Below are 56,953 nucleotides of genomic sequence, written 5' to 3'. Positions count from 1 at the left end.
GGTGTGTCCGCCGGAGAGCTTGCGGCGTGCGGCCGCCTCGTCCAGCACCCGGCCCGCCTCGGCGAGGGTACGGCTGTCCAGGCGGGTCCGGGAGAGCCCGACCAACTCGCGCAGGGCGTCCAGCCGGGAGCGCAGCCGGCCGTCGTACGCGAGCGGGGCCGATGTCTGGCTGCCGGGCAGGCGGCCGCCGCTGTCCAGGGCGGAGGCGCGTTCGGCGGCGAGGGTGGCGGCCGTCGCCTCTGTGACACGCCGGGCGATGAGACCGTCGTCCCAGGGCTCGGAGGAGTCGGGGGACTCGGGGGGATTGGGGGACTCGGTGGGCTTGAGGGATTCGGAGGACTGGAGGGGCCTGCGGGACTCAGGCGATCCTGGGAGCTCAGGACACTCAGGGGACTCACGGGACGTGGGGGATTTCGGCGGCAGCGAGGAGTCCGACGACCGCGAGGGCTCCGAGGGATCCGAGAGCTTGGGCGCCCGGGCGGCGTCTGCGTCCGCCGTCGCGCGGGAGGCGGGGGTCGGCGTGAATACGACCGGGGCTGGGAGCGTCGTGAGAGGCGGGACTGGAGGCGCCGGTTTGGCCGGCTGAGCGGGTCTGGCGGGGGGACTCGGCTCGGCTGTGGGGTGCGGGAGCGGGTGTGGCAGATGGAGCTGCGTGGCGCCTGCGGCGTCGGCGTGCTTCGCTCCCCGCTCGTCCGGGTTCTCCCGGTCCACGGCTCCGCCGTCGCCCTCTACCGCACCCTCGTCCCCGCCCCGCACGCGCGCGTGCGGCCCGCTGGACGGGCTCTCGGGGCCCGGGTCGGCGACGTTCCGGTCGTCTGTCTGCTCACCGGCGATGTGCGCGGAGGCATTGGAGACATTGGAGGCGTTGGAGGGGTTGGAGGCGTCGGACGTGTCGCGGACGTCCGCGCCCCGTTCCCGACCACGATCCCCGACGTGCCCCTCCCCGGCCGCCGGCCCTTCGCCGGAACCGGGACGCGGGCTCCGACCGCCCCCAAGCCGCCCTGCACGCTCGGCCACACCTGCGTGGTACCCGAAGCGATCCACGTACTCGAACCGATCCACGCGGTTCATGTGCGCCACGCGATCGACGGGCTCCACACGATCCACGGGCTCCGCGGGCTCCACGCGGTCCACAAGCCCGGACCCCACGTGACCGCCATGTTCCACGGGCCCGCTACCCCTTTCGTTGCCATGGCTGCCGGGCTCCATGTCCCTCATGCGTCCAACGCGCCTCATGTGGTCGGTGTGATCCGTGTGGTCCTGGTCAGTGACGGCGGTCACCGGTCACCTCTCCTTCTGCAGTACGGACAGCGCGGCGATGAGCGCGGCCTGGGGCTCGGGATGGACGTCCAGGGCATCGAGCGGGGCGAGGCGCCGCTCGCGTTCGGTGTGCAGGACGCGGTCGACGTGTTCATCCAGCAGCCGCCCGGCCCGGTCGCGCAGCCGCAGCGCGCCGTGCGCCCCCATCCGCTCGGCGAGCCCCTCGCCCGCGCTGCGCGCCCGGCGTCCGCCGAGCAGCGCGGTGGTGACCAGGGCGGCGACGGCTTCCGGGTCGGGTGCGGAGGCGGCGCGTTCCAGCTCGCGTACCTCGTCCTCGGCGTATTCCTCCAGCTCGCGCCGCCAGCGCCGTACGGCGACACCGATGCGGTGTTCGGTGCTCTCAGCGGTGGACTCGCCGGCGGCGAGGGCGAGGGCGGCGCCGGCCGGGTCGCGCCGCCAGGCCTCGTCGATGCGCTCGTCTGCGGCGGTGACGGAGCACAGCAGCAGCGCGGCCAGGCTCGCCACGAGGGCGTCGATGAGTTCGCCGGGGGTGCAGTCCAGGGGGAAGGCGCGCCAGCGTTTGAGGGCGTCCCCGGCGAGTACGGCGCCGGACTGGAGCCGGCCACGCACGCGCGCGTGCTCGCTGTCGTAGGCGGCGTCCACGACGGCGATGAGCCGGACGGCGGCGGCGTACTGGGCGGCGGCGGCACTGGCCAGCTCGGGCATGCGGGACTTGAGGGAGTCGAGGAGACCGTACGTCGTACGGGCCATGACATGCTCCCGGGCGGCGGGGTCCTGGGCATGGTGCACGAGCCAGTTCCTCAGCGGCGCGACAGCGGTGGCGGGCAGCAGGCCGGCGCCCCAGGCCGACTCGGGCAGCTCGGGCACGGTGAAGCGGGGTACGTCGCCGAGGCCGGCCTTGGTGAGCAGGGCGCCGTACTGCCGGGAGACCTCGGAGACGACCTGGTGGGGAACGCGGTCCAGGACGGTGACCAGGGCGGCGTCGTACTCCTTGGCGGTGCGCAGCAGGTGCCAGGGGACGGCGTCAGCGTAGCGGGCGGCCGTGGTGACCATGATCCAGACGTCGGCGGCGCAGATCAGCTCGGCTGCGAGGACGCGGTTGTCGGCGACCAGGGAGTCGATGTCGGGGGCGTCGAGGAGGGCGAGTCCGCGCGGGAGGGTGTCGGCGCTCTCCACGCGCAGTACGCGCGCGGGGCGGTCGCCGGGGACCGGGAGGTCGTCAGGGTCCTCCTGGGGCGCCCACACGCGCGTGAGATCCGGCAGCACGCGCATGCCGCTGAACCAGTGATGATCCTCCGGATGGCAGACGAGCACCGGCGTCCGGGTGGTCGGCCGCAACACACCCGCCTCGCTCACCCGGCGGCCGACGAGCGAGTTGACGAGCGTCGACTTGCCGGCGCCGGTGGAGCCGCCGACGACGGCCAGCAGCGGCGCCTCGGGCTCCCGCAGGCGCGGCACCAAGTAGTCGTCGAGCTGCGCAAGGAGCTCGTCGCGGTTGGCACGCGCGCGTGGGGCCCCGGGCAGGGGCAGCGGAAAGCGTGCGGCGGCGACACGGTCGCGCAGTGCGGAGAGTGTGTCGAGCAGCTGAGGCCGAACGTCCAAGGTCACCACATGCGAAGAATGCCCAATTTTAGGGGAATTCTGAAGCATATGGATATGTCTGCGCGCCGACGGGACAGAAAGGGCGCAACGGGCGACCGGGACACGGGTGCAGCCCAGGCATAACGAGTACACAACACCCGGTGCGCCGGACGCCAAAAGTGGTGCACGATTCGTACCTGCCTGCGATTATCGGGATCGCTTCACCAAACCTCCACATCGAGCCACGGAGGCGAAGCGACAGGGTCCAGGAACAGGGAGCTTTATCCTTGGATCCGCCACCAGGCCCCCGTAGCTCAGTGGATAGAGCAGGCGCCTTCTAAGCGCTTGGCCGCAGGTTCGAGTCCTGCCGGGGGCGCAAGTCTCCGCCCTCCCCCTGGGGAGGGCTTTTTGCTGGTCAGGGCGGGTGCCAGCCGACACGGCGAAGCCCCGGGCGCCCTCTTGATGATCAAGGGAAGACTCCGGGGCTGTCCGGCTGTCACCGGGTTTTCGCGGGTGGCCGTGTCGAAGTTCCCAAGCGGTGGGAAGATCAGCCAGCGCCCGGCACCTCCGCCTCCGGGAGGTCGCCCGCGGCTTCCAGCCGCCGTTTCAGGTCCGGCAGCTGCCCGTCGATGCATCGGGCGTAGGTCGCCAGGAGCACGGCCACGCTGTTCCCGGCCCACTCCGCCACCTGGGCCGGCGGGATGCCGTCGTTGAGCCACTTGGTCAGGCGCGTGTTCCGGTTGTCGTACACGCGCCGCCCAGTGGGCGAGTCGAAGACGTGCGGGGGCAGTACGGCCTTACGCGCGCTGTGCCACGCCCGGCGGATGACGGCACCGGCGAGAATGCCGCCCGACTCCCCCTGGAACAGCAGATCACCCGGCTGGAGCTGTTCGTCCTCGATGTGCTGTCGCAGGATGCGCGTGAGGGACGGATGCCCCGGCACCGTGCTCGTCTCGCCCTCAGCGCGGCCTTTCAGGTCGCGTTGCTCGTGGATCTCCCCCGTGTCGGTCCACTGCTTCCCGACCTCCGGAGTCGCCGTATGGATCAGCAGCTCGCACCACTGGTCGTCGGCGTCGGGCTCGGGCAGGGTCAGGTCCTCCACCCGTATCGCTACGGCTTCCTCGGGCCGAGGGCCGCAGTAGTACAGCGTGGCGAAGAAGGCGTGGAGCCGCTTGCCACCGCGCGGCCGGCGCCGAATCCAGTCGAGGATTGCCGCCGCCTGCTCGGGGTTCAACAAGGATCGCTTGTCCACGGCGTTCGTGGTCTTCGTGGCAGCCGTCGACTCCACTTCATGGCCACGTTGAGGATCCGGCGGTTGCGTTTCCGGGACCAGGCCGCCGCTTGCTTGCCGTCGAGGCGCGTGTCGATCGTCTGCAGGACCTGGTCGACCTTCTCCGGGTCCTCCCAGGCCGAGACGGGAAGGGAATTCCGCTCGACCCACTTGAGGATGGCCACCACGTCTCGGGGTGCGTCCGGGCACCGGTTGGTGTTGAAAGCCCAATCACGCAGCGCGGTGCGTACGGCCGCAGGTGCGAACTGGGTGGGCTTGGCCCACAGCAGGGCGATGGTGGTGGCGGTCATGGTCTTGGCGATGTTCTTGCGGCTGTTACCGCCGAGTTGAGACCAACGGGCATCCACGTACTCGACCGCGAACTTGTACCAGCTCATGGCAGCCGACTTGGAGCGATGGGACACCGGCAGACCGGTGGCTACGACGAACGCGTCGCCTTTGCCCGTGGCACGGATGAGCTCAGAACGGAAGCCTTCGGCCAGCGCGACGGTGTTGAAGGGCTCACGCCAGCGCTTGCCCGCGACCACCCAGCGCACGGTGTACGTGGTCTTCCGGACGCCCTTGTAGGTGAGGATCTTGTAGGTCTTCACGTCGTACGTCGTCTCCATCAGGCGGCGTCCTCGCAGTCGTCGAGCCAGTGGTCGAGGTCGCTCCGCCGGATCCTGAGGTCGCCGTTCGGGAGCTTGATGCAGCGCGGCGCGCGGCGTTTGGCCCGCCAGTCGTAGAAGGTCGAGCGGGAGATGGCCAGTTCCTCGCAGACCCCTGCGAGGGTGAGCATGGTGCGTCGTGACCGGATGGCCGTGGTCATTCCGTGCTCCCTTCGTCCTGGAGGGCGTCGCGGGCGGTTTCGCGGTTGGTCTGGAGGTCGCGGGCGATGGTCGCGGCGAGGGCGGCTTCACCCGGCGTGCGGCCGTGGGCGGCGTACTGCCAGTCCGCCAGGACGAGGACGGTGTCCGGCTCGCGGTCGTCGAGGCCGAGGACGGATACCTCCTGGGCAGCGCGGTAGTCGCCCGGCGAACGCGCCTTCGCTCGCCTCAAATCCTGGCGACTGCTGCGACAAGCACGCTGCTCGACCAACCGCATCGGCCGGACCGTGGCAGCCGTTCACGCCCTCTTGACCTGCCAATACTCAGGATGAAAGAGGTTCACTGGGCTGCATGCTCTACGAATTCCTCACCGGCCGCCCTCCCTTCGCCGGCCCGGAATCCGAAGCCGTCCTATACACCCACGTCAACGTCCTCACCCTCCTCGACAAAAACCTCACACCCGCCCCAATGCCATGCAAGCCCTAAAAGCTCTCAAAAGTGGCGGCGAATCGTCCTGCTGCGGCGTTGGTGTTGCGCGAGGGTGACCGCGGCGAGTTGGAGCGGTTGACCCGTTCCTCGATGAACCTCGTCGTAGGCTGGTTCTCGATCGCCGGACGACAAGCCATCCACCTCGGCACCTACACTTCGGTCAAAGACCTCAACGCCAAGCTCCGCACGTACATTGACGGCTGGAACGACCGCGCCCACCCATTCACCTGGACCAAGACAGCAGACGACATCCTCAAGAAGGCCAACCGTAAGAAGATCTCAAGCGCGGAGCACTAGTCGACGACGACTCGAAGAAGACCAGCAGGATCACGCGACACTAGAGAAGGCGGCAACCAATGAAAATTCGAGACCTCCATAACGAATTCACCGCGGACCGCGCCGCCGCCGAGCGTGCCTACTATGGGAAATTCCTCACTCTCGAGGGAATCTCAATCCGAACGGGCGAAAGCCAATATGGTACGCCGGTGGTGGATGTGTCAGATGTCCCCGGAGGCCCCCACCTCGCCATCTTCGTACTGCCGTTTGACCACCGAATCAAGGAATCATTCCGGATCGTGCGAAGCGTCCCGCTGGGCGTCACCGTCACCGTCAAGGGAGAATGTCGGGTCTTCAGCGAGGACGGAACAGTGCTGGTCATCAAGCAGTGCGAACTCCTCACCCCATGAGTCCCTGCGGGCCATTTCAGGTGCGGTGACATGGCGAAGCCCCTCGTCGTTGGTGTGGTGATCTCACTCAACACGCCATCGGCCGGGGGGCTTCGTTGGTTCCGCATCCTTCCATGCTCGACGTGCCCTTCGAACTGGTCGAGCACGTCTCGTGGCTCATCTACGCCCGAAGGCGTGAACTTCGGTCGCCATGACGCAAGTTGGGCTGCTTCAAGCAGGCCCTGCTGGTCCTGGCACACCTGTGGAAGAACGAGACGCTGGCGCAGGTCGGTGCGGGGTTCGGGGTCTCCGAGGCCACCGCGTGGCGGTATGTGCACGAGACCGTCGAGGTCCTGGCCTCGTGGACACCGGGACTGCACGAGGCCCTGGCGGGGCTGGGCGAAGACGACTTCGTCATCGTAGACGGCACGCTGATCCCCACCGACCGCATCAGGGCGGACGATCCCTATTGCTCCCAGAAACACCGCAAACACGGCATGAACGTTCAGGTCATTGAACGTCCTGCCGGCACACCACTGTGGTTCTCCCGGGCGACGCCGGGACGAACCCACGACCTGACCGCGGCCCGCACCCACGACATCGTCCAGGCCTGCCTCTCGCGCCAGATCCTGGCCTGGCCGACCGGGCCTACCAGGGAGCCGGCGCCACCGTCCGCACCCCCTACTACGGCCGCCGCGGCCTGCCCGAGCACTACCAGCGCTGCAACCGCGACCACGCACGTCTTCGGGCGCCCGGCGAACGCGCCTTCGCTCGCCTCAAATACGTCTCACCTGTTGCTTGGTCTCCTCGTCAATTCCTTCATTTCTGATGATCGCTTGAAAGGAGGAAACGCATCCTCCTTTTGTTCTTGACTGACCCAGCGGGCCAGCCAGAATGAGCGCGACCAAGACGGCATCAATGGCCATGATCAGCGTGGGCCACTTGTGTGTGACCCACAAAACGAACGCGACGCCAGTGACTGCAAAGACGACGACCCGATCGCGCATAAACGTTGCAGTGCGGGTGATTGACCGAACCCAACCGGCGAACAGGCGTGGACGCCTGCGAACTATCCACGCAGGCGAGAGGCCCACCACCCAAGGCAGGGCCCGAGCCCAAGTTGCTTCGGGACGAAGGAGTCGAGGGACGGCCAAGTGCTTCCAACGTATGCGTGCGAGCCCTTGCGATCCTTCTGCTGGTCGTCGCAGGCTTCTTCGCGGGCACCTTGTTCTACCTCGTGAAGGGGCGCCGGGACTCCAGCGCATCCAGGTGCTGCCCCACTCATGCACATACCGATGTGCCTTACGAGTGAATACAGCCGTCCGTTGATCGGCGGACGACGTCACAGCGGGAAGGCCATTCTGCGTATCGGACAAGTCACGGGCAGGGAGCGCCGTATGCCGAAGTTCCTCATCCAGGCCACCTACACGCCCGAGGGGACGAAGGGCTTGCTCAAGGAAGGCGCAAGTGGCCGCCGCGCCGCCGTCGACCAGGTCGTCGCCGACCTCGGCGGAAGGGTCGAGGCCATGTACTTCGCCTTCGGAGAGGACGACTTCGTGTGCATCCTCGACTTCCCCGACCCAGTCTCCATGGCCGCCGTCAGCCTCAGAGTCAAGGCCAGCGGCGCGCTCCACACCCGGGCCACTCCCCTCCTCACTCTCGACGAGATCGACGAGGCTGCCCGCCGACAGGTCACCTTCCGCCCTCCCGGCACGTGAGCCGAGCCGGCCTGGCGGGCAGTGCAAGACTCGACAGGGCAACGGCGACCAGCGACGGCCACCGGGCGGTCGACCCGTCAGGAAGGCGCGCCCGCCAGGACCTCTACCTTCCCGGTGTCGAGGGAGTAGTAGGCGCCGACCACGGCAAGACTGCCCTTCCTCACGAGCGGGGCCAGGTCCCGGTTGGAGCGCAGGTCGGCCGCGGTCAGCTTGGCCTGCGCGCGGGCCATGGTCTCGACCGGGTCGGCACCGCCCTCCTTGACCGCCTGTTCGTACGCCGGACGCAGAGCCTTGGCGATCGCTTCGAGATTCCCCGGCAGCGGCTTGCCGCCCTGGAGAGACTTGTACGCCGCCTCGACGGCTCCGCACCGCTGATGCCCGAGGACCACGACGAGCGGAGTGCCGCTCGTCATGGGCCCGTACTCCACAGAGCCCGTGACCACCGGCCCGACCGCCTCTCCTCCGGTGCGCATCACGTACAGGTCGCCCAGCCCGGTGTCGAAGAGAAGTTCCGGCGGCACGCGGGAGTCGATGCAGGCAAGGATCGCGCCGAACGGCTTCTGCCCCTGGGCCACGAACTGGCGCCGGTTCGGATCCCGGTCGGGGTGTTGAATGTTTCCGCTCACCCACCGCTTGTTGCCGTCCATCAGCCTCGCGAATGCTGCGGCGGGCGTTGTCGGGCTCACTTCCGGCGAAGCACTGGTCGTCAACGAGGTGGCACTCGTCGATGAGCACCCCGCAAGTGCGGCCGCGGAGGCCGCGAGTCCACCAGCGAGCAGAGCCCTGCGATTCGGGTGTTCCGCTGCGACCATCGGTCGTTTCCCCTCGATTCGCCGAGACGCTTGCATACGCCATGACCAGGCGATTGTTCAGCGCGGTGAGGAAACCGGACCGCAGACACAAGCAGGCGAGGGCCACTTTCCCGCAGACGGCCCACAGCATCAGTTCCGGCGGCCGCATGAAAGTCCTGTGCCGGCCGCTCGGCAGCACACGCAAGGGGCGGTACAGCAGTGATGTGCGCACGGTGCCGAGTGGGCACCGCACACGCGAAGGCCCCTGGCCGATGCGCCTGGCAGGGGCTCAAGGCCAACAGCATCGGGAAGTTCACGTCGGACGCAGGCTGCTCAGGCCCGGCTGCCGAGCCGACCCACCGGACACCGCCGCACGCACGGCGTGGTGGTCGTCAGCCGGCCGCCTTGGCGACGATGCGCTCCATCTCCTCTCGGCCGAAGGCCCGCAGCGTCGTGGAACGGACATTGCCCACCCCACCGAGCTGCAGGAGCGCCGCGGCGGCAGTTTCGTCGTCGGGTGCCTCGACCACGGCCACGAGGTCGTACAGACCGACGGTCCAGTAGATGTTCAAGAGCTTCGCGCCGAGCTTCTGTACCGCTGAGCCGAAGGTCTCGGCGCGCTTCGCGGTGTCCTTGTAGTTTCGGACCCCTTGATCGGTCCAGCTCAGCAAGGCAACGTACGTCGGCATGTCCTTCCACCTTCACGAGGAGACGGATAGCGAGGTCAATCCTGGGCGTCTGAGGCAGAACCCGCACGAGCTACGCGCCCGAACGAGCACAACCGCGACGGCCGATCGCGGTGGCTGATCATGCGCTGATGGCACAACGCGGCCCGCGAGCTCCTGTGGCCCGTCGCAACGTGGCCTGCGGCGCTGGGACGACCGCGGTTGGGAGAGCGCCCAGCGCCGCTGTCAGACCCACCCGCCAGAATCCGTCCGTGCTGACAGCGACCGACGGCCGTGGCCACACGGTGAACCGCCCCACGAAGCCCGCAGTAGGCACCATGCTCGCCAACCTGCGACGCGGCAACGCGTACTTGGTCCTTGAGCGTCAGGACGAGGGCCGTGAGGGCGACTGGTACATCCAGGTCTGGTTCCGCGGCAACAACACCTACTGGCTGGAGTACCGCGACGGCGTCGCGACCGAGCACTACCAGACCCGGACGGTGTCGCAGGAGAAGGTCCTGCAAGCGCTCCTCGGCTGGATGCTCGACAAGCCCGACTGGCGGAAGGGCTTCATGTGGAACAACATCGGCCACATGTTCGCGCCCGCCCCCGACAGCGAGGACGAGCCGACGGCGTAGAGCTGCCGCCTCGGCTCGTCCGTCGGCCTGATGCCGAGTGGTCGTTGCGGTTCCTGCGCCGTCATTCGCACTTCGTCTGTCTTCTGTCAACCCGGCTTGCCCTGACAGACGTCAATGGGCAGCGTGCTCAGGGCCGGTGGGGTAGATTAGGTCACATTCGTCGGGGTGGGGCGTAGAGTGGATACGGGACGGATGAGCAGTTCGCCGTACAGCGTGATGCGCGCCAGGTTGGTGGCCAGAACCGTCGAGCACTACCTCCGCCCCACTTTTCGGGTCCGCGATTCCGCGGACGATTCCGGCGACCGGCTTCGGTTCGACGCGCTCCTCGACCAACTGCCGGATCACCGGTCCAAGCCCGAGCCAAGACCCAAGACGTGGCTGGTGATCGGCGGTGCGGGCAGCGGCAAGAGCACCGCCGTCCTGCAGTACGCGATTGCGCTCCTGGACCGCGAGACCCCCTGCGTCGTCGTCGACAACCGCACGGTCAGGCAATTGGACGTGCACGGCCTGACCGTCAAGGACTTCGCCAAGCAATTGCGCCCGTCAGGCGTCGACGAGAAGTTATGGAAAGCGCACGTCAAGAAGAACCGAGTGGTCTTCCTGGTCGACGCGTTGAACGAATTGGAGCGCGAATTCGAGGACCGCGCCGAGTGGAAGTTCGTCTGGAAACTGGTCGCGGGGTCGCACGACTTCACGGTGCTGGCGACGTCCCGCAGCGAGTACGACGACCTGGACCGGACCATCCTGCGCGATGTCGAGACGATATCCATCGAGCCGCTGGGCGAGCAGGACATCGAGACCTACCTGGCGATGCGCGACGGGTCGGCGACCGAGGCGCTGGCCGAGATCAGGTCGGGCGACATGCTGGGTGTGGCGTCCAACCCGTTCATGCTGTCGCTGCTGACCGACTGGCTGCTCGGCACGCGATCCGTCCAGGACCGGGAGATCCCGCGCAGCCGCGCGGACCTGCTTCGGCAGACGGTGGTACGGCCCGACAGCGAGGGCCGGTTCGGCAAGTCGGAGAAGGACGCGGCGAAGCGCGGGCTCGGCATGGAGGCGGCGCTGTGCGCGGCGGCACTGGCCGCGATCACCACGGGCAAGGGCAACGCGGACTTCCTCGCCTGGGATGTGGAGGCGCTGCTCGGCCGGGTGTGGGACGACAGGGACGACATCGCCAACACGGTGAAGGCCTTCCTGGACACACAGATGGTGCAGCCGGTCGGTGGCGCGGCGGACGGCCAGTACAGCCTCATCCACCCGGCCTTCGTGGACTTCGGCCTGGCTCTGGCGTGGCAGAGCACCAGCCCGCCACCCGTCCTGCTGGACCCCGGCTACCTCGACCAGTGCCTGGGCGACTGGGTCGGCCTGCAACCCGACCCGGACAGCGCCGTGCTCGACCTGCTCGACCCGGACGCCAAGCCGCTGCCGCCCGAACTGATGGTGGACGTCCTCCTGGCCAACCGGGGTGTGTTGAGCGACGAGGTGCGCGGGGTGCTGTGGCGACAACTCGGCCATTGCTTCAACCAGGGGCGCCAGACGCGCGACCGCCTGGCCGCGGCGCTGGCCAGCCTGCCTTCGACCGTGCTGCGTGACGGGCTCCAGCGCGGTCTGCTGCGGGAGCTCAACGCCACGGACCCGGAGCTCGCGGACGACGTCTTCGCCGCGCTGTGGAACGGATCGCTGAACGCCCAGGCGCTCCAGCGCCTGCGCCGGACCCACCAGCGGAACAAGAAGCCGGCGCCGAAGGAACAGGATCGCGACGAGGCCCTCGCCGCGAAGCGGCGGGTGTGGCTGCGTGGGGAAGCCGATCCTCTCGCACGCCGCCGCAGCGCGAACTGGCTGGGCACCAACGGCGGTGAGCAGGACGTCGACGACCTGCGGACAGCGATGCTGGACGACCCGGACGCCACGGTCCGCGGCGCTTCCGCCACCGCGCTCGGGCGAATCGGCGCGCTTCGGGCCGTCCCCGCCCTGCTGAAGGCCGCCGCGGCCGACGGCGACGGCAGTGTCCGCGGGTCTGCCGCCAACGCCCTCGGCCTCATCGGCCACCACAGCGCCCTCGACGTGCTCACCACCACCCTCGCCGACGACACCGAGGCCAGCGTCCGGGGATCGGCAGCCAATGCCCTCGGCCTCATCGGCCACCAAGGCGCCGTCGACGCGCTCACCACCGCGCTCACCGACCCCGAGGGCAGCGTCCGGGGATCGGCCGCCAGCGCCCTCGGCCGCATCGGCGACTTCCGAGCCGTACCCGCCCTCTCCGCCGCGCTCACCGACACGGAGACCAAGGTCCGGGGATCGGCCGCCGACGCCCTCGGCCGCATCGGTTACCCCGGCGCCGTCGACGCGCTCACCACCACCCTCGCCGACGACACCGATGCCATCGTCCGGGGGTCTGCCGCCAACGCCCTCGGCCGCATCGGCGACCCCCGCGCCGTACCCGCGCTCGCCACCGCGCTCTCCGACGCCGATGCCATCGTCCGGGGATCGGCCGCCAACGGCCTCGGGCACATCGGCCACCCCGGCGCCCTCGACGCGCTCACCACCGCGCTCACCGACCCCGACTCCATCGTCCGGGGGTCTGCCGCCAGCGCCCTCGGCCGCACCGGCGACCCCCGTGCCGTACCCGCCCTCTCCGCCGCGCTCACCGACACCGACGCGGTCGTCCGAGGATCGGCCGCCAGCGCCCTCGGCCGCATCGGCGACCCCGGCGCCCTGGACGCGCTCACCAACACGCTCACCGACACCGATTCGGTCGTCCGGGGATCGGCCGCCAGCGCCCTCGGCCGTATCGGCCACCCCGGCGCCGTACCCGCCCTCTCCGCCGCGCTGACCGGCGACGCCGACAGCTTCGCCCGTACGTCGGCGGCCACCGCCCTCGGCCGCATCGGCGACCCCGGCGCCCTCGACGCGCTCGCCACCGCCCTCGCCCACGACACCGACACCTACACCAGAGGAGCGGCCGCCAACGCCCTCGGCCGCGTCAACGCCCCCGGTGCCCTGGCCCCGCTCACCGACGCACTTCTCCACGACACCGACGACAAGGTGCGCGGATCGGCCGCCAACGCTTTCGGGCACCTGGGTGACACGGCGGCCGCGGAGGTCCTGCGGGCCACCATCGGCAACCCCGAGGAGACCTATCTGACCCGCCGCGCCGCCGTGGGTTCCCTCACCCACCTGGACACCGGGGACGAGGCGTGGATCACGGAGGTCGCCGACCGGCTCAAGTTCACCGCCCGCAACCAGGACGGACGCGCCCTGCGCGGGGCCATCGTCGACCTGGTGGCCCGCCGGGAGATCAAGCCGAGGACGAAGGAATGGCTGATCGGCGTGATCCGCGAGGACAAGGACCCGTTGAACCGCACGACGGCTCTCGAAGGGCTGGCACGGGCCGGTGAGGCGGACGCGGACCTGATCAAGTTCATCATCGCGCCCGAGCGCCCGCGACGGGACAGGCGTCCCCGGGACACCAACGCGGCCGTCCTGGGCGTCGCGGCGGCGGCCGTCGTGCGCGCCTCGGCCGACCACCCGGCCTACACCGAATCCCTGCTCCCCAGCCTCATCCGCCTGCTCGTGCAGAAGAACACCCACTGGGCGACGGTCATCCCGCCGCTCACCCAACTGCGCCTGCTGCCCCTGCCCGTTGCAAACCGGGTGTTCTCCCGCATCGTGGAGCTCATCGGCGACCAGCCGCCGGAGAACCCGCACTTGGCGCCGGCGCTGGCCGCCGAACGGGAGTCATTGGCCGAGCGCGGGCGCGTGCAGGCCGATGTCGAGTCGTTCACCCGCAACCCCGAGGCGGTGCTCGCCGGGTTCCGCGAACAACGGAAATCGAGGTTCGAAGTGTCCGCATCCAGGACCGGCGACGAGTACCACGTCGCCCTGCTCACGGCCGTACCCGTGGAGACGAAGGCACTCTTCCACGCGCTCGACGAGCGCGGCATCACCGCGCACGAGGTGCAGCGCGACGGCCGGTACTACGACGTCTTCGAGCTGGTCTCGGCAGGTCAGCCCGCTGTCCGAGTGGTCACCACGCAGGCCACCGACCAGGGGGGCCAGTCGGCGGCGGCGGTGACGCGCGACCTGCTGTCCACGTTCCGGCCGGACCTGGTGTTCCTGGTCGGGGTGTGCGGCGGCTTCGGTGAGCGCGGGGTGTCGCTGGGCGACGTGCTGTTGGCGCGGGAGGTGTTCGACTACGGCCCGGAGAAGGTGAGACCGGAGGGTGGCGGCCTCAGGCCGCAGGTGTACCGGACCGACGGACAGGTGCTGCGGCTCGTCACCAGGCTCGACACCCGGGGCAGGCTGGACGCGTCGCTGGGTGACGGCGAGCTGCTGGTGAAGGACTTCGCGAGCGGTGAGAAGGTGATCGCCTGGCGGGATTCGGAACTGCGCGCCCAGCTGCTCAACCTGTCTGCCGACATCGGCGGGGTGGAGACCGAGGCGCACGGGGTGCTGCACGCGATCTGGGAGGCGTTCAAGGCGAAGGACTTCGTGGGCGGAGCGATGCTCAAGTGCGTCAGCGACGCCGGCGACGAGGAGATGACCGTGGACAAGAAGGCCAAGCAGACCGAAGCGGCGCGGCGGGCGGCGCGGGTCGCGCTGGACGTGGCGGCGGCGTTCCGCCGCGCGGACGCGTGACCCGGCCGCCGGGGAGCCGCACCCACTCGCCGTTGTGCCGCCCCGTCCGGTCGGGCGATGGGGCGAATGTCTTCTACGGCGGTGGTACGGCGGTGGGCCGAAGATCTTCTATTCGGTCTCGTGCGGCTCCGGCAGCAGGTGAATGACCCGCCCGTTCGCGCCGTTCCTCCCTCTCCTTCCGTTATGCCCCCTCCTGCCGGGATGGCCGTCTTTCCCAGGCCGGCCCGGCATACCCCGCGGGCCGGTGGGACCGGGCCGACCAGAGGGACCGGAGGGGCCGGGCGACCCCGAGGGGCCGTACAGAACGCCGTTCCCCTGGAGGTCGATGCGATTTCCCTGGATTTCGTCGAGCTGCTGTTGGTGGACGACGAGCAGAGCTGACTGCGCGACGACCACGACAGTCAGCACCGCGCCGAGCACAAGGCGGCGCTGCGGGCTACGCAACGCCTCGACCACGCTACTCACATTGCTCCTCATGCTGCGTGACGGCGATAGGGCGAGGGACGGGGCCCGATCCCAGGCGAGCGGGCTCGGGGCGGCCGGCACCACTCCGTTCCCGATCGAGTGGAGAAGTCGGACTAGCTCGACGTCGGCGCCGGCGGGGCGACGGCGTCCTTCCCGTCCGTGCCGTCCTTCCCGTCATGACCATCCTGCCCGTCCTTACCCTCCTTTCCGTTCGTCCCGTCCTTGCCCGCTGGGCCGATGGGGCCGGGCGGACCGGGAGGACCGGAGGGACCGGAGGGACCGGGAGGACCGGGCTGGAGGCGCTCTTGGAGGTCGATGGGTTGTGTCTGGAGAGTGTCGATCTGCATCTGCTGGGCGATGAGCGCAGCCGACTGCGCGACGAGCGCGACGGTCAGCACTGCGCCGAGCACTAGGGGGCGCCGCGGGCTACGCAGCGCTTCAATCACGCTTTTCACATTAGTCCTCACGCTGTGTGACAGCAAAAGTGTATGGGACTGCGACTCGGTTGACGTGGATCTGCATGCCGAAGGGCGTGCCGGTTCGGGCATATGCGTTCGGGTTCGCTCATCCGGAATGGCGGCCTCGGCACCCTTGTTGACCAGTCGTCAGTCATCGTGGAAAAGGGAGAGACGACGTGCGACTGCGCTGTGCGGTGCTGGACGACTTCCAGGGTGCGGCCGTCGAGTCGGCCGACTGGTCGGTGATCGAGGACGGGGTCGAGGTCGTCGCCCTGCGTGAGCATCTCGGCGGCGAGGACGCCCTCGCCGCCGCCCTCGCCGACTACGACATCGTCGTCACGCTGCGCGAACGCGTGCCGTTTCCAGGGTCGTTGCTCGCTCGCCTGCCCCGGCTGCGGCTGATCGTCGCCACCGGGATGCGCAACACCGTCATCGACTACGCCGCCGCCGAGAAGCACGGCGTCACCGTGTGCGGCACCGACAGTTCAGGCATTCCGCCCGCCGAGCTGACCTGGGCTCTGCTGCTCGGGCTGGCCCGCGGGATCGTCGAGGAGAACACCGCGCTGCGCACGGGCGGCCCCTGGCAGTCCACCGTCGGCACCGATCTGCACGGCGCCCGGCTCGGCGTACTCGGCCTCGGCAGGATCGGCGGGCGGGTGGCCCGGGTCGGGCTCGCCTTCGGCATGCACGTCAGCGCGTGGAGCCCGCGTCTCACCGAGGAGCGCGCCGCCGCGTACGGTGTCGAACTGGCCGCGTCCAAGGAGGAGTTGCTCGCCGACAGCGACTTCGTCTCGGTGCAGGTGCCCGGCGGTGACAGCACCCGCGGCCTCATCGGCGCCGCCGAACTCGCCTTGATGAAACCGACGGCCTATCTGATCAACACCTCCCGGGCGTCGGTCGTCGACCAGGACGCCCTGCTGGCCGCGCTGCACGAGGGCCGGATCGCGGGCGCCGGCGTCGACGTCTTCGACATCGAGCCGCTGCCCGCCGACCACCCGATGCGCACCGCACCCCGCCTCCTCGCCACGCCCCACCTCGGCTATGTCTCGCGGGCCAACTACGCGACGTACTACGGCCAGGCGGTGGAGAACATCCGCGCCTATCTGTCCGGTTCCCCCGTACGGCGACTGCCCTGAGCCCACCAGGACGGGTGAGGAACCTGCCGTCGGGTGACGCCCTCCGTGGCAGTCCAGTGACCGGCCGAGCAGGCCGACGAACCGGTCACCAACAGCCGGTCACGGCACCGGCCGTTGCCGCTGAGCGCTCCTTCGTCGAGGGCACGCGGATCACCCCCTGAGGGCCATCCGGTGCGTACGACGGTCCGGGCGGGTTGGGCGGGTCAGGGGGCGTCCATGTTCAGGCCGGGGCCGAAGGTGCGCAGGCCGGAGCCGACAGCGCGCCGTCGACGGGCAGCTGGGGCAGGGTCCGGTCGGGCAGGAGGCGCCCGGTGACATGGCGCGGGCCGTCGGGCGTGCCCGGGGTCGGCAGTGGCAGCTCCAGGCCGGCCTTGGGCACCTCCATGCCGAGAGGGACTGGGAGACGCCCTCCAGCGGCACCGGGACGGGAACCGCGGCCGGTCACTCATCAGCTCGTCCAGAAATCCCACCAGCGGGTCAGGATCAGCATGCCGATCACTCCGATGTGCAGGACCGGAAGCACCCAGGTGAATTCGGCGAAGAAGCTCTTCAGCCAACCCGGCGCGGGCAGGAAACCCTTTTGGACGATCAGTGAGGTGGCATACCAGAACATCAGGATCGTGGCGACCCAGGCCAGGCAGCACCACAGGCACAGCGCGTTGATCCGGTACAGCGACTCGAACTGCAGCCAGGAGACGAACCCGACGCCGAACAGGCAGCCGGCCTCGAACAACAGCCAGTACCAGCCGGGGAAGCGGGCACCCGCGATGAGGCTCATGCCCACGCAGATGACGATGCCGTAGGCCACCAGGCCGAGCATCGGGTTGGGGAATCCGAACACCGAGGCCTGGGGGCTCTTCATCACGCTGCCGCAGGACACCACCGGGTTCAGGCTGCAGCCGGGCACGAAGTTCGGGTTCTGCAGCAGCTTGAACTTGTCGAGAGTGATGACCCAGGAGGCGAGCAGTCCTGCCGCCCCGGTGATCACCAGCAGCAGTCCGAGGCCTCTGCCGCCTGCCAGGGTCCTGGGCATCAGCCGCGCAGGCTGGTCGCCGGCAGGACGACGTGCGCTGCGGCGGTCAGGGTCTCCTCCGCGCCGGCGAACCGGGCCAGCGCGGCCGCCTCTACGGGCTTGCCGGGCTCTGCCTCGGGCCAGGCCCGGGTCGTGAAGACGAGGTAGGCGTGGCCGCGCCGGCCGACGGCGGCGAGCCACTCCGGGGGCGCGTCGGCCTGGGCGACCAGCTGCTTCATCCGCAGGACGGCCTGCCCCGCCTCGACCAGCAGGCTGACGGGAAGGCCGGGCCGACCGTCGCCGTCGACCAGGTCACCGCCCACGGGCAGCCCGTTGCTCTCCAGCAGCCTCCGCACGGCGGAGGAGGAGGCCTCCGGTCCGCCCTCGGCGTCGCCGAGAGGGTAGGCGAGCAGGTAGGGCATGTCACCGTCGGGAGCCTCTCCGCTCCAGGCCAGCACGACGATCGTGCCCAGGTCGGCGAGGCCGGAGGCAAGGGTTGCGCTTGAGGTTGAGGTCACCGCGCGATCGTATCGACGGCCCCGGAAGCAGTCCGACGACGCTTCACTCGACCGGACCAGCGGCTCGTGTTGTCCATACGAACGAGGGACGCCTCTCGGCGCCCCTCGAACACCGCCCAGGTGCGTCAGCTCTGCAACGGCAGGCCACCCAGCAGCCGGGTGTGCTGGTTGAGTGCACCAGTCACGCCCTTGACGGCGTGGAGCACGGAGCCCCGGTTCTCCGTGTCCAGCGCGCCCGACTGGTGGTGCAGCGGCATCACGTCGAGAGGACCTTGGGTGAGCCTGTTCACGGCGCCGTTGAGGCTGGTGGGCGTCACATCGGCGGCTCTTTGGGCGAACGCGGGCGCGGCGGTACCGGCGAAGACGACGGATCCGACAAGTACGGCGGCGGTTTTCAAGGGCTTCATCGATTCCCCTTCTTCGGCGAGTCACTGCGTATCGACCGTCTCGGACGCCGTGTTCAACGATTCTCGGCCGGGGTGGAAACCCCGGGTGGAGAAGTTCTCCGCACCCGCCGAGTCCTCGTATGAGCCTGGAAAATATGAGCCCGGAAAAGGAGATCAAACAGGATGACGCCGCTGCGCCGGTGAGGAAAGACCGGCGCAGCGGCTGTACGGGTGCCGGGAACGTACCTGTTGAGTCGGCACGGACCACGGTGCTGCTCACCCCCGTGGCTGCTGCCCAGCAACCCTCAGAAGGCCGCGACGCCATTCGGCGTGCCAAGCCCGGTCGGGCCGTCATAGCCCGGACGTGCCGTGCACAGGTAACTTCCACCGCAAGAGCCGTTGCTGCCCGAGACCACATCATTGAGTGCCGAGGTATGGCTGTACGGGTAGGAGCCGTAGACGGTCGATGCGGCATTGCCCGCAAGCGCATAGACGCTGGCAACGATCGGGGAGGCCACGCTGGTGCCGCCCACCTGGATCCAGCCGTCGGCACCATGTACCAGGCCGAGGGAGATCAAGATGTCGCACATGCTGCTCTGACCGCAACTGTTGTAGGTGTCGTAGGTGGCCACCCCGGTATACGGGTCGGAGACAGCAGACACATCCGCGACCGTCCGCCGACTGCAGTCGGGATCGTGCTGCCAAGCGGGCTTTGGCTGATAGGCCGAGCAGCCCGAACCGGAGCCGCTCCATGCCGTCTCACTCCAGCCACGGGAGTTGGACGCCTTGCTCAGCGACGTCCCGCCAACCGCCGTGACATACGGGGAAGATGCGGGCCAGGACACACCGTAGCCGGAGTCACCGGAACTCACGGTGATGGCGACACCGGGATGGTTGAAGTGCACGTCATCGGACGGCACCGCGTTGGTCTCCGACTCGCCCCAACTGTTGGAGATGGATGTCACACCGGGTGTGGCGGCCGCTTGATCTTCGGCTTTCATCAGGTCGGAGGTGTAAGCCGAATTTGCCTCTACCAGCAGGATGCGGCAGTCGGGGCAGGCGGCGGAGACCATGTCGAGATCAAGGCTGATCTCTTCCGCCCAGCCGTAGTCGCCCGGCGGAAGCGGTGACGTCTGCCCGTTCTGGTTCACCTTTCTGAAGCATCCGTTGGCCGTGGTGCACGGGGGAAGGCCATAGGACTTTCGGTACACCGCCAGGTCGGACTCGGCCTTCGGATCGTCGTAGGCATCGACGATGGCCACCGTGCGGCCCGAGCCGGACGTGCCGCCCAAGTGGTATGCCGATCGCAGGGCGGACGGTGTGTAGCCGGCGCTGGTCGGAGACCCACTGACAGTTGGCGAAATCTGCCCTCCGGCGGTTCGGTGTCCCACCATAAGACCGAAACAGCGAGCCATGTCGGGAGAGTTCGGGTGGGCACACCCGAACTCGACTACGTCCTTGGGGTCCTGCGTCCCGGTCGATGTCCGGTTCCCGGAACTCTCGGCACGGTGAGTATCGACCGACAGTGGGCGAGCGTGGGCAAGACCGCCGCTCATACACATCGCGAGCAGAGTGAGCAATGTTGAGACGACTGTTGCCCGGCGCCATGCCGGAGGCCTTGGTGAACGATGCCTCAGTGTGTGCCGAGCCGATGACGGTCTGGTGGGTTCTTGGTGCATCACGCCTCTTGTCGCATCCGAGACCGCTAAATCCATCTGAAGCCGAGAAGGCATAGGATTAGAAAGGGACCGCTTTACCGGCGGAGAAGAACCTCGGCGGCCGACGCGGCCCATGTTTCGTCTTTCCGGCGTACCGGAAGTGTGCGGTCGACCAGCAGCTTTTGCTGAACCCATGCTGTAGCAGGAGACGGTGTTTGCGTTGCTGCAACACTTTTCTCCCACCCGTACGGCGCATGGACCCGCCCAATGATTTCCGCCTGCGTCGAGCAGTGCCGCAGTCCCCCCGCCCGCCCGTGATACGACGCAGTCGGATGCGGTGTCGGGGTCTTCGAACAGATCCCGTGACAGGGCGTCGCACGGCGGTGCCTTCTTGAGCCGGGCTTTCCAGGACCAGGCGGTGGAGTTTCGCCCGCACCCCTGGCCTTCGAGCAAGCCGAACGAGATGACCTCTCGGGCCGACCCGGCGAAGGCTGGTGCCGCCCGCCTGTTCAGGACAGCCATTACGCCGAGGAACACGCCAACCGGCCGCCTTCCCTTGCGGGTTGGCGGCCGGTCGACGGAGGGCCTGAGGCGTCAGTGGTTGGTGCAGCCGCTGCCGAACGCCGGGTTCAGCAGACCGATGACGTCGACAGTGTTGCCACAGACGCCGACCGGCACGTGAACCGGAATCTGGGCGGTGTTGCCCGACAGGACGCCCGCGGAGTTGCTGGCAGTGCCGTTCGCGCCACTGTCGGCGGCGGCGAGGCCGGCGGCGCCGCCGATGGCCGCGGCGGCGACGGAGGTGAGAACGAGGCCCTTCGCGATACGCGACATGAGGAAATACTCCTTGGATTGAAAAACAGCATCCGGGCGAATGCCCGATGTCATGTCAACGCGCGGTACAACAGGAGGGTTGTGCCGCCGAAAGAGTGATCTGAGGAAGACCGGTTTCGAGAGCACCGACCAGTAATGCCACGCCGTCGGCACAGCGAGGGCCCTCCTGGTCGGCTCGGCCGCCAAGAGGGCCCTTCTGGACACCGACCGCCCGGGTCGGTGCGCTCCAGCCGACGGCCTGCTGCGGCCGCGTCGACTGGTCGGCTTCGGGGGCCGGACGTCGCCACGTCCGGCCCCCGGCAGATCACCGTTGGTGTGCGGCTCGGCTTCGCCGGTACAGGATCACGCCGGCCGCGATCAGCACAGAGCTGATGCCCGAGGCCGTCAGCATGGCCCCGCTGCCGGTGGCCGCCAGGGTGGCGCGGGTGGGGCCACTGACGTCCATGGGGGTCGTGTCCGACGACCGCACCTGGTCGGTGGAGCTGTCGGACCACTTCTGTTCGGCAGTGGCGGGGTGCCGGGGGGCCGGAAGGTGGGCAGTGGACGGAGTATGCCTGCCACTCTTCGAGGGAGGTGTCTGGGCTCGTCCCGGGGCAGGTGTCTGGGCTTGTCCCGGGGCAGGTGTCTGGGCTTGTCCCGGGGGAGTCGCCACGGAGCTTGAGTCGGAGTCGCCCTGGCCCGGGACGTTGGGCGAGCTCGGCGAGCTCGCGTTCGACGCACCGCCACACGAACCCCCGAACGCCGGGTTCAGCAGGGCAATGGCATCGACGGTGTTGCCACACACGTTGACCGGCACATCGACCGGCGCCTGCACGGTATTACCGGACACCACCCCGGGCGAGCCCACGGAGGAGCCCTGACTCGAGGCGCCCGGCGAACTCGGCGAGCTCGCGCCCGACGCACCGCCACACGAACCCCCGAACGCCGGGTTCAGCAGGGCAATGGCATCGACGGTGTTGCCACACACGTTGACCGGCACATCGACCGGCGCCTGCACGGTATTACCGGACACCACCCCGGGCGAGCCCACGGAGGAGCCCTGACTCGAGGCGCCCGGCGAACTCGGCGAGCTCGCGCCCGACGCACCACCACACGAACCCCCGAACGCCGGGTTCAGCAGGGCAATGGCATCGACGGTGTTGCCACACACGTTGACCGGCACATCGACCGGCGCCTGCACGGTATTACCGGACACCACCCCGGGCGAGCCCACGGAGGAGCCCTGACTCGAGGCGCCCGGCGAACTCGGCGAGCTCGCGCCCGACGCACCACCACACGAACCCCCGAACGCCGGGTTCAGCAGGGCAATGGCATCGACGGTGTTGCCACACACGTTGACCGGCACATCGACCGGCGCCTGCACGGTATTACCGGACACCAGCCCGGGCGAGCCCGTGGAGGTGCCGCTCGCGTTCGAGTCCGCGAGGGCGGGGCTGCCGTACAGGGACAGAACGCTCGTCGCGGCAGCTGCCACGACGATTCCCCTGCTCAGGGTCTGTCGCACTCTTGTTGTCTTCCTGCTTGGAGAAATGAAGAACTGGGAAAGCCGGCCTTGGCACAGCAAGCGGTGGTGGTCCAAGGCCGACTGTGGCGCAGCCGGACGGCTGGCGCCGTTACCCGGTCAGGAGTTGGTGCACAGGGAGCCGGACGCCGGGTTCAGCAGGGTGACGAGGCCGATGCTGTTGCCACACACGCCGACGGGAATGTGCACGGGGACCTGGACCGTGTTGCCGGAGAGGACGCCCGGGGAGTTGGCGGCGTATCCGCTGGCGCCGGCATCGGCGAAGGCCGGAGCGGCCACGCCCAGAGCCATAATCGCTCCGGCGACAACTGCAGCACTCTTCTGCATGAAATTTCCTTTCTCTCCGGTCATGCCTCTTTGGCGGTAAGACCGAGCGAGCACAGTTTGAACGGCTCGCGCCATGACCGACATTTCTACAACGAGGAATAGACAGCCCGGGAAACTGCGGAACGCGAGCCACCAAGGAATTCACCCGAACGCCTTGGCAGACTTGACACTCCGGCGCTGTAAAGAGCGGCAAACTGGCGGTCGGCGCCGAACGGGTGGCCGGCGTCTGGGCGCGGCAACCGCTGTCGCGGCCGTTGCCTTCTTCCGCCTTCGCTCTCCTTACCTGACAGGCACCCACGTCACCTGGTGAACTCACACGTTCCTCCACATCAACCGCGGCCGGCGGGTCTGGTTTCGGTGATTCACCCGGTCGGACGGTTCAGGATCGGAAGCAGGCAGTGACACAGGACCTCGCAGCACGCCCCGACGGAATTTCGACGTGGGCCATCGGAGTGAAGCCGCACAACCAGGGAAGGTCGCGGCAGTTGATTCAGGATGCTCCGCAAGACGGGGTTTCTTCAGAAGGGAACCAGCAAGTGATCAAGAAGGTTCTGGCCACCGCTGCGGTCGCCGCTTCCGTTGTCGGCGTCTCCGCCGCGGTCGCGCCCCAGGCACTGGCCACCGGCAATGACACCGGCACCACGTCCGCCAGCGGAGACAGCGCCTCGCAGACGTTCGGCAACTCCGCCACGTACGGCACGATGAGCCCCCAGATGGCGCTCATCCAGGGGTCATTCAACAAGCCCTGCGTCGGTCTGCCGGCCAAGGCGAACCTGGCATCGCTCGCCGGAGTCGTACCGGTATCCGTACAGGACATCCCGGTCCTGTCGGCGCCGCAGAGCCAGCAGTGCGTCGAGAACTCCACCCAGGCCAAGGGCGACGAGCCGCTCTCGCACCTCGTGGACGACCTCTCCGTTCTGTCCGGCAACGGCACCCACAACAGCTGAGCCCCACCGCCGGCACTCGGCCGGCTTGCCGGCGTCGGCCTCTCGGAGCCGTGCGCCGGTCCGTACCGCTCACCGCGACCGACGGGGGCATCGGTCGCTTCGTCCCACGGTACCGAGCCGCACGGGGCAAACCCTGCACCCACGGGGCGGGACCACCGCGTTGGTGGTCGGCTTCCTTCCCGGATCCGCATTTCGAAAGGGCATGAGAATGAAGAAGCTGTGGGCAACCACGGCGGTCGCCGCTTCGGTCGCCGGCATCGCGGCTGCGGCCGCTCCCCAGGCGCTCGCCATCGGCAACGACACCGGAACCAGCTCCGTCAGCGGCACCGGCGCCTCGCAGACGTTCGGCAACTCCATCACGTCCGGCACCATGAGCCCGCAGCTCTCGCTGGTCCAGGGCTCGCTGAACAAACCCTGCGTGGGCCTGCCCGCCAAGGCGAACCTCGGTTCGCTCGTCGGCGTGGTGCCGGTCACGGCGCAGGACGTCCCGGTCCTGTCGGCGCCGCAGAGCCAGCAGTGCGTCGAGAACTCCACCCAGGCCAAGGGCGACGAGCCGCTCTCGCACCTCCTGGACGACGTCTCCGCCGTGTCCGGCAACGGCACCAACAACAGCTGAACAACGTTCCGCAGCGGCGGGTCACCGGTCCTTCCGGTGACCCGCCGCTTCGTTGTCTACGGCCGCCTGCGGTACAGCTCCTCGATCTGCTCGGCACAGCGGTCCACGACCGCGTGCCGTTTCACCTTCAGCGACGGCGTCAGCAGCCCGTTCTCCTCGGTGAACTCCCCCTCCACGAGCGCGAAGGCGCGAATGGACTCGGCGCGGGAGACCGCCTGGTTGGCGTGGTCGACCGCCTTCTGCACCTCCGCGCGCAGCCTTTCGTCGTGCACCAGCTCGGCGAGCGGGGTGTCCGGCGGCAGCTTGTGTACCGACAGCCAGTGGGCGACCGCCTCCGGGTCGAGGGTGATCAGCGCGGCCACGAAGGGGCGGTTGTCGCCGACGACCACGCACTGGCCGACCGGCGCGTGGCTGCGCAGCCGGTCCTCCAGGACGGCCGGTGAGACGTTCTTGCCGCAGGTCGGCCAGGGAGCCGGTGGTCAGTGGCGGCGCCAGGGCCGCGGCCCGCACCTCGCGCACGGTGCCGGTGGCGTCCCTGACGATCTCCACCGAGACCCGCTCCGCCAGATCGGTGCGCTGCCGTGCCCGTTTCAGGTCCCTGCGTACGCCCATGACGACTCCCGGTCGCGGCTCTTGCGAAGGCTCGTGCTCCCGGGGCAACTTACTCACAGGTAAGGACAGTCAATGGGTCGGGCAGACTCCTCCCCGCACCTCTCAGGAGACGATGTCCTTGCGGGCGAAACCGCGGAAGGCCAGGGCGAACAGCACCAGGGCGTACGTTATGGAGATCGCGGTGCCCTGGATCATGCCGGACCACTCCGGGTGCGGCTGGACCGCGTCGGCCCAGGCGAACTGCCAGTGCGCGGGCAGGAAGTCGCGCCAGTGGCCGAGCGCGGTGACGGCGTCCAGGACGTTGCCGACGATGGTCAGACCGACCGCGCCGCCGACCGCGCCGAGCGGGGCGTCCGTCTTCGTCGACAGCCAGAAGGCGAGCCCGGCGGTGACCAGTTGGGACACGAAGATGTACGCCACGGTCACCACCAGGCGCTGCACCGCCGTCCCCGTGTCCAGCGCGCCGCCGGTGGGTATCTGCAGCGGGCCCCAGCCGTACGCCGCCGTGCCGACCGCGAGGGCGACCACCGGGAGCAGGATCATCGCGGCGAGGCTCAGCCCCAGCGCCACGGTCAGCTTGGACCACAGCAGCCGGGCCCGGGGCACGGGCGCGGCGAGCAGATAGCGCAGGGAGGACCAGCTCGCCTCCGAGGCGACCGTGTCCCCGCAGAACAGGGCGACCGGGATCACCAGCAGAAAGCCGGCCGAGACGAACAGGTTCACCGCGGCGAAGTTGGCGCCGGACGCGGTGGCCGTGTTCATCAGGGTGATCCGGCCGTCGCGGCTCGACGGGTCGCCGCCGATCGCGAAGGCGATCAGCAGCACGAAGGGCAGCAGCCCGAGGACGGCCCCCATGACCAGGGTCCGGCGCCGCTTGAGCTGGCGGACCAGCTCGACCCGCAGGGGCAGGGTGTGCCGCGTCTGATAACCGGAGGCGACCTCGGTGAGCGTGCTCATGCAGAACCTCCGATCAGGGTGAGGAAGGCGTCTTCCAGACGGCGGTGCGGGCCGACCGAGGCGACGGCCACCTCGAGCCGCACCAGCTCCACGACCAGCCGCTCGGTCGTGCCGCCGGGGTCCAGCCGGATCAGCAGCCCGTCGTCGGTGCGCACTGCGGAGGCGACGCCGGGCAGCGCGGCGACCTTCTCCACGACCGGCTCCTCCACGGGCGTGGCGGTGCCGACGAGCAGGGTGTCGCCGGAACCGATGATCTCGCCGACCGGGCCGGCCTGGACCAGTCGGCCGCGGTCCATCACCACCAGGTGGGTGCAGGACTGCTCGACCTCGGCGAGGAGATGGCTGGAGACGATCACCGTGCGGCCGGCGGCCGCGTAGCGGATCATCACCTCGCGCATCTCGCGGATCTGGGGCGGGTCGAGGCCGTTGGTGGGTTCGTCGAGGATGAGCAGGTCGGGCAGGCCGAGCATGGCCTGGGCGATGGCGAGGCGCTGGCGCATGCCCTGCGAGTAGGTGCGCACCGCGCGGGCGAGCGCGTCGCCGAGCCCGGCGATCTCCAGGGCCTCCTCCAGATGGGCGTCCTGAGGGGGGCGGCCGGTGGCCCGCCAGTACAGCTCCAGGTTCTCCCGGCCCGACAGGTGCGGCAGGAAGCCCGCGCCCTCCACGAAGGCGCCGACCCGCGACAGCACGGGCGCGCCGGGCCGGATCGCGTGACCGAAGACGCGGATCTCGCCGTCGTCCGGGGTGATCAGGCCCATCAGCATGCGCAGGGTCGTGGTCTTGCCCGCGCCGTTGGGTCCGAGCAGGCCGAGCACCTGGCCCTTCTCCACCCGGAAGGACAGCTCGCGCACCGCGTACCGGTCGGCGGACTTCGCGTACCGCTTGCTCAGGTCCTTGATCACGAGCGGGACGTCGGCCAGCTCCGGGTCGGGCGCCGGGCCGGCCGTACGGCGGCGGGCGGTGAGCAGCAGGGCGAGCGCGGCGGCGGCGCCGGCACCCGGCAGCCACCAGACCCAGGAGGGCAGGGGGGCCGCGGCGGTGGTGACGGCGGGGGCCGTCGGCACGCTCAGCTCCCCCTTGAGGGAGACGGTGTAGGTGGCCGGGGCGGCCGGTGAGGCGTAGCCGAGGTCGGTGGAGGCGAGGACGAGGCGGAGCCGGTGGCCCTTCTGCACCTCGTGGTCGATCGCGGGGAGGGTGACCGTGACGTCCTTGCCCGCCTTGGCGCCGGTGACCCGGAAGGGGGCGACGAGCTGGGAGGGCAGCACCTGCTGGGTGCCGCCGCGGCCGACGTCGTAGACCTTGCCGAACAGGACGGCGTCGTCGCTGGTCGAGGTGATGTGGACGGTCGCGGTCGGGGTGCCGGTGATCTGCAGGTCGCGGGTGAGCGGTGCGGAGTCGAACTTCGCGTACTGGCCGGGGAAGTCGAGGGAGACGCCGAGGCCCAGCGCCGACAGCTGACCGAGGCCGCCCGAGCCGCCGAGGCCGGGCAGGGCGGAGACGCCGGGCGGGCTGGCGCCGGCCGGGTTGGTGATGTGCTGGGTGACGCCGGTCAGGGCGATGCCGCGCGGGTGTTCGCGCAGGCCGGGGTAGCTGCCGGCGGTCGCGCCGCGCAGCTGGGCGGTGCCGTCGGTGGAGTTCACGCCGCCGGTGCGGGTGATCCGGAAGGCCGGGCCGGTGCCGACCGAGGCGTCGCCCTTCAGATACCGGTCGAACCACGCACGCACGCGTGCCTGCACCCGGCCGGTCTCCATGTCGCCGCCGTCATGGCCGCCCGCGATCCAGTCGACGCCCACGGGCGCGCCGTTCGCCCGGATCGCCTTCTGGGCGGCGTCGGACTGGCCGAGGGTGAACAGGGAGTCCGTCTGGCCCTGCAGCAGCAGCGTGGGCACCTTGATGCGGGAGCCGACGGCGGACGGCGAGCGCTCCTGCAGGAGTTCACGGGCGGCCGGGTCCGGGGTGCCGGACTCGGCCACCCTGTCGTACATCCGGCACAGCTCGGGCTCGAAGCGGGCGCAGCCGCCGCCCAGATTGAGGAAGACGCCGGCCCACAGCTTCTTGAACACGCCGTTCGGGAACAGGGCGTCCGCGAGGTTCCAGTAGGTGATGGCCGGGGCGATGGCGTCCACCCGGTGGTCGTACCCGGCGGCGAGCAGGGAGATCGCGCCGCCGTAGGAGCCGCCGGCCATGCCCACGCGCGGGTCGCCCGGCTTGTCGAGCTGGACCTCGGGGCGCTTCGCCAGCCAGTCGAGGAGCCGGGAGACGTCGGCGACCTCGCCCTTCGGGTCGTTGAGCCCGATCTTTCCGGTGGACTTCCCGAAGCCGCGCGCGGACCAGGTCAGGACCGCGTACCCGTCCCGGGCGAGGTCCTCGGCCTGCTGGCGCATGTCGTCCTTGTTGCCGCCGAAGCCGTGCGCCAGCAGGACGGCGGGGTGGCGGCCGGCGCCGGCCGGGGTGAAGTACGAGGTGTCCAGGCGCACTCCGTCGACCGCCATGGCCTGGTCGGTCCTGTGCACCGGGGGCGTGTCACCGGATGCGGCGGCCGTCCAGGTGCCGGCGCCGGCGAGCACCACGACGGCGGCCGCGGCGGCGAACAGCCGGCGCGGCCCCTTGAGCAGCCCTCGCAGTGGAGGCACCCGAAGATCCATGCCTCAACGGTACGGGCCGCCACCGACAACCGAGGGAGCCGGTGGGCTGAACCCCCGCCCCTCCCGCAGGAGTACGGGGTCTGCCCGGCGTACACCAGCCGTGGTACGAAGGCGCATGGACATTCACCGGGCCACCACCGTCGCGGAGGTCGTCGCCGCCGAGCACCTGTTCGACAACCCGGCGCGCCCCGAGTGGGCGGAGCGTTTCCTCACCGCCGCCGGGCACCATCTGCTGCTGGCGTACGCGCAGGACGAGGGGGTCCCCGTCGGCTTCGTCAGCGGCGTCGAGACGGTCCACCCGGACAAGGGCACCGAGATGTTCCTGTACGAGCTGGCCGTGGACGAGCCGTACCGGCGCCGGGGCATCGGGCGGGCGCTGGTGGAGCGGCTGGCCGCGCTGGCCCGGGAGCGCGGCTGCTACGGCATGTGGGTCGGGGTCGACGCCGGGAACGACGTCGCCCTTGCCGCCTATCGCAGCGCGGGCGGCAAGGACGACGATTCGTGCAGGGTGTTGACCTGGGAGTTCTGACTACTCCTGCGCACCCTCGGCGAGTTGCTCCTCCTCGGCGAGCCGCATGTCCTCCGGAAGGGACACCAGCCAGCGGGTCTCACGGCGCGGGCGGAGGTAGAAGGCCCAGTAGAGGGTGGCGACGGCGGTGATGCCGCCGGTCCACCACAGGTACGACGGGTCCTGCTCGACCAGGACGTAGACGAGGACGGCGATCAGCAGGACCGGCATCGTCGGCCACAGCGGCATCCGCCAGGCCTTCTTGGGGCCGTGCGCACCGCGCCGGGCGAGCAGCGAGGCGATCGCGACCAGCAGGTACAGGCCGGTGACGGCGACGCCGGTGACGCCGTAGAGGGTGTCCAGGTTGACGAAGCAGAGGAAGGCACCGGGGACGCCGACGACGAGGGTGGCGACCCAGGGGGAGCCGAACCGGCCGAGCTTGGCGAGGGCGTTGTTGACCGGGGCGGGCCAGGCCTTGTCGCGGGCGGAGGCGAACAGTACGCGGGAGTTCTGGATGACCATGACGATGCCCGCGTTGATGATCGCGAGGGCGACGCACAGGCTGACGAAGGTGCCGACGGCCGAGTTGCTCCAGGCGATGACCATGCTGCTGATGTCGCCGCCGGTCAGGGTCTTCAGGTCACCGGCGCCCAGGGTGATCGCCACGACCGGCACCAGGATGACGACGCTGGAGATGGCGAGGGTCGCGAGGACGGTGCGGGCGACACTGCGGCGCGGGTTCTCCAGCTCCTCGGAGAGGTAGATGGCGGTGGAGAAGCCCTGGGTGGCGAAGAGGGCGATGGCGAGCCCGGAGAGGACCATCATGGCCGTGACCGGGTTGACGTGAGCGTGGTCACCGGCCACCTGGAGCGAGCTGACGAGGCTGCTCGCACCGCGGTGGGAGTGGGTGAAGCCGAGCAGGGCGACGACTCCGGCGGCGACGATCTCCAGGACCAGGAAGATGCCGGTGATCCAGGCGTTGGCGCGCAGGTCCAGCAGGCCGGCGAGGGTGGCCGCGATCATCACGCCGGCGCCCGTCATGGCCGGGTCGAGGTGGACGATCGGGGCCAGGTAGTCGGCGGTGCCCATCGCGATGACCGGAGGGACGATCATCACGACGAGCAGCGACATCACGAACGCCAGCCAGCCGGCGAGCCGACCGGCCAGGGTGGAGACGATGGCGTACTCGCCGCCCGCGCTGGGGATGAGGGTGCCCAGCTCGGAGTAGCAGAAGGCGACGGGGATACAGAGGAGCGCGCCGATGACGAGGCAGAGCGCCGTCGCCGTGCCCAGGCTGGAGAACAGATCGGGCACGATCACGAAGAGCGTGGAGGCGGGCGTGACGCACGAGAGGGTGAGCAGGGTGCCGCCGACGACGCCGATGGACCGCTTGAGTTTCTGAGGGCTGTCAGAAGCGGCTGTCACGGCTGTGTCGACAGGGCGGAGCGTGTCGGTCATGCGGCGGTTCCGATCGACTCGTGCGAGTGAGGGTGGGGGTCGGGAGCGCTATCGCCTCCGGCGGCTGGTCGTACATGCTCTGGTCCGCTCCCGGCGGCTGAATGGAACCCCGACGAAAACCGCCGCGTCAATGGGTGTTCACCTACGGAATCCGCAGCAATGAAGCGGCCGATCGCCGATTCTCGTATCAACGGTCCCTATGGGCGGGCCCTTGCGGCCGTACGAGAATCGCAGCGCCCCCGCACAAAAAAACAGGGCCGTCCGCATAGCGGACGACCCTGTCGGGCTCTCTCGGCCCCTGTCGGTCGCTCAGTGGTTGCGCGGGAAGCCCAGGTCCACGCCCGCCGGTGCGTCGGCCGGGTCGGGCCAGCGCGTGGTGACGACCTTGCCGCGGGTGTAGAAGTGCGTGCCGTCGTTGCCGTAGATGTGGTGGTCGCCGAAGAGCGAGTCCTTCCAGCCGCCGAAGGAGTGGTAGCCCACCGGCACCGGGATCGGCACGTTCACGCCGACCATGCCCGCCTCGATCTCCAGCTGGAAGCGGCGGGCCGCGCCGCCGTCCCGGGTGAAGATCGCCGTGCCGTTGCCGAACGGCGAGGCGTTGATCAGCGCCACGCCCTCGTCGTAGGTGTCGACGCGCAGCACGCACAGCACCGGGCCGAAAATCTCGTCCTGGTAGGCCTTGGCGCTGGTCGGCACCTTGTCCAGCAGCGAGATGCCGATCCAGTGGCCGTCCTCGAAGCCCTCGACCGTGTAGCCGGTGCCGTCGAGCACCACCTCGGCGCCCTCGGCCGCGGCCCCGGAGACGTACGACGCCACTTTGTCGCGGTGGGCGGCGGTGATCAGCGGGCCCATCTCGGACGTCGGGTCGTTGCCCGGACCGATCTTGATCTTCTCGGCGCGCTCGCGGATCTTCTCCACCAGCGTGTCACCGATCGAGCCCACGGCCACGACCGCGGAGATGGCCATGCAGCGCTCGCCCGCCGAGCCGTAGGCCGCGCTCACGGCGGCGTCGGCGGCCGCGTCCAGGTCGGCGTCCGGCAGCACCAGCATGTGGTTCTTGGCGCCGCCCAGGGCCTGCACCCGCTTGCCGTTGGCGGAGGCCGTGGTGTGGATGTAGCGGGCGATCGGGGTGGAGCCGACGAAGGACACGGCCTTGACGTCGGGGTGCTCCAGCAGGCGGTCCACGGCCACCTTGTCACCGTGCACGACGTTGAACACGCCGTCCGGCAGACCGGCCTCGGACAGCAGCTCGGCGATCTTGAGCGACGCCGACGGGTCCTTCTCGGACGGCTTCAGCACGAACGTGTTGCCGCACGCGATGGCGATCGGGAACATCCACATCGGGACCATCGCCGGGAAGTTGAACGGCGTGATGCCGGCGACGACACCGAGCGGTTGGCGGATCGCGGCCACGTCGACGCGGCTGGCGACCTGCGTGGACAGCTCGCCCTTCAGCTGGACGTTGATGCCGCACGCCAGGTCGACGATCTCCAGGCCGCGCGCGACCTCGCCGAGCGCGTCGGAGTGCACCTTGCCGTGCTCGGCGGTGATCAGCTCGGCGATGTCGTCGCGGTGGGCGTCGAGCAGCGCGCGGAACCGGAAGAGGATGGTCGTGCGCTGGGCCAGGGAGGACTGGCTCCAGGTGGTGAAGGCGTCCTTGGCGGCTGCTACGGCCGCGTCCACCTCCTCCACCGAGGCGAACGCGACCTTCGTGGTGACCGCGCCGGTCGCCGGGTCGGTGACCGGCCCGTACGTGCCCGACGCGCCTTCGACGGTCTTCCCGCCGATCCAGTGGTTGACGATCTTCGTCATGCCCAGAGACTCCTTATTACAGATGGCGGCGTCGGGTCGAGACGTGCCGTTCGTACAGCTCTCGTGCCTTGACCGCGGACGGTCGGGTCGCGGTCTCGGCCACAGGAACATCCCACCAGGCCTGCGCCGGAGGCGCGCCCGACACAGTGTCGGACGTTTCGGTCTCCACGTAGACACATGTGGGAGTGTCGGCGGCGCGCGCCTCGGCGAGCGCCTCGCGCAGCTCCCGTACGGTCTTCGCGCGCAGTACCCGCATGCCCAGGCTGGCCGCGTTGGCGGCGAGGTCGACCGGCAGCGGGGCGCCCGTGAACGTCCCGTCCCCGGCCTGGAACCGGTAGGCGGTGCCGAACCGCTCGCCGCCCACCGACTCCGAGAGCCCGCCGATGGACGCGTACCCGTGGTTCTGCACCAGCAGGATCTTGATCGCGACGCCCTCCTGCACGGCCGTCACGATCTCGGTCGGCATCATCAGATACGTGCCGTCGCCGACCAGCGCCCACACGTTCCGCTCCGGCGCGGCGAGCTTCACGCCGAGCGCGGCCGGGATCTCGTAGCCCATGCAGGAGTAGCCGTACTCCAGGTGGTACTGGTCCACCGACCGCGCCCGCCACAGCTTGTGCAGATCGCCGGGGAGCGAGCCGGCCGCGTTGATGATGATGTCGGACTCGTCCACCAGGGCGTCCAGGGCCCCGATGACCTGTGGCTGGGTGGGTCGCATGTCCGGCTCGTCGGCCTCGAAGCAGGCGTCGACGCGTTGCTCCCAGCGCTCCTTGTCCTCGGTGTACTCGGTGACGTACGACTGAGCCACCTTGTGCCCGTGCATCACCAGCGCCTCGGTCAGCTCGCCCAGGCCGCTGCGGGCGTCGGCGACCAGCGGGAGTCCGGACAGCTTGTGGCCGTCGTACGGCGCGATGTTGAGGTTGAGGAAGCTGACGTCCGGGTTCTCGAAGAGGGTGCCGGAGGCGGTGGTGAAGTCGGTGTAGCGGGTGCCGACGCCGATCACCAGGTCCGCGGTGCGGGCCAGTTCGTCGGCGGTCGCGGTGCCGGTGTGGCCGACCCCGCCCACGTCCTGCGGATGGTCGTGGCGCAGGGAGCCCTTGCCGGCCTGGGTGGAGGCGACCGGGATGCGGGTGGCCGCCGCGAACTCGGCGAGGGCCAGCTCGGCGCGGCTGTGGTGGACTCCGCCGCCCGCGATCACCAGCGGCCGGCGTGCCTCCCGGACCGCCCGGACCGCCTCGGCCAGCTCGGTCGGGTCCGCGCCCGGCCGGCGTACCGTCCACACGCGCGTCGAGAAGAACTCCTTCGGCCAGTCGAAGGCCTCCGCCTGCACGTCCTGCGGCAGGGCGAGGGTGACCGCGCCGGTCTCCACCGGGTCGGTGAGGACCCGCATGGCCTGCAGGGCGCTCGGGATCAGGGCCTCCGGGCGGGTGATGCGGTCGAAGTACTTCGACACCGGGCGCAGGGTGTCGTTGACCGACACATCGCCGGCGTACGGCACCTCCAGCTGCTGCAGGACCGGGTCGGCGGGGCGGGTGGCGAAGACGTCACCGGGCAGGAGCAGGACCGGCAGGTGGTTGACGGTCGCGAGGGCGGCGCCGGTGACCAGGTTGGTGGCGCCGGGGCCGATCGAGGTCGTCACCGCGTGCGTGGACAGCCGGTTCGACTGGCGGGCGTAGCCGACGGCCGCGTGCACCATGGACTGCTCGTTGCGGCCCTGGTGGTACGGCATGACGTCGGCGTACTCGATCAGCGCCTGCCCGAGCCCCGCGACATTGCCGTGCCCGAAGATGCCCCAGGTGGCGCCGATCAGCCGCCGCCGTGCGCCGTCGCGTTCGGTGTACTGGGCGGCGAGGAAACGGACCAGCGCCTGGGCGACGGTCAGCCGGATCGTCGTCATCGGTAGCCCCCTGTGCTCTCTACGTGATCGGGGTGGAAGCAGATCCGCCACTCCCGGGTCTCGCCCGGGCCCGCCATGACGTTCAGGTAGTACATGTCATGCCCGGGCTGCGCGATGGACGGCCCGTGCCAGCCGTCGGGGACGAGGACGGCGTCGCCGGAGCGGACCTCGGCGAGCACGTCCGCGCCGCCCGCGCGCGAGGGGAACACGCGCTGGTAGCCGAGGCCCTTCGGGCCGTCGATCTCGAAGTAGTAGATCTCCTCCAGCTCGGACTCCTCGCCCGGCCGGTGCTCGTCGTGCTTGTGCGGCGGGTACGACGACCAGTTGCCGCCCGGGGTGATCACCTCTACGGCGATCAGCTTGTCGCAGTCGAAGGAGTCCGCCGAGGCGAAGTTGCGCACCCGGCGGGCGCAGGAGCCGCTGCCGCGCTCCTCGACGGGGACCTCCGGCGCGGGGCCGTAGCGGGCGGGGAGTCGTCGCTCGCACTTCGCTCCTGCCAGGGCGAAGCGGCCTCCCGCGCCGGAGGCGATCTGGACCCGGGCGTCCCGGGGAACATACGCGAAGTCGGAGACGTCCGCGAACACGCTTTCCCGGCCCAGGAGTTGGAACTCTTCCTTGTCGTTCGATGCGGTCGCAATTTGTACGGTACATCCGCCTTCCAGCGGAAGCACGATCCACTCACTGTCCCCGGTGGTGAACGTATGTGTGCCACCCGGCGCCAACTCGACCACGCGCAGGCTGCTGTGCGTCCAGCCGGCCAACTTGGGGTCGATGTCGACGGCGTACTGGGCGTTCGCGGTGGCGCCCCTGGGCAGATGCAGATCGGTGCTGGTCATGCGGCCCTCACAGCAGTCCTACGGCGGTGTCCACGGCGGCGGCCACATCGCCGTCCGCCGGGTACAGCAGCGAGCGGCCGACCACCAGGCCGCGCACGGTGGGGAGTTGCAGCGCGCCGCGCCACTTCTCGTAGGCGGCGACCTGGTCCTCGGGCGAGTCGCCGATGTCGCCGCCGAGGAGGACGGCCGGCAGGGTGGAGGTCTCCATCACCCGGGCCATGTCGTCGGGATTCTCGGTGACCGGCACCTTCAGCCAGGTGTAGGCGGAGGAGCCGCCGAGACCGGAGGCGATGGCGATGGACCGGGTGACCGCCTCGGCGGACAGGTCGTTCTTCACCCTGCCCTCGGGGGTGCGGCGGCTGATGAACGGCTCCACGAAGACCGGCAGCCGGCGCGCGGCCATCTCGTCGACGGCGCGGGCGGTGGACTCCAGGGTGGTCAGGGAGCCGGGGTCGTCGTAGTCGATGCGCAGCAGCAGCTTGCCCGCGTCGAAGCCGAGCCGCTGGATGTCCTCGGGGCGGTGACCGGTGAACCGGTCGTCCAGTTCGAAGCTGGCCCCCTGCAGTCCGCCCCGGTTCATGGAGCCCATGACCACCTTGTGGTCGAGGGCGCCGAGCAGCAGCAGGTCGTCCAGGATGTCCGCGGTGGCGAGGACGCCGTCGACACCGGGCCGGCTCAGTGCCAGGCACAGCCGTTCCAGCAGGTCGGCGCGGTTGGCCATGGCGAGCTTGCGGTCACCGACGCCGAGCGCGCCCCGGGCGGGGTGGTCGGCGGCGACGATCATCAGTTTGCCGTTCTCGTTCAGGAGCGGCCTGCGGGCCCGGCGGGTGGCGGCCTCGGCGATCGCCTCGGGGTGGTGGGTGCGGACGCGGACGAGTTCGGCCACGTCGACACGGGGCCTGCGTCCGGCGTCCCCGCCCTCGGTGTGGGTGCCCGCGACCCGGCCGGCCCTCACAGCACCGCTCCGGCGTCGAGCGCGGCGGCCACCTCGTCCGGGGTGGGCATCGCGGAGGAGCACTCCAGGCGGGAGGCGACGATGGCGCCGGCCGCGTTGGCGTGCCGCATGATCGTCTCCAGGTCCCAGCCCTCCAGGAGTCCGTGGCACAGGGAGCCGCCGAAGGCGTCCCCGGCGCCGAGACCGTTCAGGACGTTGACGGGCAGGGGCGGGACCTCGGCGGACTCGCCGTCGCGGCTGACGGCCAGGACCCCCTTGGGCCCCTGCTTGACGACGGCGATCTCGACCCCGGCGTCGAGCAGCGCGCGGGCGGCCGCATGCGGTTCGCGTACGCCGGTGGCCACCTCCACCTCGTCCAGGTTGCCGACGGCGACCGTGGTGTGGCGCAGGGCCTCGGCGTAGAAGGGGCGGGCCGCGTCGGGGTCGGTCCAGAACATGGGCCGCCAGTCGAGATCGAAGACGGTGGTGCCCGCCTTCGCCCGGTGGGCGAGGGCCGCGAGGGTGGCCGTACGGCTGGGCTCCTCGCTCAGGCCGGTGCCGGTCATCCAGAAGATACGGGCGGCACGGATGGCGTCGAGATCGAGTTCATGGGCGTCGATCTCCAGGTCGGGCGCCTTGGGCTGCCGGTAGAAGTAGAGCGGGAAGTCGTCCGGGGGGAAGACCTCGCAGAAGGTGACCGGGGTCGGCAGGCCCGGGACCGGGGAGACCCAGCGGTCGTCGACGCCGAAGCCGCGCAGCGCCTCGTGCAGATAGACGCCGAACGGGTCGTCGCCCGTGCGGGTGATCACGGCGGTGCGCCGGCCGAGCCGGGCCGCGGCGACCGCGACGTTCGTCGCCGACCCGCCGAGGAACTTGCCGAAGGACGACACCTGGGCGAGCGGGACGCCGGTCTGCAGTGGGTAGAGGTCCACTCCGATCCGCCCCATGGTGATCAGGTCGTAGGCCATCGGCTTCCCTTCGTCATGACTCTCCCCGGCTTTCTAGTCCCGTACGGCGAACCCTGTCAATGTTTTGTCCAGACATTCGGACCAGCTCTTGACACCGCTTTCCGCGCGCCCGCACGCTGACGCCCATGACGTCGCTGTCACCCTCCTCCTCACTGTCCCGTATCCGGATCGGATCGGCGCCCGACTCCTGGGGCGTGTGGTTCCCCGACGACCCGCGCCAGGTGCCCTGGCAGCGCTTCCTCGACGAGGTGGCCGACTCCGGCTACGAGTGGATCGAGCTGGGCCCCTACGGCTATCTCCCCAGCGACCCCGCGGTGCTCGCGGAGGAGACCGCGCGGCGTGGCCTGAAGGTGTCGGCCGGCACCGTCTTCACGGGCCTGCACCACGGTGAGTCCGTGTGGGACAAGACGTGGGCGCACGTGTCGGACATCGCGGCCCTCACCCAGGCGATGGGTGCCCGGCATCTCGTCGTCATCCCGTCCTTCTGGCGGGACGACAAGACGGGCGAGGTGCTGGAGCCGGACACGCTGACCGCCGAGCAGTGGCGGAACCTGACCTCGCTGACCGAGCGGCTGGGGCGGGAGGTGCGGGAGCGGTACGGGCTGACGATCGTCGTCCATCCGCATGCCGACACCCATATCGACAGCGAGGAGAACGTCAGCCGTTTCCTCGACGGTACGGACTCCGACCTGGTGTCGCTGTGCCTGGACACCGGGCACTACGCGTACTGCGGCGGGGACAGCGTGCGGCTGATCGAGACGTACGGCGAGCGGATCGGGTATCTGCACCTCAAGCAGGTGAATCCGGGGATCCTGGCGGACGTACGGGCCGAGGGGACGCCGTTCGGGCCGGCGGTGGCTCGGGGCGTGATGTGCGAACCGCCGCGCGGGGTGCCGGAGTTGAGGCCCGTGCTGGAGGCCGCGCAGCGGCTGGGGGTGGATCTGTTCGCGATCGTCGAGCAGGACATGTATCCGTGTGCGCCGGATGCGCCGCTGCCCATCGCCCGGCGGACTCGGGCGTTTCTCCGGTCTTGCGGGGTGTAGGGGCGGCTGTCGACCAGGGATTGCGGTTGCCGCCCGTAGCATGGGCGGCGTGTCCTGGGAGACCGTGCCTGCCCGGCCGCATCCGGCATTGCGGCCCGGTGTGATCACTTATCGCGGGGTGCGGGTGCACCTCGACCGGCCGCGCCGCCGGCTGGAGGCGCCGATCGGGGCGGCCACGTTGCTGCTGGGTTTCGAGCAGCCGGTGCACATCTCCCGTGCCGGGCGGCCCCCCGTGTCACTGGTGTCCGTGGTCAACGGGCTGACCACCGTCCCGGCCCTCGGCGAGCACGGGGGCCGGATCTCCGGCATCGAGGTGCTGTTGGAACCCTGGGCCGCGTTCGGCCTGTTCGGAACGGAGCAGTACGAACTCGCCAACCGGTCGATCGGCCCGGACCAGCTGGACTCGGTCCTCGGCCAACTGGTGGGCGCCCTCGCCGCGTTGCCCACCTGGGCGGAACGGTTCGCCTTGCTCGACCGGGTGTTGCTGGAGCGGTTCGGTGCCGGTGTGCCCGTCTCCGAGCGGGTGGTGCGCGCCTGGTCACTGCTGCGGCGGCACTCCGGCGTGCTTCCGGTGCCCCGGCTGGCCGAGGAGGTGGGCTGGAGCGTACGGCATCTGGAGAACCGCTTCCGGGAACAGATCGGTCTGCCTCCGAAGGCCGCGGCCCGGGTGCTGCGGCTGCAGCGGGCGCGGCGGCTGCTGGCCGCGGGACACGGGCAGGCGGAGACCGCGGCGGTGTGCGGGTACTACGACCAGGCGCACTTCAGCGGCGAGTTCAAGGCCATGACGGGCTGCACTCCCGGAGAGTTCCTGGCGGCCCGCAGGCTGCCGGCGGCGAGCCCCGTGAACGACCGGCTGGCGGGCGAGGCCACCAGCCTGCTGCTCGCCTCCGGGCGGGGTGCGCTTTTTTCCAAGACCCGCGCGGGCAGCACCGGGCACGCTGATCGCCCGGCCATCAGGCTCCCGGGGGAAGCGGGGGCCTCCGGCGGCCAGGGGGACTGATCCGGGAGGACGCCCCCGCGGGGGAAGCGGCCGCCGGCGGGCGCGGGGAAGCCGGCGGGCCGGGTCTGACGCAGCGGACCCGGCCCGCCCTCGCGACCTGGTGCCACCGGCCCCGGACCGCCTGGTTCGTTGCCCTGGATCGGCCTGGTCCGCCACCTCGGATCGGCGCGAAAATCAACGTGCCGCGCCGACGCCCGGGCGTACGCCTTTGCGTCGGCCGTGTCACAAAAACCCCTTCTGTGTCACACATGTTGCGCGTACGCGGATTCTGCGTCACATGGTGTCGACAGACGCTTTCCCCTGGTCACTCTGCGTCGTTCACCGGTCGCAGGCTTGGTGATCGCCAGCGCAGCGCCCGGCTCCCCCGACGGCCGTCCACGGTCGCCGCTGTGGCGCGCGCAGGGAGGTGCAACTCATGACCGACCGAAGGCTCTGGTCCTACAAGGAGATCGCGGCGCACATCAGGGTGCAGCCGGACACCGTACGGTCCTATCGCAAGCACGGACTGCTGCCCCCGCCCGACCATGTGGAGGGCGGCAAGCCCTACTGGTACGCCGAAACCGTCCGCGCCTGGGTCGCCTCCCGGCCGGGCAACCGCAGCCGCAAGTGACCTCCCCGTGAGTCGACCGGTAGGCCGCTCTCAGCGCCACGGCTCGATGACCGTGACCCCGGCCCCCGGTGCCGTACCCATCGCCGCGAGTGCCGCCGGTGCGGCGTCGAGGGTGATGGTGGACGTCACCAGGAGGTCGGGGCGCAGGGCGCCGGAGCGGACCAGGCGGAGCATCTCGGGGTAGGTGTGGGCGGCCATGCCGTGGCTGCCGAGGAGTTCGAGCTCCAGGGCGATGGCACGGGCCAGCGGGACGGGGGTGGTGCCGTCGGCCGAGGGCAGCAACCCGACCTGGACGTGCCGGCCGCGGCGGCGCAGGCCGTTCACGGAGTCCGCGCAGGTGGCGGGTGAGCCGAGGGCGTCCAGGGAGAGATGGGCGCCGCCGCCCGTCAGCTCCCGGACGGCGGCGGCCGTGTCCGGCGTGCCGGTCGCGTCCAGGCACTGCGCGGCGCCGAACTTCCGTGCGAGGTCGAGCGCCTGGGGTGACACGTCGACGGCGATCACGCGCGCCCCGGCCGCCGCCGCGATCATCACCGCCGACAGCCCGACCCCGCCGCAGCCGTGCACCGCGACCCACTCCCCCGCCGCCACCCGGCCCTGCTGCACCACCGCGCGGAAGGCGGTGGCGAATCGGCAGCCGAGCGCGGCGGCGGTGGTGTACGCCATGTCGTCCGGGATCGCGACCAGGTTGACGTCGGCGCGGTCGAGGGTGACGTACTCGGCAAAGGAGCCCCAGTGGTGGAAGCCCGGCTGGGTCTGGCGTTCGCACACCTGCTGGTCGCCCGCCGCACAGGCCGGGCAGGCGCCGCAGGCGCAGACGAACGGCGCGGTGACCCGGTCGCCGGTCCGCCACCCGGTCACCCGGGAGCCCACCGACGCGACGACGCCGGCGAGTTCGTGCCCGGGTACGTGCGGCAGCGTGATGTCGGGGTCGTGGCCCATCCAGCCGTGCCAGTCGCTTCGGCAGAGGCCGGTCGCTTCGACCCGTACGACGACGGCGTGCTCGGCGGGTTCCGGGTCGGGTACGTCTCGTACTTCGGCCGGCTCGCCGTACCGCTCGAATACCACCGCGCGCATCTTTGCCTCACCTTCCGGCCACGTCAGGCCACCGTTTCCTGCGGAACGCTAGCGCTCGGTGGTAGCTGCCGTTTGGCGGCTGCGGGCCGTCTGTGGCTGGTCGGGCCCCGCGGCAGAGCCGCATGTCGAAACAGCCCCGCGCCCCGTCGGGGGCGCTGGATGCTCGCCCTCGCTCACGCCGAACCGTTCGTGGAAGCGCCGCAACGGCGCCGGTGCCCACCACGTGGCCCTGCCCGTCAGCCGCATGATCGCCGGCACCAGCAGGCTCCGGACGACCATCGCGTCCATCAGGACCGCGAGGGCGATACCCAGGCCGAGCATCTTGGTGTTGGTCACCCGTGAGGTGCCGATGGCGACCATCACCACCGCGAGGATGACCGCCGCCGCGGTGATCAGCCCGCCGGTGCGCTGGAGTCCGTGCCGCACCGCCGCGTCATGGTCTCCCGTGCGGTCGTACTCCTCCTTGATGCGGGAGAGCAGGAACACGCCGTAGTCCATGGAGAGCCCGAAGGCCACGCAGAACATCAGCACGGGCAGGGTGGTCTCGATGGAGCCGGAGCTGGTGAAGCCCAGCGCGCCGGAGAGGTGGCCGTCCTGGAAGACCCAGACCACGGCACCGAACATCGCGGTCAGACTGAGCGCGTTGAGCACCACGGCCTGCACGGGTATCAGCACGCTTCCGGTGAGCAGGAAGACCAGGAGGAGCGTGACGACGGCGATGAACACGGCCGCCCAGGGCAGGCGCTGGGCTATCGCGTGCTTGGTGTCGACGAGGACGGCGGCCGTGCCGGTCACCTTGGCGTCGAACGGCGCGTGCAGTGCACGTATGTCGCCCACCAGGCGCTGGGCCGGGTCGTCGACCGCCTCGCCCCTCGGCTGCACCGTGAAGTAGGCGGCATCGCCCCTGACCAGCGGGCCGTCGACGCGGGCCACCTCGGGCAGGGCGGCCACCTGCTGCTTGTAAGCGGCGTACTGGGCGGTGGTGGCCCTGCCCTCGGCGAGGACCTCCAGACCGCCGCCGGGGCTGCCCGGGAAGCCCGCGCGGATGTGCTCCTGCACCACATGGGACTCGGCGGTCGAGGGCAGTTGGCGGTCGTCGGCAGTGCCGAACTTCACGCCCAGGAAGGGCAGTCCGAGGGTGACCAGGAGGACGGTGGTGCCCAGCGCGAAGAGAGGGGCGCGGCGCATCACCAGGCCGGCGGCCCGGGCCCAAGCGGTCCCGGTGGTCGCCGTGGTCCCGGTGGCCCCCTCGGCGGGCTTCGGGGCGCGTCGGCGGCGGAACAGGCGCCGCAGGTCCAGGGAGTTGACACGGTGGCCGAGCAGGACCAGCGCGGCCGGGAGCAGGATCAGGGCGGCGGCCGCGGCGAGCAGGACCACGGCGATGCCGGCGTAGGCGAAGGACCGCAGGAAGTACTGCGGGAAGACCATCATCGCGGCCAGGGACACCGCCACCGTGAGGGCGGAGAACAGGACCGTGCGGCCTGCGGTGCGCAGGGTCGTACCGACCGCCGTCAACGGGGTGGCGCCCGAGGACAGTTCCTCGCGGAAGCGGCGGACGATGAACAGGGCGTAGTCGATGGCCAGGCCGAGGCCGAGGGCCGTGGTGAGGTTGAGCGCGAAGACGGAGACGTCGGTGAAGGCCGTCAGACCGCGCAGGACGGCGTTGGTGCCGAGGATGGCGACTATGCCGATGCCGAGCGGCAGCAGGGCGGCGATCGCGCTGCCGAAGACCATCACCAGCAGCACCAGCGTGATCGGCAGGGCGATCATCTCTGCGCGGGCCAGGTCCTCCTTGATGATCGTCTGCATCTCGTGCCGGACCGCGACGACACCGCCGATCCTCACCTGGACCGGGCCGTGCGCGCCCCGGTAGTGCGGGGCGATGCGGTCGAGCGTTCTGCCCATCGCGTTGTCGTCGCCGGTGATGCGGGCGGCGATCAGCGCCTCATGGCCGTCCTTGGCGCGCAGAGCCGGTGACCTGCTCTGCCAGTAGGAGCCGACGCCGGTCACGCCCTTCTCCCCCGCCAGCCGGCCGGCCAGGTCGCGGGCCTCGGCGGCGACCTGCGGATCGTCGACGGAGGCTCGGCCCGAGTCGACCATGAGCAGCAGGTTCGGCTGGGAGTCGGGGAACTCGCGCTCCAGGGCCTTGGTGGCGTACGTCGACTCGGCGGCCGGGTCCTCCCAGCCGCCGCTGCCGAGACGGTCCGCGACGCCGCTGCCGGCCAGCACGGCGAGGGCGGTGAGCACCAGGGCCACCAGGAGTGACAGGCGTGGGCGGGCAGTGACGATGCGGGTGTAGCGGCCGGGCCGGGGCGGTGTCCGCTCAGGCGCCCCCTCCGGCGCGCCTTCCGATGTCCCCTCGGACGCCCCCTCGCCCGTCCGCAGCGGCGTGTTGACTTCGGTCATCTTGCGGTGTCCCCTTCACCGTGACCCATGTCTGTGCAGGCAGGCAGCATGAGTCGGTCATTGCCAATAGACTGGCAAACACGAGATATCGCTCGCGTTTCTCTAGAATGCGAGCGATCACTCGCATTTGTCAATCACGTTCGGAGAGCTGGGGATAACGCGTGCCCGACAACCCGCAGACACAGAAGGAGCAGCCGCGTCGCCGGCAGGCCCGCGGGGAGCGCCGTATCGCCCAGCTGCTCGAAGCGGCCGCTCGGGTCTTCTGCACCACCGGCTACACCGCCGCCAGCACCAACGCCATCGCGCGCGAGGCCGGCGTCTCACCGGGCACGCTCTACCAGTTCTTCCCGAACAAGGAGGCCATCGCGATCGAGCTGGGCGACCGGCTCGTGCACGAGATGCGGGAGACCTACGGCGAGGCGCTGGCCCCCGTCGACCCCGCCACCCCGCTGGAGGAGGCCATCGGTTCCGCCATCGACCGGTTCATGGCCTTCAACACCGAGCACCCGGTGTTCTTCGCGCTGATGCACGGCCCCGACGTCCCGGGCCGGATGGCCGAGACGCACGACCAGCTGCACTCCACGCTGACCGGCCGGATCGAGGACCTGCTCGCCTCCCTCATGCCCGGCGCCACCCCGGCCGACGTCACCCGCAGGGCGCACATCTGCCTCGGCATCTACAAGTCCGGCCTGGAGCTGGTCCTCGCCCACGAGGGCCCCGAGCGCGCGCCCTACGTCCAGGAGATCAAGAACGTCCTGGTCCGCTACCTGGAACCGCTGGTGGGCGACCGTCTCGGCCGCGGGTGATCCGGGAGGCCCCAGGCGCAGGCCCCCCGTGCCCCCACCGCTCCACCCGGACTGCGGCCCCCGGCGCATCTGCCTAGAGTGCGGATAGATCGCCCAGCCGCTGTCCGAGGGGATCCCCGTGAGTCACTCCCCGCCTCCCGGCACACCCAAGGCCCGCATTCCCGGCCCCCAGCAGCCGCCACCGCCGTACCCCCGCATCACCGCGGGCCTGTGGCGGCGCTTCGCGGGCGGCGGGCTCGCCCTGTGGGCGCTGATCGCGTGGGTCACGTACGAGACGCGGAACGGCACGCCGCTGCCGACGCTGATCCTGCTCGGCAGCTTTCTCGTGCCGGTCGCCTTCATGCTGTGGGCGTACGAGCGGCACGGCCGTGACCTGGGCGTCAGCGCGATCCTCGGCTCTTTCCTGGCCGGCGGGACCCTCGGCGTGCTCGGCGCCTCGCTGTCGGACTCGCATGTGCTGTACCCCTCGCCGGGGATGTTCACCGGCGTCGGTCTGATCGAGGAGGCCGCCAAGCTCGCGGCGCTGGTGTTCGTGCTGCGCCGGCAGCCGGCCATCCGCGGCCTGCGCGCCGGACTGGTGCTCGGCGCGGCCGTCGGCTTCGGCTTCGCCGCGCTGGAGAGCGCCGGTTACGCCTTCAACGCGGCCGTCTCCACCGAGGGCACCGATCTGCGCGCCCTGCTGGAGACGGAGACCCTGCGCGGGCTGCTCGCCCCCTTCGGGCACGGGCTGTGGACCGCGATCGCCGGTGGCGTACTGCTGTCCCGGCGCCGCCTGAGCGGACACTTCCGCGTCTCCGCCCCGGTCGTCGGCACCTGCCTGGGCGTGACCCTGCTGCATGCGCTGTGGGACTCCACGCGCGGCATCGCGGTCTGGGTGGTGGCCCGGCTGACCGGCAGCGGACCGGAGAGCCGGATGTTCGCGCCGGGGTACCTCGTCCGGCCGAGCGCCGAGCAGGAACACCTGTTCACACTGTTCTCGGTCGGCGGGCTGGCCTTGGTGGCTCTGGCCGGGGTCGGCTGGGTGCGGTCGCTGGCGCGCCGGGGCCCCTCTTGGTGAGGTACCCCCTAGGGGTATAGTCTGGAGAGCGTGGGGTTCCCTCGCGGGCCCCACCGGCCCCACACGCCTCGACGAGGAGTAACGACATGACCGCCCACACCGACACCCCCGGCTCCGTCACCACCGTCTACAAGGTGACCGGCATGAGCTGCGGCCACTGCGAGGGCTCCGTCTCCGGCGAGATCTCCCAGCTCCCCGGCGTCAGCTCGGTGAAGGCCGTCGCGTCCACCGGCGAGGTGACCGTGGTCTCCGAGAACCCGCTGGACGACGAGGCCGTGCGCGCCGCCGTGGACGAGGCCGGCTTCGAGCTCGCCGGCCGGGCCTGAACACCCCCGCGTTCTTCCCATTCCCCGACCGGGCCGTGCCGACCAGCTGATACTGCCTCCGCACGGTCCGGTCCGATGTCTGGAGTCCGGACATGACCAGCACCACCGCAGAGACAGCCATAACCACGGCTGGGACCTCCGAAGCAGAGCTGCTCATCGGCGGGATGACCTGCGCCTCCTGCGCCGCCCGGGTGGAGAAGAAGCTCAACCGGATGGAGGGCGTCAGCGCCACCGTCAACTTCGCCACCGAGAAGGCGAAGATCACGTACGGCGCGGGCGTCCAGGTCGCCGACCTGATCGCCACCGTGGAGCGGACCGGCTACACCGCCGAGGAGCCCACGCCGCCGGCGCCCGAGCCCGAGGCGGCCCCCGAGACCCCCGGGCAGGACCCCGAACTCGGCGCGCTGCGGCACCGCCTGCTCGTCTCCGCGCTGCTCGCCGCGCCCGTGGTGCTGCTCGCGATGATCCCGGCGCTGCAGTTCGACAACTGGCAGTGGCTCTCCCTCACGCTCGCCGCGCCGGTCGTCGTCTGGGGCGGATGGCCCTTCCACCGGGCCGCCTGGACCAACCTCCGGCACGGCGCCGCCACCATGGACACCCTGGTCTCGGTCGGCACGCTGGCCGCGTTCGGCTGGTCGCTGTGGGCGCTGTTCTTCGGTGACGCGGGCGTGCCCGGCATGCACGACGAGTTCCGCCTCACCCCCGGAGCGGTGGTGACTGATGCCACAGCGCGCATGGACGGCGCCTCCACCATCTATCTGGAGGTCGCCGCCGGAGTCGTCGCGCTGATCCTGCTCGGCCGCTATCTGGAGGCCCGCTCCAAGCGGCGCGCGGGCGCGGCCCTGCGGGCCCTGATGGAGCTCGGCGCCAAGGACGTGGCCGTGCTGCGGGACGGCCGTGAGATGCGGGTCCCGGTGTCGTCCCTGGCCGTGGGCGACCGGTTCGTCGTACGCCCCGGCGAGAAGATCGCCACCGACGGCACGGTGGTGGAGGGCGTGTCCGCGGTGGACGCGGCCATGCTGACCGGCGAGTCGGTGCCGGTCGACGTCGGCCCGGGCGACCGGGTCACCGGCGCCACGGTCAACGCGGGCGGGCGGCTCGTCGTCGAGGCGACCCGGGTCGGCGCCGACACCCAGCTCGCCCGGATGGCGAAGCTGGTGGAGGACGCACAGAACGGCAAGGCCGAGGTGCAGCGGCTCGCCGACCGCATCTCCGCGGTGTTCGTGCCCGTCGTCATCCTCATCGCGCTCGGCACCTTCGGCGTCTGGCTGGGCGTCACCGGGGACACGGTCGCCGCGTTCACCGCCGCCGTCGCCGTGCTGATCATCGCCTGCCCCTGCGCGCTGGGCCTCGCCACACCGACCGCGCTGATGGTCGGCACCGGGCGCGGCGCCCAGCTCGGCATCCTCATCAAGGGCCCCGAGGTGCTGGAGTCCACCCGCCGCGTCGACACGGTCGTCCTCGACAAGACCGGGACCGTCACCACCGGCCGGATGACCCTCCAGGCGGTGTACGTCGCCGACGGCGAGGACGAGAAGGAGCTGCTGCGGCTCGCCGGCGCCCTGGAGCACGCCTCCGAGCACCCGGTCGCCCGCGCGATCGCGGCCGGCGCGGAGGAACGGTTGACAGGGGCGAGCGCGCAGCGCTCTCCGGCAAGGGTGGTGGTGGGTGACGGGCGGGAACTGCCCGCGGTCGAGAACTTCGAGAACGTTCCCGGGCGGGGCGTGCGTGGGCGCGTGGACGGCCGTGCGGTGGCCGTGGGGCGCCTGTACGACGAGCTGCCGCAGGAGTTGGCCCGCGCGGCGCGCGAGGCCGAGCTGGCGGGTCGTACGGCCGTCGTGGCCGGCTGGGACGGGCGGGCCCGCGGGGTGCTCGCCGTCGCCGACGCGATCAAGGAGACCAGCGCCGAGGCGGTACACGAACTGCGTGCGCTGGGCCTGCGGCCGGTGCTGCTCACCGGGGACAACCGCACGGTCGCCGAGGCCGTCGCCAAGAGCGTCGGCATCGACTCCGGGGACGTGTTCGCCGAGGTCCTTCCCGAGGACAAGGTGGACGTCGTACGACGGCTGCAGCGCGAGGGGCGGGCCGTGGCGATGGTCGGCGACGGCGTGAACGACGCGGCCGCGCTGGCCACCGCCGACCTGGGTCTCGCCATGGGCACCGGCACGGATGCGGCGATCGAGGCCGGCGATCTGACCCTCGTCCGGGGCGATCTGCTGGTCGCGGCCGACGCGATCCGGCTGTCCCGGCGGACGCTGGCCACCATCAAGGGGAACCTGGTGTGGGCCTTCGGCTACAACGTGGCGGCGCTCCCGCTGGCCGCGGCGGGGCTGCTCAATCCGATGATCTCCGGTGCCGCGATGGCCTTCTCCTCGGTCTTCGTGGTGACCAACAGCCTGCGGCTGCGGCGCTTCCGCTGAAGTCCCGTGGGGTTACCGGCGGTTCGCCCCAGCGGAAGTAAGAGACCCTCTAGAGTCCGGCGCGAGCCTCACATAAGCTCTTCACAAGGCTCGCGCATCATCCTTACGCTTGGGCTCCGATCGTCGTATCGGGGCTCTTGCGCACCTAAGGGACATATGCAAGAGACGCAGATCACAGTGATGCGAACGTAACCATCGAAGGGGTTCGAAGGTCTAAGTTGGCGATGTCAGCACAGCGTCTTGGGGGGCGCTGACTGGCATCTGGGGATGTCTTGGGGGACTTCCTCAGAGATGCGTTGCCGGGGCACGTGCGCCGGGAAGCTTTGAGCGGCCCTCCCAGCGTGCGTTGTCCCGGCAGATCGCAGTGCATCACTGGAGCAGGACGAGTTTTGCTCATTCTGCTCGAAGACAGCGATTCAGGCGCTGTCCTCTCCGAGCGCCCGGCCGGATCCCGTGGGGGGAATCCGCACCGGGACATGGGAAGGCGCCCTGGTCGTCGGCCCGTGGGGGGACCGGCGTCTCAGGGCGCCTTCTGCTTTTCGCTCGTCTGTACGACTTTGCGGTTGTCTGTACGACTTCCTCGGCGACGAGTCCGTCAAGCGCCAGGGAAGCGCACCGCGCCCCGGACGCCCGTTGGAAACGAAATCAGCGCCGCCCCTCGACCGACACGACGTCGAGCCCGACCGCGCGCGTGGCCCTGCTGCCGAGCTGGACGGCATCCCCGTGGGGCCACTACCCGGACGCCGACGCCTGGACGCCGACTGCCTCGGAGCCGTCGGGCGAACCGGACCGCCAGCCGAACCGTACCCCGGCTGCCCGACGTCCCGGCTGCCCGGATCCTGGCCGCCCCGGAGCCACCAGCCGAACCGAACCCACCGACCTGAACCAGACCCATCAGCGAACCGGATCCCCAGCGGCCCCGGAGCCGTCAGCCGAATCGGACCCGCCGGCTGGACCGGACCCGTCGGCCGAATCGGACCCCCGACCGAACCGGACCCCGGCCATACCGAACACGCCGCCCGGGGACCCGGCCGGTAGCGCCGTCGGCGGAAGCCGGCAACAAGGGGCACCACCGGGATGGCGCCCCCGTCGGCAGGTGTCAGCGCTCCTCGACCGGCACGAAGTCGCGCAGTTCCACGCCCGTGTAGATCTGGCGCGGGCGGCCGATGCGGGAGCCCGGCTCCTTGATCATCTCGGTCCACTGCGCGATCCAGCCCGGCAGGCGGCCGAGGGCGAAGAGGACCGTGAACATCTCGGTCGGGAAGCCCATGGCCCGGTAGATCAGACCGGTGTAGAAGTCCACGTTCGGGTACAGCTTGCGCTCGACGAAGTAGTCGTCGGACAGCGCGTGCTCCTCCAGCTTCAGGGCGATGTCGAGGAGCTCGTCCTCCTTGCCCAGCGCGGAGAGCACATCGTGCGCGGCGGCCTTGATGATCTTGGCGCGCGGGTCGAAGTTCTTGTAGACCCGGTGGCCGAAGCCCATCAGACGGACGCCGTCCTCCTTGTTCTTCACCTTGCGGATGAAGGTGTCGACGTCGGAGCCGGAGTCGCGGATGCCCTCCAGCATCTCCAGCACGGACTGGTTGGCACCGCCGTGCAGCGGGCCCCACAGCGCGCTGATGCCGGCCGAGATCGACGCGAACATGTTGGCCTGCGAGGAACCGACCAGGCGGACCGTCGAGGTCGAGCAGTTCTGCTCGTGGTCGGCGTGCAGGATCAGCAGCTTGTCCAGCGCGGCGACGACGACCGGGTCCAGCTCGAACTCCTGCGCCGGGACCGAGAAGGTCATGCGCAGGAAGTTCTCGACGTAGCCGAGGTCGTTGCGCGGGTAGACGAACGGGTGGCCGATCGACTTCTTGTACGCGTACGCCGCGATCGTCGGAAGCTTCGCGAGCAGCCGGATCGTGGAGAGGTCGCGCTGCTTCTCGTCGAACGGGTTGTGGCTGTCCTGGTAGAAGGTGGACAGCGCCGAGACGACCGAGGACAGCATCGCCATCGGGTGGGCGTCGCGCGGGAAGCCCTTGTAGAAGTTCTTGACGTCCTCGTGCAGCAGGGTGTGCCGCGTGATGTCGTTCTTGAACGTCGAGAGCTCGTCGACGGTGGGCAGCTCGCCGTTGATCAGCAGGTACGCCACCTCGAGGAAGGTGGAGCGCTCGGCCAGCTGCTCGATGGGGTAGCCGCGGTAGCGGAGGATGCCCGCCTCGCCGTCGAGGTAGGTGACCGCGGATTTATAGGCGGCCGTGTTGCCGTAGCCGCTGTCCAGAGTCACCAGACCGGTCTGGGCGCGGAGCTTCCCGATGTCGAAGCCCTTGTCGCCGACGGTGCTGTCGACCACCGGGTAGGTGTACTCGCCGTCGCCGTACCGCAGTACTACAGAGTTGTCGCTCACGTCTTCCCTCACCGACGTAGTGCCTCATCTTCGAGGTGCCCTGACTGTCTCTACCATCCCCCATTTGGCTCAGGAGAGTGCACTCGGGGTCGACCATTGGGCCTATTGGCGGCACTCAGTGCCGCCAACCTGCTCATCCTGCCCCCTCCGAACGGCATCTGGAAGTGCTCTGTGACCTTCACGACTCATTTGATCGATCATTTTTTGTGATGCAGGTCGCTGCGCCTGCTCGGCGGCAGGTCAGGAGCCGTGCAGCCGGAAATCCAGTGCCGTGCACCGCCGTCCCGCGGACACCGTGCGCACCGCCTGTCCGATCGCCTTGCGTGAACCGACGAGAACGACCAGTCGCTTGGCCCGTGTCACCGCCGTGTACAGCAGGTTCCGCTGCAGCATCATCCATGCCCCGGTCGTGACGGGAATCACCACAGCGGGATATTCACTTCCCTGCGAACGGTGGATGGTGACCGCGTACGCGTGCGCCAGTTCGTCCAGTTCGTCGAATTCGTACGGAACCTCCTCGTCCTCGTCCGTCAGCACCGTGAGCCGCTGGTCGACCGGATCGAGCGAGGTGACGACACCCACGGTGCCGTTGAAGACACCGTTCTTCCCTTTCTCGTAATTGTTGCGAATCTGGGTGACCTTGTCGCCGACCCGGAAGACCCGGCCGCCGAACCGCTTCTCGGGCAGGTCGGGCCGGCCGGGGGTGATGGCCTGCTGAAGCAGGCCGTTCAGCACCCCCGCACCGGCCGGCCCCCGGTGCATCGGCGCGAGCACCTGCACATCCCGGCGCGGATCGAGCCCGAACTTGGCCGGAATCCGACGAGCTGCCACGTCCACGGTGAGCCGGCCGGCCTCCTCCGTGTCGTCCTCCACGAAGAGGAAGAAGTCCTTCATCCCCTCGGTGAGCGGATGCTGCCCCGCGTTGATCCGGTGCGCGTTGGTGACGACACCGGACTGCTGGGCCTGCCGGAAGACCCGGGTGAGCCGGACGGCCGGGATGGGGCCGCCCTCGGCGAGCAGGTCGCGCAGCACCTCCCCGGCGCCGACGCTGGGCAGCTGGTCGACGTCGCCGACGAAGAGCAGATGGGCGCCGGGCGGTACGGCCTTGACCAGCTTGTTGGCGAGCAGGAGGTCGAGCATGGACGCCTCGTCGACGACGACGAGATCGGCATCGAGCGGCCGGTCCCGGTCGTAGGCGGCATCCCCACCGGGCTTGAGCTCCAGCAGCCGGTGGACGGTGGACGCCTCGGCACCGGTCAGCTCGGACAGGCGCTTGGCGGCACGTCCGGTGGGGGCGGCGAGCAGCACCTTGGCGCGCTTGGCGCGGGCCAGCTCCACGATCGAGCGGACCGTGAAGGACTTGCCACAGCCGGGCCCGCCGGTGAGCACCGCGACCTTCTCGGTGAGCGCGAGCTTGACGGCGGCTTCCTGCTCCGGGGCGAGATCGGCGCCGGTACGGCCTTTCAGCCAGCCGAGGGCATTGCCCCAGTCGACCCCCTGGAAGCCGGGCATGCGGTCCTGGTCCGTGCGCAGGAGGCGCAGGAGCTGGGAGGAGAGGGAGAGTTCGGCGCGGTGGAAGGGGACGAGATAGACGGCGGTGACGGGTTCGGAGTCGTCGCCGCCGGGGCCGGGCACCTTCTCCCGTACGACACCGGGGTCGCCGCCGTCCTGAGGGGGTTCGGCCAGCTCGGCGAGGCACTCGATGACAAGCCCGGTGTCCACGGCGAGCAGCTTCACCGCGTCGGAGATCAGCCGCTCCTCGGGAAGGAAGCAGTGGCCCTGGTCGGCGGACTGGGACAGGGCGTACTGCAGCCCGGCCTTCACCCTCTCCGGGCTGTCGTGCGGGATACCGACGGACTGGGCGATCTTGTCGGCGGTGAGGAAGCCGATGCCCCAGACGTCGGCGGCCAGGCGGTAGGGGTGTTCCCTGACGATTCGGATCGACGAGTCGCCGTACTTCTTGAAGATCCGTACGGCGATGGAGGTGGAGACCTCGACCGTCTGCAGGAAGAGCATGACCTCCTTGATCGCCTTCTGCTCCTCCCAGGCGTCGGCGATCTTCTTGGTGCGCTTGGGGCCGAGGCCGGGGACCTCGATGAGCCGCTTGGGCTCCTCCTCGATGATCCGGAGCGTGTCCAGCCCGAAGTGCTGGGTGATCCGGTCGGCGAAGACCGGTCCGATCCCTTTGACGAGGCCGGACCCGAGATAACGCCGGATGCCCTGGACGGTGGCGGGCAGGACGGTCGTGTAGTTCTCCACATGGAACTGCTTGCCGTACTGGGGGTGCGAGCCCCAGCGGCCCTCCATCCGCAGGGATTCCCCGACCTGGGCACCGAGCAGCGCACCGACCACCGTGAGGAGGTCGCCGCCGCCTCTGCCCGTGTCGACCCGGGCGACCGTGTAGCCGTTCTCCTCATTGGCGTACGTGATGCGTTCAAGCACGCCTTCCAGCGTCGCGAGCTGCCGTTCGCCGGTCTGGGTCCCCGCCTGTTGAGCCATGATCCGACGGTACCGGTGGGGTGTGACAGGGGGGTGGGGGTGAGCCGCCTGGAGTCGTCTGCCACGGAAAGGAGGTGTGGTGTCGCGTCAGGCCGTGGTCGGCCGCCGCGTGGGCGCCGGGTGCGCCGACCGGGACGAGGTGAGTCGGTCCGGCCGGCGCGTCGGGGGTGCGGTGGTGTCGGTCAGTTCAGGTGTCGGGCGAAGAACTGCAGGGCGCTGTCCACTTCGAAGGACGGGACGTCTCCGTGCTTGCCGGGGTTCGCGTGCAGTGTCTTCTCCGGCGCGGCGAAGGCGTCGAACAGCGCCAGGCTCTGGTCGCGCGGCACCATCTGGTCGTCCCACTGGACCAGGAACTGCACCGGCACGGTGATCCGCGCGGCGTCCTCTGTCAGCCCGTGCACACCGAGCAGGCCCAGCACCGCGGCGCGGATCCGGGGCTCTGCCGCGATGAGCGGGATGCCGAGGCCGCAGCCCATCGACATGCCGCAGTAGCCCACCGGGCCAGCGCCGACCTGGTCGAGGCTCTGGACGGCGGTCAGCACCGCCTGCCAGTCCGCGACCGCCTGGCGGGCCAGGTGGCTGTGCATGGTGGCGACCAGGGCGCCCGGGTCCTCGCCCGCGGCCATGCCGGCCCGCATGTGGGCCGCCATGCGGCCGAACTCCTCGTCCTTGGGTCGGTCGCCGTGGTTGGGCGCGTCGATCGCGACCACCGCGAAGCCCTCGGCGGCGTAACGGCGCGCGCGGGTCACGGTGTTGGGCGCCGCCTTGTGCTGTCCGCCGCCGTGGCCCAGCAGGATCAGGGGGCGGGGGCCGGAGGCGTCCTCCGGCGTCCAGAGCACGCCGGGGATCTCGTCGAGGGTGAAGAACTGCTCGGTGACGCCGTCCGACGACGTCCGGGAGATGAAGCGCATCAGCGTTTCGGGCCTTTCGGGATGCCTTGTGCGGGCGCTCCCTAGGCCATGCGGAAGAGGGAGCCCCGACGCGTCACAGTGTTGATCGGACTCACCTCCTCAGTTGCGCAGTAGTGCACGGCGCCGCCGAAGCTACCACAAGGATCGTGAGGGATCGGAAGATTTGTGCCAACGGGCATTGGCGGAGCCCCAGGTCGGCGGCCTGCTTTCGGGGCGGGTGTGGAACAAGGCTGCCAATCAGTGCCGTTCCCGGTCCTGGGATCCGGCCAACTCCCTTGTCCGGGCGGTAATCTGGGGCGGGTGAGCGATCCCGTATCCGTCGAGCCGCCGGATGTGCTCACCGCGCTCGGCGCCGTCTTCCGGCTGTGTGAGCATCCCGGTGTGGTGGAGCCCGTCGAGGTGTGCGCCGCGCTGGGCGTTCCGCTGGAGCGGACCGTGAAGACCCTGGCCTTCGTCACCCCGGAGGACCGGCTGCTGCTGGCCGCGCTGCCCGGTCATGCGCGGCTGCGGTACGGCCCCCTGGCGCGGGCCGCCGGGCTACGTCGTGGCGATCTGTCCCCTGCCGGCGCCGGTCGGCTGGCGCGGGCGGGGATGCGGCCCGGCGGGGTGTGCCCGGTGTCGTCGGACGGGGCCGCGCTGGTCGTCTTCGATGAGGCCGTCGGTGGTCTGGGGCGTGTGCACTGCGGCAGCGGGCGGGCCGACAGGAGTATCGAGATCCAGGCGCGGGCGCTGGTCGCGGCTGTGCCGGCTGCCGTCACGGCGGCGATCGGGGACGTGCCCGGCGAGCGCGCGTGAACACATTGCGTGGGCGTGGTACGGGGGCCGTGAGGTGAGCGCGTGACCGGGATCGTGCGGATCGAGGGCGCCACCGCGCTCGTGACCGGCGCCAACCGCGGGCTCGGGCGGGTGATGGCCCGGATGCTCGTCGAGCGGGGGGCGCGGCGTGTCTACGGTGGGGCCCGTGATCCGCGCGAGGTCGCGGAGCCCGGTGTCGTTCCGGTACGGCTCGACGTCACCGATCCCGCGCAGGTGGCCGCGGCCGCCGAGACGTGTGCCGACCTGACCCTGCTCGTCAACAACGCCGGAGTGCTCACCGACAGCCCGCTGCTGGCCGCGCCCGACCTGGCGGCCGCTCGCACGGAGATGGAGGTCAACTACTTCGGCACGCTCGCCATGTGCCGCGCCTTCGCGCCGCTGCTGGTCGGCAACGCGCCCGGCGCCATCGTGAACGTGCTGTCCATCGCCAGCTGGTTCACCAACCCGGCGATGGGCTCGTACAGCGCCTCCAAGGCCGCCGCCTGGGCCATGACCAACGGGGTCCGGGAGGAGCTGCGGGACACCGGTGTCCTTGTCGTCGGCGTGCACTGCGGTTACATCGACACGGACATGGCCACCCATGTGAGCGGGCCCAAGAACACTCCGGAGTCGATCGCCGCGCAGGCCTTCGACGCCGTCCAGGCCGGTCGCACGGAAGTCCTCGCCGACGAGCGCACCCGGCGGGCCAAGGCCGACCTGGGGCGTCCCAGCCCCGCCTGACCTTCCGTGGTCGCGGGTCGGGTGAACGGTTTCCTCATCGCCTACGGCAAGCTGCCGCCGTTCATCGCGACCCTGGCCATGCTGTCGGTGGGCCGTGGCCTCGCCCGGTGATCTCGCAGGGCTCCCCCATCGCCTTCCCGGCCTCGGTCTCGCACCTCGGGGAACCCTCGGCGGGCGGCCGGCGCGGCCTCCAGGCTGTCCTCGGCGCAGCCGCAGGCCGCCGACGGCTATGAGCTGGACGCGATCGCGGCGGTCGTCATCGGCGGTACCTCGCTCGCGGGCGGCACCGGCAAGGCGTCCGGCACGCTGAACCTGGCGGTGCTCCGCAACGGCCTCAACTGCCGAACATCTCCGCGTTCCGGCAGCAGTTCGTGATCGGCGTCGTCATCGCGCCGGCCTACCCCGGCATCCAGGTGGTGGCCCAGGCGCTCGGCTCCAAGGCCGGGAAGTCCGTCCAGGTCGTCGGTTTCGACGGCACCGGACGGGCTGACGGCGGTGGAGAACGGCACGCTGTACGCGTCGGTCGCCCAGCAGCCCACCCGGTTGGCAGGATCGCCGTGGACAGCGGGCAGCGCGGGCGGGCGGGCGTACACCATGGGTCATCCGGCATGGGTCACCATGGGTGACGGCCGCCCGCCCGGGGGCATCTCTCAGGGGAATCAGGGGAGTCAACTGATGTACGACTACGACCTGCTGGTCGTGGGTTCGGCCAACGCCGACCTCGTGATCGAAGTCGAGCGGCGGCCCGCCGCCGGCGAGACGGTGCTCGGCGGCGACCTGGCCGTCCACCCGGGCGGCAAGGGCGCCAACCAGGCGGTCGCCGCCGCCCGGCTCGGCGCGGATACGGCCGTGCTGGCCCGGGTCGGCGACGACGGCCACGGCCGGCTGCTGCTGGACTCCCTGCGCGCGGCCGGCGTCGACACGGTCGGCGTGCTGGTGGGCGGGGCGCCCACAGGCGTGGCACTGATCACCGTGGACCCCTCGGGGGACAACAGCATCGTGGTGTCGCCGGGCGCCAACGCCCGCCTCACCCCGGCGGACATCCGGGCCGCGGTGAGCCTGTTCCTGGCCTCGCGGGTGGTGTCGGCGCAGCTGGAGATCCCGCTGGAGACGGTCGTGGAGGTCGTACGGAACCTGTCCCCGGACAGCCGTTTCGTGCTGAACCCGTCCCCGCCCAGGCCGCTGCCCACGGAGGTGCTCGCGGCCTGCGACCCGCTGATCGTGAACGAGCACGAGGCCCGGGTGATCCTCGGCGAGGCCTGTGTGAGCGAGGACCCGGCGGACTGGGCGCGGCTGCTGCTGGCCAAGGGTCCGCGCTCGGTGGTGGTGACGCTGGGCGCGGGAGGGGCGCTGGTGTGCGACTCCCTGGAGGTGACCCGGGTCGCGTCGGTGAAGGTAGACGCGGTGGACACGACAGGTGCCGGGGACGCGTTCACGGCGGCGCTGGCGTGGAAGCTGAGCACGGGTGCGGATCTGCCGGAGGCGGCGGCCTACGCGGCCCGGGTCGGCGCGGCGGCCGTGACCAAGCGGGGCACGCAGGAGTCGTATCCGACGGCGGAGGAGGTCGAGACGCTGTGAACGCCACGGCGGCAAAGGAGCTGCGCGGCCGCAGCACACGGCCGTACGCGAATGTGCTGCTGCGGTGCGGCGTGTCCTTCTGAGGCCCGTACGACTTCGAGGGGGGGGGGCCCCGGCGCCCCCCCCCCGCGCCCCCCCCCCCCCCCCACCCCCCAAAAAAAAACCCCCGAAAACCCCCCCGGCCCCCCCCCCCGGCGGTTATGACGTAAAAGACACCCGGGCCCGGCGC

47 protein-coding genes, 1 tRNA gene and 5 pseudogenes (1 of these 53 cut by a window edge) are annotated in these 56,953 nt (G+C 70.3%); 23 read left to right on the top strand and 30 right to left on the bottom strand.

Annotated features, from left to right (window positions below):
* Positions 1-1,017, bottom strand: the 5' end (the start) of a protein-coding gene (locus ACFYOH_RS21640) for a GTPase (protein WP_388627721.1). Its footprint begins 1,443 nt before the window's first position; only the first 1,017 of its 2,460 coding nucleotides appear in the window; the start codon lies at positions 1,015-1,017; its stop codon lies beyond the left edge, outside the window.
* Between the two features lie 267 nt (positions 1,018-1,284).
* Positions 1,285-2,892: a dynamin family protein gene (locus ACFYOH_RS21635; RefSeq protein ID WP_388627719.1), complete on the bottom strand. Its 1,608-nt coding sequence runs from the start codon at positions 2,890-2,892 to the stop codon at positions 1,285-1,287.
* Between the two features lie 273 nt (positions 2,893-3,165).
* On the opposite strand from ACFYOH_RS21635, the gene ACFYOH_RS21630 reads away from it, so the two are divergent.
* Positions 3,166-3,238, top strand: a tRNA-Arg gene (locus ACFYOH_RS21630).
* A gap of 171 nt (positions 3,239-3,409) precedes the next feature.
* On the opposite strand, the gene ACFYOH_RS21625 is transcribed toward ACFYOH_RS21630, so the two are convergent.
* The 4 genes and pseudogenes from ACFYOH_RS21625 to ACFYOH_RS21610 form a co-directional block, all read right to left on the bottom strand.
* On the bottom strand, positions 3,410-4,114 hold the full coding sequence (locus ACFYOH_RS21625) for a tyrosine-type recombinase/integrase (protein ID WP_388627718.1): 705 nt from the start codon (positions 4,112-4,114) through the stop codon (positions 3,410-3,412).
* Positions 4,093-4,761, bottom strand: coding sequence for a hypothetical protein (locus ACFYOH_RS21620; RefSeq protein ID WP_388627716.1), 669 nt, complete (start codon positions 4,759-4,761; stop codon positions 4,093-4,095). Before ACFYOH_RS21620 ends, ACFYOH_RS21625 begins: the two co-directional genes overlap by 22 nt.
* Positions 4,761-4,961: a helix-turn-helix transcriptional regulator gene (locus ACFYOH_RS21615; protein ID WP_388627714.1), complete on the bottom strand. Its 201-nt coding sequence runs from the start codon at positions 4,959-4,961 to the stop codon at positions 4,761-4,763. Before ACFYOH_RS21615 ends, ACFYOH_RS21620 begins: the two co-directional genes overlap by 1 nt.
* Positions 4,958-5,164 (bottom strand): annotated as a pseudogene (locus ACFYOH_RS21610) (replication initiation protein); the annotation flags it as partial. The gene ACFYOH_RS21615 and the pseudogene ACFYOH_RS21610, both read right to left, overlap by 4 nt.
* On the opposite strand from ACFYOH_RS21610, the pseudogene ACFYOH_RS21605 reads away from it, so the two are divergent.
* The 5 genes and pseudogenes from ACFYOH_RS21605 to ACFYOH_RS21585 form a co-directional block, all read left to right on the top strand.
* A pseudogene (locus ACFYOH_RS21605) lies at positions 5,160-5,291 on the top strand (IS5/IS1182 family transposase); the annotation flags it as partial. The pseudogenes ACFYOH_RS21610 and ACFYOH_RS21605 sit on opposite strands and share 5 nt — an antisense overlap.
* A 166-nt stretch (positions 5,292-5,457) precedes the next feature.
* Positions 5,458-5,745, top strand: coding sequence for a hypothetical protein (locus tag ACFYOH_RS21600; RefSeq protein ID WP_388627712.1), 288 nt, complete (start codon positions 5,458-5,460; stop codon positions 5,743-5,745).
* A gap of 59 nt (positions 5,746-5,804) precedes the next feature.
* Positions 5,805-6,134, top strand: coding sequence for a hypothetical protein (locus ACFYOH_RS21595; RefSeq protein ID WP_388627710.1), 330 nt, complete (start codon positions 5,805-5,807; stop codon positions 6,132-6,134).
* Between the two features lie 54 nt (positions 6,135-6,188).
* A pseudogene (locus tag ACFYOH_RS21590) lies at positions 6,189-6,894 on the top strand (transposase family protein); the annotation flags it as partial.
* Positions 6,895-7,510: 616 nt separating this feature from the next.
* Entirely contained in the window at positions 7,511-7,831 is a 321-nt protein-coding gene (locus ACFYOH_RS21585) for a GYD domain-containing protein (RefSeq protein WP_388627708.1), read from the top strand.
* 77 nt (positions 7,832-7,908) lie between these two features.
* Here the strand turns inward: ACFYOH_RS21585 and ACFYOH_RS21580 are convergent, their stop codons facing one another.
* Positions 7,909-8,457, bottom strand: a complete 549-nt coding sequence (locus tag ACFYOH_RS21580; protein WP_388627707.1) for a carbonic anhydrase — start codon at positions 8,455-8,457, stop codon at positions 7,909-7,911.
* 557 nt (positions 8,458-9,014) lie between these two features.
* Positions 9,015-9,311 (bottom strand): GYD domain-containing protein, encoded by a 297-nt coding sequence (locus ACFYOH_RS21575; protein ID WP_388627705.1) that lies wholly within the window; start codon positions 9,309-9,311, stop codon positions 9,015-9,017.
* A gap of 248 nt (positions 9,312-9,559) precedes the next feature.
* On the opposite strand from ACFYOH_RS21575, the gene ACFYOH_RS21570 reads away from it, so the two are divergent.
* The 3 genes from ACFYOH_RS21570 to ACFYOH_RS21560 all read left to right on the top strand — a co-directional run bounded on the left by ACFYOH_RS21570 (position 9,560) and on the right by ACFYOH_RS21560 (position 16,622).
* Positions 9,560-9,925 carry a hypothetical protein gene (locus ACFYOH_RS21570; protein ID WP_388627703.1) on the top strand — a complete coding sequence of 122 codons (366 nt, stop codon included), beginning with the start codon at positions 9,560-9,562 and terminating at the stop codon, positions 9,923-9,925.
* Between the two features lie 192 nt (positions 9,926-10,117).
* Positions 10,118-14,563 (top strand): HEAT repeat domain-containing protein, encoded by a 4,446-nt coding sequence (locus ACFYOH_RS21565; protein ID WP_388627701.1) that lies wholly within the window; start codon positions 10,118-10,120, stop codon positions 14,561-14,563.
* A gap of 1,099 nt (positions 14,564-15,662) precedes the next feature.
* Positions 15,663-16,622, top strand: coding sequence for a D-2-hydroxyacid dehydrogenase family protein (locus tag ACFYOH_RS21560; RefSeq protein WP_388627699.1), 960 nt, complete (start codon positions 15,663-15,665; stop codon positions 16,620-16,622).
* A gap of 220 nt (positions 16,623-16,842) precedes the next feature.
* On the opposite strand, the gene ACFYOH_RS21555 is transcribed toward ACFYOH_RS21560, so the two are convergent.
* From ACFYOH_RS21555 to ACFYOH_RS21520, 8 genes are all read right to left on the bottom strand, one after another.
* A complete protein-coding gene (locus tag ACFYOH_RS21555; RefSeq protein WP_388627697.1) occupies positions 16,843-17,007 on the bottom strand; it encodes a hypothetical protein in 165 nt (54 codons plus the stop codon).
* A gap of 63 nt (positions 17,008-17,070) precedes the next feature.
* Positions 17,071-17,655, bottom strand: a complete 585-nt coding sequence (locus tag ACFYOH_RS21550; protein ID WP_388627695.1) for a vitamin K epoxide reductase family protein — start codon at positions 17,653-17,655, stop codon at positions 17,071-17,073.
* Positions 17,655-18,152, bottom strand: coding sequence for a DUF5949 family protein (locus ACFYOH_RS21545; RefSeq protein WP_388627693.1), 498 nt, complete (start codon positions 18,150-18,152; stop codon positions 17,655-17,657). The genes ACFYOH_RS21550 and ACFYOH_RS21545 overlap by 1 nt, the downstream gene beginning before the upstream one ends.
* A 125-nt stretch (positions 18,153-18,277) precedes the next feature.
* Positions 18,278-18,559 (bottom strand): hypothetical protein, encoded by a 282-nt coding sequence (locus ACFYOH_RS21540; RefSeq protein ID WP_388627691.1) that lies wholly within the window; start codon positions 18,557-18,559, stop codon positions 18,278-18,280.
* Between the two features lie 284 nt (positions 18,560-18,843).
* On the bottom strand, positions 18,844-19,830 hold the full coding sequence (locus tag ACFYOH_RS21535) for a S8 family serine peptidase (RefSeq protein WP_388627689.1): 987 nt from the start codon (positions 19,828-19,830) through the stop codon (positions 18,844-18,846).
* Between the two features lie 960 nt (positions 19,831-20,790).
* The gene (locus ACFYOH_RS21530; RefSeq protein ID WP_388627745.1) at positions 20,791-21,030 is read right to left on the bottom strand and encodes a chaplin; all 240 of its coding nucleotides are present in this window, start codon (positions 21,028-21,030) and stop codon (positions 20,791-20,793) included.
* Between the two features lie 304 nt (positions 21,031-21,334).
* On the bottom strand, positions 21,335-22,534 hold the full coding sequence (locus ACFYOH_RS21525) for a chaplin family protein (protein WP_388627687.1): 1,200 nt from the start codon (positions 22,532-22,534) through the stop codon (positions 21,335-21,337).
* 117 nt (positions 22,535-22,651) lie between these two features.
* Entirely contained in the window at positions 22,652-22,879 is a 228-nt protein-coding gene (locus tag ACFYOH_RS21520) for a chaplin (RefSeq protein ID WP_388627685.1), read from the bottom strand.
* A gap of 536 nt (positions 22,880-23,415) precedes the next feature.
* Here ACFYOH_RS21520 and ACFYOH_RS21515 point away from each other — a divergent pair.
* On the top strand, positions 23,416-23,826 hold the full coding sequence (locus tag ACFYOH_RS21515) for a rodlin (protein ID WP_388627683.1): 411 nt from the start codon (positions 23,416-23,418) through the stop codon (positions 23,824-23,826).
* Positions 23,827-24,034: 208 nt separating this feature from the next.
* Complete coding sequence (locus ACFYOH_RS21510) at positions 24,035-24,442, top strand: rodlin (RefSeq protein WP_388627682.1); 408 nt, start codon at positions 24,035-24,037, stop codon at positions 24,440-24,442.
* Between the two features lie 56 nt (positions 24,443-24,498).
* Here ACFYOH_RS21510 and ACFYOH_RS21505 read toward each other — a convergent pair.
* From ACFYOH_RS21505 to ACFYOH_RS21495, 3 genes and pseudogenes are all read right to left on the bottom strand, one after another.
* A pseudogene (locus ACFYOH_RS21505) lies at positions 24,499-24,897 on the bottom strand (long-chain fatty acid--CoA ligase); the annotation flags it as partial.
* 259 nt (positions 24,898-25,156) lie between these two features.
* Positions 25,157-26,011, bottom strand: coding sequence for an ABC transporter permease (locus ACFYOH_RS21500; protein ID WP_388627680.1), 855 nt, complete (start codon positions 26,009-26,011; stop codon positions 25,157-25,159).
* Positions 26,008-28,656: a CocE/NonD family hydrolase gene (locus ACFYOH_RS21495; RefSeq protein WP_388627678.1), complete on the bottom strand. Its 2,649-nt coding sequence runs from the start codon at positions 28,654-28,656 to the stop codon at positions 26,008-26,010. The genes ACFYOH_RS21500 and ACFYOH_RS21495 overlap by 4 nt, the downstream gene beginning before the upstream one ends.
* A 115-nt stretch (positions 28,657-28,771) precedes the next feature.
* Between ACFYOH_RS21495 and ACFYOH_RS21490 the strand changes: the two genes are divergently transcribed.
* Positions 28,772-29,185, top strand: a complete 414-nt coding sequence (locus tag ACFYOH_RS21490) for a GNAT family N-acetyltransferase (RefSeq protein ID WP_388627676.1) — start codon at positions 28,772-28,774, stop codon at positions 29,183-29,185.
* On the opposite strand, the gene ACFYOH_RS21485 is transcribed toward ACFYOH_RS21490, so the two are convergent.
* The 6 genes from ACFYOH_RS21485 to iolC all read right to left on the bottom strand — a co-directional run bounded on the left by ACFYOH_RS21485 (position 29,186) and on the right by iolC (position 37,069).
* Positions 29,186-30,622 (bottom strand): APC family permease, encoded by a 1,437-nt coding sequence (locus ACFYOH_RS21485; protein WP_388627675.1) that lies wholly within the window; start codon positions 30,620-30,622, stop codon positions 29,186-29,188.
* A gap of 309 nt (positions 30,623-30,931) precedes the next feature.
* Positions 30,932-32,434, bottom strand: coding sequence for a CoA-acylating methylmalonate-semialdehyde dehydrogenase (gene mmsA / locus ACFYOH_RS21480; protein ID WP_388627674.1), 1,503 nt, complete (start codon positions 32,432-32,434; stop codon positions 30,932-30,934).
* A 16-nt stretch (positions 32,435-32,450) separates the two neighbouring features.
* Positions 32,451-34,331, bottom strand: a complete 1,881-nt coding sequence (gene iolD / locus ACFYOH_RS21475; protein ID WP_388627672.1) for a 3D-(3,5/4)-trihydroxycyclohexane-1,2-dione acylhydrolase (decyclizing) — start codon at positions 34,329-34,331, stop codon at positions 32,451-32,453.
* The gene (iolB, locus tag ACFYOH_RS21470; RefSeq protein WP_388627671.1) at positions 34,328-35,167 is read right to left on the bottom strand and encodes a 5-deoxy-glucuronate isomerase; all 840 of its coding nucleotides are present in this window, start codon (positions 35,165-35,167) and stop codon (positions 34,328-34,330) included. Before iolB ends, iolD begins: the two co-directional genes overlap by 4 nt.
* Before the next feature lie 7 nt (positions 35,168-35,174).
* A complete protein-coding gene (locus tag ACFYOH_RS21465; RefSeq protein ID WP_388627670.1) occupies positions 35,175-36,122 on the bottom strand; it encodes a deoxyribose-phosphate aldolase in 948 nt (315 codons plus the stop codon).
* A complete protein-coding gene (gene iolC / locus ACFYOH_RS21460; protein ID WP_388627668.1) occupies positions 36,119-37,069 on the bottom strand; it encodes a 5-dehydro-2-deoxygluconokinase in 951 nt (316 codons plus the stop codon). The genes ACFYOH_RS21465 and iolC overlap by 4 nt, the downstream gene beginning before the upstream one ends.
* Before the next feature lie 125 nt (positions 37,070-37,194).
* Between iolC and ACFYOH_RS21455 the strand changes: the two genes are divergently transcribed.
* The 3 genes from ACFYOH_RS21455 (at position 37,195) to ACFYOH_RS21445 (ending at position 39,722) form a co-directional block, all read left to right on the top strand.
* Positions 37,195-38,112: a sugar phosphate isomerase/epimerase family protein gene (locus ACFYOH_RS21455; protein WP_388627667.1), complete on the top strand. Its 918-nt coding sequence runs from the start codon at positions 37,195-37,197 to the stop codon at positions 38,110-38,112.
* 40 nt (positions 38,113-38,152) lie between these two features.
* A complete protein-coding gene (locus ACFYOH_RS21450; RefSeq protein WP_388627665.1) occupies positions 38,153-39,112 on the top strand; it encodes a helix-turn-helix domain-containing protein in 960 nt (319 codons plus the stop codon).
* A gap of 415 nt (positions 39,113-39,527) precedes the next feature.
* Entirely contained in the window at positions 39,528-39,722 is a 195-nt protein-coding gene (locus tag ACFYOH_RS21445) for a helix-turn-helix transcriptional regulator (protein WP_388627663.1), read from the top strand.
* Between the two features lie 30 nt (positions 39,723-39,752).
* Here ACFYOH_RS21445 and ACFYOH_RS21440 read toward each other — a convergent pair whose 3' ends face one another.
* Positions 39,753-40,796, bottom strand: coding sequence for a zinc-dependent alcohol dehydrogenase family protein (locus ACFYOH_RS21440; RefSeq protein WP_388627662.1), 1,044 nt, complete (start codon positions 40,794-40,796; stop codon positions 39,753-39,755).
* Positions 40,797-40,844: 48 nt separating this feature from the next.
* On the bottom strand, positions 40,845-43,202 hold the full coding sequence (locus ACFYOH_RS21435; RefSeq protein WP_388627660.1) for an MMPL family transporter: 2,358 nt from the start codon (positions 43,200-43,202) through the stop codon (positions 40,845-40,847).
* A gap of 161 nt (positions 43,203-43,363) precedes the next feature.
* Here ACFYOH_RS21435 and ACFYOH_RS21430 point away from each other — a divergent pair, with 161 nt between their 5' ends.
* From ACFYOH_RS21430 to ACFYOH_RS21415, 4 genes are all read left to right on the top strand, one after another.
* Positions 43,364-44,008 carry a TetR/AcrR family transcriptional regulator gene (locus tag ACFYOH_RS21430; RefSeq protein WP_388627658.1) on the top strand — a complete coding sequence of 215 codons (645 nt, stop codon included), beginning with the start codon at positions 43,364-43,366 and terminating at the stop codon, positions 44,006-44,008.
* Between the two features lie 118 nt (positions 44,009-44,126).
* On the top strand, positions 44,127-45,065 hold the full coding sequence (locus tag ACFYOH_RS21425; RefSeq protein ID WP_388627656.1) for a PrsW family intramembrane metalloprotease: 939 nt from the start codon (positions 44,127-44,129) through the stop codon (positions 45,063-45,065).
* A gap of 86 nt (positions 45,066-45,151) precedes the next feature.
* Positions 45,152-45,391, top strand: coding sequence for a heavy-metal-associated domain-containing protein (locus ACFYOH_RS21420; protein WP_388627655.1), 240 nt, complete (start codon positions 45,152-45,154; stop codon positions 45,389-45,391).
* Between the two features lie 92 nt (positions 45,392-45,483).
* Positions 45,484-47,811: a heavy metal translocating P-type ATPase gene (locus tag ACFYOH_RS21415; RefSeq protein WP_388627654.1), complete on the top strand. Its 2,328-nt coding sequence runs from the start codon at positions 45,484-45,486 to the stop codon at positions 47,809-47,811.
* Positions 47,812-48,910: 1,099 nt separating this feature from the next.
* On the opposite strand, the gene ACFYOH_RS21410 is transcribed toward ACFYOH_RS21415, so the two are convergent.
* The 3 genes from ACFYOH_RS21410 to ACFYOH_RS21400 form a co-directional block, all read right to left on the bottom strand.
* Complete coding sequence (locus ACFYOH_RS21410) at positions 48,911-50,200, bottom strand: citrate synthase (RefSeq protein WP_208900767.1); 1,290 nt, start codon at positions 50,198-50,200, stop codon at positions 48,911-48,913.
* A gap of 240 nt (positions 50,201-50,440) precedes the next feature.
* Positions 50,441-52,699 carry an ATP-dependent RecD-like DNA helicase gene (locus tag ACFYOH_RS21405; RefSeq protein ID WP_388627652.1) on the bottom strand — a complete coding sequence of 753 codons (2,259 nt, stop codon included), beginning with the start codon at positions 52,697-52,699 and terminating at the stop codon, positions 50,441-50,443.
* Positions 52,700-52,881: 182 nt separating this feature from the next.
* Positions 52,882-53,610 carry a dienelactone hydrolase family protein gene (locus ACFYOH_RS21400; protein ID WP_388627651.1) on the bottom strand — a complete coding sequence of 243 codons (729 nt, stop codon included), beginning with the start codon at positions 53,608-53,610 and terminating at the stop codon, positions 52,882-52,884.
* A gap of 300 nt (positions 53,611-53,910) precedes the next feature.
* Between ACFYOH_RS21400 and ACFYOH_RS21395 the strand changes: the two genes are divergently transcribed.
* From ACFYOH_RS21395 to ACFYOH_RS21380, 4 genes and pseudogenes are all read left to right on the top strand, one after another.
* Positions 53,911-54,405, top strand: coding sequence for a YbaK/EbsC family protein (locus tag ACFYOH_RS21395; RefSeq protein WP_388627649.1), 495 nt, complete (start codon positions 53,911-53,913; stop codon positions 54,403-54,405).
* 51 nt (positions 54,406-54,456) lie between these two features.
* Entirely contained in the window at positions 54,457-55,146 is a 690-nt protein-coding gene (locus ACFYOH_RS21390; RefSeq protein WP_388627744.1) for an SDR family oxidoreductase, read from the top strand.
* Positions 55,147-55,152: 6 nt separating this feature from the next.
* Positions 55,153-55,622: pseudogene (locus ACFYOH_RS21385) on the top strand (ABC transporter permease); the annotation flags it as partial.
* Between the two features lie 199 nt (positions 55,623-55,821).
* Positions 55,822-56,724: a ribokinase gene (locus ACFYOH_RS21380; protein WP_388627648.1), complete on the top strand. Its 903-nt coding sequence runs from the start codon at positions 55,822-55,824 to the stop codon at positions 56,722-56,724.
* Positions 56,725-56,953: the final 229 nt, after the last annotated feature.

The sequence above is a fragment of the Streptomyces sp. NPDC007856 genome, assembly GCF_042868225.1.
In the GTDB taxonomy this organism is placed as follows: Bacteria; Actinomycetota; Actinomycetes; order Streptomycetales; family Streptomycetaceae; genus Streptomyces.
The sequence above is the reverse complement of the archived record's forward strand: the minus strand, read 5'-3'. Positions and strand labels throughout refer to the sequence as shown.

What these genes read in the sequence shown, in the direction of transcription:
- ACFYOH_RS21620 (WP_388627716.1), bottom strand. Translation starts at nt 4,761, where the DNA reads ATGGAGACGACGTACGACGTGAAGACCTACAAGATCCTCACCTACAAG.
- ACFYOH_RS21615 (WP_388627714.1), bottom strand. Translation starts at nt 4,961, where the DNA reads ATGACCACGGCCATCCGGTCACGACGCACCATGCTCACCCTCGCAGGG.
- ACFYOH_RS21595 (WP_388627710.1), top strand. Translation starts at nt 5,805, where the DNA reads ATGAAAATTCGAGACCTCCATAACGAATTCACCGCGGACCGCGCCGCC.
- ACFYOH_RS21585 (WP_388627708.1), top strand. Translation starts at nt 7,511, where the DNA reads ATGCCGAAGTTCCTCATCCAGGCCACCTACACGCCCGAGGGGACGAAG.
- ACFYOH_RS21575 (WP_388627705.1), bottom strand. Translation starts at nt 9,311, where the DNA reads ATGCCGACGTACGTTGCCTTGCTGAGCTGGACCGATCAAGGGGTCCGA.
- ACFYOH_RS21565 (WP_388627701.1), top strand. Translation starts at nt 10,118, where the DNA reads ATGAGCAGTTCGCCGTACAGCGTGATGCGCGCCAGGTTGGTGGCCAGA.
- ACFYOH_RS21555 (WP_388627697.1), bottom strand. Translation starts at nt 17,007, where the DNA reads ATGGAGGTGCCCAAGGCCGGCCTGGAGCTGCCACTGCCGACCCCGGGC.
- ACFYOH_RS21550 (WP_388627695.1), bottom strand. Translation starts at nt 17,655, where the DNA reads ATGCCCAGGACCCTGGCAGGCGGCAGAGGCCTCGGACTGCTGCTGGTG.
- ACFYOH_RS21540 (WP_388627691.1), bottom strand. Translation starts at nt 18,559, where the DNA reads ATGAAGCCCTTGAAAACCGCCGCCGTACTTGTCGGATCCGTCGTCTTC.
- ACFYOH_RS21530 (WP_388627745.1), bottom strand. Translation starts at nt 21,030, where the DNA reads ATGTCGCGTATCGCGAAGGGCCTCGTTCTCACCTCCGTCGCCGCCGCG.
- ACFYOH_RS21520 (WP_388627685.1), bottom strand. Translation starts at nt 22,879, where the DNA reads ATGCAGAAGAGTGCTGCAGTTGTCGCCGGAGCGATTATGGCTCTGGGC.
- ACFYOH_RS21510 (WP_388627682.1), top strand. Translation starts at nt 24,035, where the DNA reads ATGAAGAAGCTGTGGGCAACCACGGCGGTCGCCGCTTCGGTCGCCGGC.
- ACFYOH_RS21500 (WP_388627680.1), bottom strand. Translation starts at nt 26,011, where the DNA reads ATGAGCACGCTCACCGAGGTCGCCTCCGGTTATCAGACGCGGCACACC.
- ACFYOH_RS21495 (WP_388627678.1), bottom strand. Translation starts at nt 28,656, where the DNA reads ATGGATCTTCGGGTGCCTCCACTGCGAGGGCTGCTCAAGGGGCCGCGC.
- ACFYOH_RS21490 (WP_388627676.1), top strand. Translation starts at nt 28,772, where the DNA reads ATGGACATTCACCGGGCCACCACCGTCGCGGAGGTCGTCGCCGCCGAG.
- ACFYOH_RS21485 (WP_388627675.1), bottom strand. Translation starts at nt 30,622, where the DNA reads ATGACCGACACGCTCCGCCCTGTCGACACAGCCGTGACAGCCGCTTCT.
- mmsA (WP_388627674.1), bottom strand. Translation starts at nt 32,434, where the DNA reads ATGACGAAGATCGTCAACCACTGGATCGGCGGGAAGACCGTCGAAGGC.
- iolD (WP_388627672.1), bottom strand. Translation starts at nt 34,331, where the DNA reads ATGACGACGATCCGGCTGACCGTCGCCCAGGCGCTGGTCCGTTTCCTC.
- iolB (WP_388627671.1), bottom strand. Translation starts at nt 35,167, where the DNA reads ATGACCAGCACCGATCTGCATCTGCCCAGGGGCGCCACCGCGAACGCC.
- iolC (WP_388627668.1), bottom strand. Translation starts at nt 37,069, where the DNA reads ATGGCCTACGACCTGATCACCATGGGGCGGATCGGAGTGGACCTCTAC.
- ACFYOH_RS21455 (WP_388627667.1), top strand. Translation starts at nt 37,195, where the DNA reads ATGACGTCGCTGTCACCCTCCTCCTCACTGTCCCGTATCCGGATCGGA.
- ACFYOH_RS21450 (WP_388627665.1), top strand. Translation starts at nt 38,153, where the DNA reads ATGGGCGGCGTGTCCTGGGAGACCGTGCCTGCCCGGCCGCATCCGGCA.
- ACFYOH_RS21445 (WP_388627663.1), top strand. Translation starts at nt 39,528, where the DNA reads ATGACCGACCGAAGGCTCTGGTCCTACAAGGAGATCGCGGCGCACATC.
- ACFYOH_RS21440 (WP_388627662.1), bottom strand. Translation starts at nt 40,796, where the DNA reads ATGCGCGCGGTGGTATTCGAGCGGTACGGCGAGCCGGCCGAAGTACGA.
- ACFYOH_RS21435 (WP_388627660.1), bottom strand. Translation starts at nt 43,202, where the DNA reads ATGACCGAAGTCAACACGCCGCTGCGGACGGGCGAGGGGGCGTCCGAG.
- ACFYOH_RS21420 (WP_388627655.1), top strand. Translation starts at nt 45,152, where the DNA reads ATGACCGCCCACACCGACACCCCCGGCTCCGTCACCACCGTCTACAAG.
- ACFYOH_RS21415 (WP_388627654.1), top strand. Translation starts at nt 45,484, where the DNA reads ATGACCAGCACCACCGCAGAGACAGCCATAACCACGGCTGGGACCTCC.
- ACFYOH_RS21405 (WP_388627652.1), bottom strand. Translation starts at nt 52,699, where the DNA reads ATGGCTCAACAGGCGGGGACCCAGACCGGCGAACGGCAGCTCGCGACG.
- ACFYOH_RS21400 (WP_388627651.1), bottom strand. Translation starts at nt 53,610, where the DNA reads ATGCGCTTCATCTCCCGGACGTCGTCGGACGGCGTCACCGAGCAGTTC.
- ACFYOH_RS21380 (WP_388627648.1), top strand. Translation starts at nt 55,822, where the DNA reads ATGTACGACTACGACCTGCTGGTCGTGGGTTCGGCCAACGCCGACCTC.